The organism is Bifidobacterium aerophilum (genome assembly GCF_010667685.1).
In the GTDB taxonomy this organism is placed as follows: Bacteria; Actinomycetota; Actinomycetes; order Actinomycetales; family Bifidobacteriaceae; genus Bifidobacterium; species Bifidobacterium aerophilum.
The window spans coordinates 19,747-77,417 of sequence record NZ_WHZW01000018.1 but is presented as its reverse complement, the minus strand read 5'-3'; the positions used below and the strand labels follow the sequence as shown (position 1 = coordinate 77,417).

The window sequence follows — 57,671 nt, the reverse complement described above, 5'->3', positions numbered from 1 at the left end:
TGGCACAAAAACGTGCCATGGCAGCGGTCTCTTGAGCCGTTCCGGGTATTTCATCGGTTATGCCCGGTCGGTTGCCCGGTCAGTGACGGCGGCGGACCACGGCGAGGCCAAGGCCTGCGGCCATCGCGGCGAGCGCGGTCACAGCCGCCGCGATCGGGGCGACGGAGGCGCCGGTGTCGGACAGCCTGCCGACCTTCGGATTGGACGGGGTCTTATCGGACGGCTGCTTGCCGGACGGGGTCTTCTGATCGGACGGCGTCGGCTGCGGCTTGGGCGTCGGGGTCGGTTCGGGCTTGGGCTCCGGCTTCGGTTCGGTCTTGACCAGCTTGCCCTGTGCGTCGGCGAGCGCCTTGGCGGCCGCGTCGACCTGGCCCTGCGTGGCGGCGATGTCGTCGTTCACGGTCCGCGCGTCGGCGAGCGCCTTGGCGAACGAGCTCCAGGATTCGGCGGTGTAGTCGCTTTCCTTGAGCGCGGAGGCCTGGCCGATGGCCTTGACGAGCGCGGTCTTGTCGGCCGGCTGGTCGGGCAGCATGTACAGGTCGGGCGCCGAGTCGTTGGTGGCGGCCGCGCGGGACTTGGTGGCGTTGCGCAGGCGCCAGGTCATGGTCGACGGGTCGGACGGGTCCTTGGCGGCGAGCAGGCTGTAGCCGTACGGCTGGGTGGGCGTGCTGAGCGCCTTGCCGTACTTAACGTTGACGAGATAGCCGTCGTACGGGTTGTCCGCGTTCGCGTCGTGCACGAAGCGCCACTGCTGGGCGGGGTCGGTCGCGTCGGCCGGGTGTCCGGCGATGGTGACGGTGCCGTCCTCGTTCTCGGTCAGGCCGAGGTCGCTCCAGCCGCCGCCGGGCGCCACCGCGAAGCTGTAGACGCCGTCGTCGGTGCGGGTGATCTTCCAGCCGCTGGACGTGTCGTCGGCGCCGTTGTAGGAGCCCCACAGCGAGTAGAGGTCAAGGCCGCCGCCGCGCGCGGTGAATCCGGGGTGGATGTAGTAGTAGTCGCCGTTCTCGTGGAAGCGGTCGGCGGTGATCTGGAACACGTCGTTCGTCAGGTCGTTGTCCTCGCTGGTCGTGGCTTCGTCCTTCGGCTTGTCGGCCTGGGCGTATTCGATGCCGTAGTCGTTGGGGGCGGGCACGTCCCACGGGGCGGGCATGGTCTCGTCGGGGAAGATCTTCGACAGCGCGTCGTACATGACCGGATCGTATTCCTTGAGTTCGGCGCGGGTGTTGATCGGTCCGCGCACGCCGTCATAGGTGCCGTTCCAGCCTTCGGACATGACGTTGAACCAGATGGCGGCCATCGTGGCGAAGCATTCGTTGGAGTCCTGGAACGCGTAGGTGTGGTTCCACAGGCCTTCGGCGCGCGAGTGGGCGAACGCCTTGTAGTAGGCGTCGCGCAGGGTCGGGTCCTTCATCTGGTTGATGCCGCCGATGAAGATCGAGTGGGCGAACTCGTGGATGAGGATGCTTTCGTTCGGGTAGCCGGTGTTCTGCGCCGGATCGGGGTTGCCGGTGGTGCGTAGGATGCTTTTTTCGGCGATGGAGGAGATCCAGCCGTCGCGGGTGGGCACGCCGCCGGCGCCTTCGATGTCGTAGAGGTTCTTGTCGAAGTTGTTGCGCTGTTCGGGGATGAAGTAGGCGTTCTCGTGGGCGCTGTACACGGCGAAGGAGTTGTTCGCCGCCACCATCGCTTCGGGGATGCCGGTGCCGGCCTTGCCGAGTTCGACGTCGACCAGTTCGGCGGCCTTGCGCAGCGTGCTTTCGGGCACGGTGTCGTCGGATTTGATGATGATGCCGGTCTTGGAGGTCAGTTGCCTCGAGTAGAAGCTCAGCTGGGGGACGCCGGTGTACGTGGCGTCGGCGGCGGACTTGCCTGCGTTGTCCTTGATCGCGTCGCCCTTGACCTCGAGCGTGATCGGCTGGCTCGGATCGATGGTGCCGGTGTAGGCGATGGAGGAGAAGTGCAGCGACGGGTCGAGGTACTGCATGCTGTTGCCGCTGGTGGCGCCGATCTCCTTGTTGTCCTTGTCGAAGTAGAGCGTGTCGGTCACGCCCTGCGCCGGCTTGGGCTTGAGCGCGATCACCGCGTCGCCGTTGCGCAGCACGAAGTTGTCGGGGTTGACGGCCTGGTTCTCGTCGACGTACTCGTTCCAGTAGATTTCGAGGAAGTCGCCTTCCTTGAGCACGCGGACCTTCGTGATGTCGGGGCCGTTGCTCGGATCGTCGACGACGCCGGCGACCTTGCCGGTTGCCGGGTCGACCGCGTGGGTCGCGCCCGTTTCGTCCGCGAACGCGGTGGCCGGCACGGTCGCCATGGCCGCGCCGCATGCGATCGCGGCGAGCATGGCGATCATCCGTCGCCCGGTGATGGTGTGTTCCATATTTCCCTTTTCCTTTCGGTGGTTCCTGTTTTCGGGTATGAAAAACCCGGCCGGGCACTGCTGGTCGATACGGATCGGTGATCGGTTCGCGGTGCCCGACCGGGTCGGGGCGGCGGGAGACGAGGATGGAAGATGAGTCTCCCGCCCGCTATCGGATGGTCTTCGGTCAAATCAGGCTTCGGCGCCCTCCTTCTTCAGGCCCATGATCGCGGAGATCTTCTTGGAGAAGAGCAGCACGACCAGGCCGAGGACCACGGTGACGATGCCGATGAACGCGAAGTACGGGACCTCGCCGCCCTCGTGGTAGAACGGGGCGGACATCGCGTTGAGCGCGGCGCCGGTGGACTGGGCGAGCGACCAGACGGTCATCATCTGCGTGGCGAACGCGGCCGGGGCGACTTGCGCGGCGGACGAGTAGCCGGACGGGATGGACAGTGCCTCGCCGAGCATGATCAGGACGTGGAAGCCCATGATCCACAGCGGGCTGACCTTGACGTCGGACGAGTAGAGCACGAACGGCAGGATCATGAGCAGCGGGCCGCAGCCCCACATCATGGTGCCGAAGCCGATCTTGGCCGGGGCGGACGGCTGGCGACGGCCGAGCTTGGCCCACACGAGCGTGGTGACGGTGCCCCAGGTGATCGACATGATGCCGGACCAGGTCATGAACGAGGCGGGGGACAGGGTGATGCCGAAGATCGACAGGACGGTGCGCTGCTCGGCGAACACCTGCAGGATCGTGTTGGCCTGCGTCCACACCCAGGCGGCGAAGCAGGCGCACACGTACAGCGGCACCAGGCCGACCACGCGGTGGGCTTCGGCGCGGGTCGTCTTCTTGGACATCACGATGTAGACGAGGTAGACGATCGGCAGGAAGATCTGGACGATGCTCAGGCCGTTGGAGAACTGTGCGATGGTGAGCACGCCGGTGGCCAGCAGGACGCCGAAGATGGCGACCACGACGACGATGCCGGCGATGAACTTGCCGAGGAAGGAGTTGCGCTTGGACGGGTCGATCGGATCGTCGGGCTCGTTGCCGATGGTGTTCATGAACTTCTTGTTCGTGAAGTAGTAGGCGAGGAAGCCGATCCAGGAGAACACGGCGCCGACCGCGAACGCGGCCCAGTAGCCGGTGGCCATGGCGATCGCGCCGGCGATGACGGCGGAGAACGCGTTGAGGTTCTTGAGCACGTACAGGATGTTGAAGCCGACGTCACGGCGCTTGTCGCCCTTGACGTACATCTTGCCGATCAGGCCTTCGACCGACTTGCCGTGCATCATCGTGGCGACGCACAGCAGGACCATGCTCAGCGCGTAGCCCCACACGCCCAGCGGCAAGGCCAGGACCGTGAAGCCCAAGGTGGCGAGGAAGCGGCCGACGAGCACGGCCTTGCGCTCGCCGAGCACGCGGTCGGCCATGTAGCTGCCGACCAGGCCGCACAGGATCACCATGCCCATGTACAGGCTCAGCAGCTGGGAGGCCTGCGTCTGGGTGAAGCCCAGGCCGCCGTCGCTCACCTTGGCGTACAGGTAGTACAGGACCATCGCGGTCATCATGCCGTTGGCGACGTACTGGCAGAACTCGATGCCGCCCAGCATGCCCACTGCACGCGGCTGGCCTATGAATTTGGACTCCTGCTGGAGCGCGAGGTTGCGCTCCTGATCCGGGGTCGTTGTTGCGTTGGACATCATTGTGCCTTTCTTCTTGTCTTTCGTTATGGTTGACGGATCTTCATTGACGTCCGCCGGCGCGGGCCGGCGAACGGGTGGCGTACCTCCGGCTCGGGGGGCGGGACGTCAGGGCGGGCAGCGCGGACGGATCGAACGGCGGATCATCGCGCGTCCACCTCGAACAGGCGGGACAGGTAATCGCCCTGGTACATGTCGGTGGTGAACGGACCGAATCCGGTGTCCGAAATGTCGAAGCCGCGGGTCATCAGCTCGTCGCCGTAGTAGTCGAACCTGCCGGCCGGCAACGGGAACTCGGTGTCGTGGACCGTGTAATCGAGGTCCGGGTCGAGTCCGGCGAGCCTCAGCGTGCGGTAGCCCTCGTTCACCGTCATGATCATGCGGTAGTAGCCGGCCAGCGCATGGCGGCGGTCCTCGGAGACCACCATCCACGCGGCCTCCGTGCCCGGCTGCAGGCCGACCTCGGACTCGTTGAACGGGCTGATGAGCCGGTAGAACGTGCCCTTGTCGATCAGCTCGCGATGGTCCTTCATGAACGCGATCTGCTTGCGGACCTGCGCCTGCTCGTCCTCGGTCATCTTGTTGACGTCCAGCTCGTAGCCGAACGTGCCGAAGTAGGCGACGTCCGCGCGCGTCTTGAGCGGCGTGACGCGCATGAGCTGGTGGTTCGGCGAGGCCGACACGTGGCTGCCCATGCTCGATAGCGGATAGGCGTACGACGTGCCGAACTGGATCTTCACGCGTTCCGCCGCGTCCGTGTCGTCGGAGATCCAGCCCTGCGGCGCGTAGTACAGCATGCCCGGGTCGAAACGGCCGCCGCCCGACGCGCACGATTCGAACAGGATCTTCGGGAACTCCGACGTCAGCTTGCCGTACAGCCAGTACAGGCCGAGGATCTGCCGATGCAGCAGCTCGCCCTGGAACTCGGCGTCGCGGCCGGTGGAGAACACGTCGGTGATGCTGCGGTTCATGTCCCACTTGACGTAGGAGACCAGGCCGCTCGACAGGATCGCCTCCATCGACTCGGCGAGATAGTCGAGCACCTCCGGCTTGCTCAGGTCCAGCTCGTACTGGTTGCGGCCGTGCAGCGGCGTGCGGCCAGGCACGCGGATCATCCAGTCGGGATGCTTCGCGTACAGCTTGCTGTCCTTGCTGATCATCTCCGGTTCGAACCACAGGCCGAACATCATGCCCAGATCGTTGATCTTGCGGGCCAGCGCGCAGATGCCGTCGGGCAGCTTGCGACGGTCGGCGGTCCAGTCGCCCAGCGAGCTCGTCGAATCGTCGCGGTGGCCGAACCAGCCGTCGTCCAGCACGAACAGGTCGACGCCCAGTTCCTTGGCCTTGGACGCGATGGACAGCAGCTTCGCCTCGTTGAAGTCCATGTACGTCGATTCCCAGCTGTTGATGAGGATCGGACGCGGACGGTCGCGCCAGTAGCCGCGCGCCAGACGGGTGCGGAACAGCGTGTGGAACGTCTGGCTCAGATCGTTGAGGCCGTCGCGCGTGTAGACGGTCAGCGCCTCCGGGGTCTGGAAGTCCTCGCCGCCGTGGATCGTCCACGAGAAGCCCTCCGGATGGATGCCCATCATCAGGCGCGTGACGTGATAGTTGTCCACCTCGACCTGGCCGAGGAAGTTGCCGCTGTACACCAGCGACGTGCCGATGGCCTCGCCGTGGAACTCGTCGGTCGTCGGCCGCTTGAGGATCAGGAACGGGTTGAACTGGTGGCTGCTGTGGCCGCGCAGGCTGTACACTGACTGCACGCCGGTATGCAGGCGGAACGTCTGCGGGCGGCGCTCGCGGCCCCACGCGCCGACGAACTGCATCATGTCCCAGTTCGCGTCGGGCAGGTCGAGGCTCGTGCTCATCGCGTTCTGCAGCGTGACCGGGGAGCTGCCGCGGTTGATGAAGCGCACGTTGCGAGCCAGCACCGGCAGATCACGGTACAGCGTGTAGGACAGTACCATCTGCATGTGCAGGAGCTTGTCGCACATCGTGATGCTCAGCGTCTCGGCCTCGTCGTCGCTCTCGACGTAGGTGGCGGGCAGGCCGGCGAGCTTCGGCTTGCCGGGGCGCACCTCATGGCTCAGGTAGGTGAAGTCGGCGTTGCGCGCGCCGTTCGGGCTTTCGATCTCGCAGGCCATGTTGCGCATGTCGCCGTTGCCGTACACCGGGTATTCCTGCTTGATGTCCTCCATCGAGAAGTTCGAATTGCCTTCGAACGGGCAGGGATCCATGTCGCGGCGGGCGACGACGAACATGTGGTCGAAGTCCTCGCGGTCGTTGAGCGGGGCGCCGAAGTACAGTTGGCCGAGCTGCCCGTTCGCGAGGATCATGAAGATGTAGCTGAAATACCGGTTGCGCAGGTGGAACACCTTGCTCGACTCGTGGAATGTGACGGTCATTCGTCGGCCTCCGTTGGATGAATGAGAATGCTTGCCGCACTTGGTAGGCCGCTTCCGCGCGGCCCCTCCGGTGCGTTGTTGGCTTCAACGTTATGCGGGCCGGACGGGATGAAAGAGACCCGTTTGTCGGTTGGGGTGGAGATTTTCCGGTCGTTGGGTGCACTTCGTTCGGCCGGACCGGGTTTTGTGCACCCCGCCCGGGTTGCGTCCACTTGTACCCGGCCGCTGTGCCGGAAGACAGGTGGACGGATGCCGGGCGAGGTACTTCGGCGGCTCGGCTTACCGGCTCCGCCGCGGCAGCCACACGCTCATCTGGCCGTCCTTACGGTTGGCCCACGCGTAGTAGGGAACCAGCGTGATCCGTTGCGGCACCAAGGTTTCCGTGGTTTGCGAGGTCTCGTCGGCGTCGACCTCGCGGTACAGCGGCGCGTCGGGATCGGCCGGCACCCGCGATCCGTCCACCTGTATCATGGCGACGCCGTCGAGCAGCGACGGATCGTACGCGACGTCCGTCCGGTCGCCGGCGTCGATGCGGCAGGTCCACAACGGTTCGGGATTGTCCGCGCCCTCCGCGCAGTACACCAGCGGACCGCGCGCGACCGCCAGCCTGCCGACGTCGTCGCGCACGCGGGCGGCTGCCTCGAGGAACCTGACCGGCATGTCCAGATGCAGCACGGCCTCGGTCGACCCGCTGGAAACGTCGATGACGACGAAACCGTCCGCGAACGGGCCGTTCACTGTCCGTCCGTTCACCGTGAGCGTCCAACCATGCGCCCATCCGGGGATGCGGATCGCCAGACGGCGGGGGAAGCGCTGCGGGTTGGCGACGCGGAACTCCACATCGCCGGTCCACGGGTATCCCGCGCCGCACTGACGTTGCTCGATGACCAGACCGTCGCCGAACCGTGCGACGTTGGCCACGAACTGATGCGCGTAGATCGTCGCGCCCGTTCCCGTCGTTCCGTCGTCGTCGGTCGTCGTGTCGTCGGCCACCGTGTACAGGTAGCGGTCCAGGGACATGATCAGCCGCGTCGCGTTCGCCGGGCAGCATGCGCAGTCGAACCAGTCGGCACGGCGCGTGAGCACATGCCGACGGTCGGGATTGAACCGGCTCGCCTTCGGATCGGCTTCCAACGGGTTCACGTAGAAGAAATGCCGGCAGTCGAGCGACAATCCGGCCAGCATGCCGTTGAACAGCTCCAGCTCGAGCGTGTCCGCGACCGCGGCGTTCGGACCTGCCTCCAATAGCGCGCGGGCATAGAAGCACATCGCCACCGACGCGCACGTCTCGCCATAGGCCAGATCGTTGGGCAGGTCGTCGTCGAACGTGAACGACTCCCACACCTTGGTGGAGCCGATGTTGCCGGTCACGTACATCTGATGGTTCACGATGTCTCGCCAGATGCGCCGCGCCGCCGCAAGCATCTCCCCGTCGCCGAGCGCCTTCCCCACCTTGGCCATGGCCGTCGCCAGATAGCACTGGCGCACGCAATGGCCCTCGGCCTGATCCAGCTCGAGCGCCGGACCGTCCACCTGGTAGTAGGAGCGCGGGAAGCCGAGCGTGCCGCCGTAGAACAGTTCCGGCTGCCGTTCGAGGAACCCTGGATCCTTGCCGCGCACGCGCAGGAACCATGCGGCCAGTTCGAGCCATCGGCGCTCGCCGGTCACCTCGGCCAGACGCGCCAGCGCGAGTTCGATCTCCGGGTGCCCGTCCGGGCCGTGCACCTGCCCCGGTCCGTCGCCGAACCGCCGTTCGATGCAGGCGGCGACGCGCAGGGCCACGTCCAATGCGGCGCGCTCGCCGGTCGCCTCGTAATGGGCCACGGCGGCCTCGATGAAATGGCCCATGTCATACAGTTCGTGGCTCCACTGCAGCGAGGTGAATCGTTGCTCGGGAGCCATGTCGAGCTGGAACTTGGTGTCCAGATAGCCGTCTGCATCCTGGGCTTTGGTGATGATGTCCACGGCCTCGTCCACCGCCGCGCGCAGGGCGTCGATATCTGCGCGACCGTAGTCGTCGGGGTTGCGCCGCGCGTCCGACAAGGCGTAGCAGGCGGCCTCCAGCCACTTGTACACGTCCGTGTCCTGATATTGACGGCCCGAGAACTTACCCTGTTCCAATCCGGCGGCGATGCGCAGGTTGTGCATCGCATGACTGGTCGGCTTGGCGGAGCCGACGCCCAGATCGGAGGGGTCGTCGGCCATGTCGATGTCCGCCTCGTCGTTGAGCACCCGCCACTGGTACGGCAGGCCATGCCTGACGATCTCCTGCCGGTACCGTTTCCAGAACGGCGAGGTGATGGTGATGTCCGGTTGCGATGTCATGGTGCTTCCTTTCGATTCCGGACGGCCCGGTATGCGTTTCGCCGGCTGCCGTCGCCTGCGGTGCGCGGCCTGCCTTGGCCGTATCGGGGCGGTTCACCGTCGATGGTAGATGAATGGAGGTGCGCGCGACGGCGAAGCGAAGGGAAAGGGAAATGTTTCCCGTCCGCGTCCCGCGCGTGACGGCGGTCGTATACTGAACTGTCATGGGCAAAGTGACGTTGGACGACATCGCCAGGGTGGCGAACGTATCCCGTTCCACCGTGTCCAAGGCGTTGCGCGACACCGGTCGGCTCGCGCCCGATACGCGACGTTTGGTCCGCGACGTGGCCCGCGATCTCGGGTACGGGCTCGTGCAGGGGGAGCGAAGCCGCTCCGGCATCATAGGACTGCTCACCTCGGACCTGCGCGGCAGGTTCTCCCTTCCGCTGCTCGACGGTGCCGAACAGGTGCTCGGCGAATCGCAGTGCAGCGTGTCCCTGATCTACAACCGCGACGACGCACGTCTCGAACGCCGTCACATCGACCGTCTCGCGGCACACGGATTGGACGGGCTGATCGTCACATCCACCGACACTGATCCACGGCCGGCGCTTGACCGGCGCCTGACCGGGGGACTGCCGGTCGTCTACGCGTACGCCGGCTGCACCGACCCGCACGAATGCTCGGTGACCTGCGACAACGAACGCGCCGGATACGACGCGGTAAGTCACTTGCTGGGACTCGGCCGCCGCCGGATCGCGATCATCGGGCCGGAGGACCACTGGGACGCCGCCGCCAAACGGATGCGCGGCGCATTGCGCGCCCTGGACGAAGCCGGTCTTAAGCCGGTGGAACCCATTCAGTACGGCGACTGGAACCAGCCGTGGGGATACGAGGCCGCCGGCAGACTGCTGGATCGAGGAGTCCGATTCGACGGCCTGTACTGCCTGGACGACCTCATCGCGCGCGGCGCCATCGAACGGATGCAGGCGTCCGGCGCGCGCATCCCCGACGATGTGGCCGTCGTCGGCCACGATGATTGGGACGTGGTGGTCAACGCGGCGCATCCCACCATCACCAGCTTCTCCAACAACACCTTCGAGATCGGACGAGTCGCCGCACGATGCCTGCTGGACGCGCTCGACGGAAGTCCCCGCCGCGGCGAGATCAGCGTGCGTTGCCCGCTGGTCATCCGCGAATCCACCGTGTACGGTGGGAGCGGCGAAACGGACGATGGAGGTAGGGCATGAGGATGCAACAGGTGAGCGGAATGACGGGATGGAAGCGGATCGCCGCGCTGGCGGCGGCGGTCGCGCTGTGCGTGCCGCTGGCCGCATGCTCGTCGCCGACGGACCTGTCGGCATCCGACACGACGGCGTCGCAGGATCAATCCTCACAGGGATGGTCCGGCACGGCGTCGTCCGGCGACGCGCAATCCTCCGGCGGCGAGGTGACGGAGGCGACGGATCCGGGCGCCGGCCAGACGGCGAGGGACGTGTTGGCGACGCTGCCGGTGAAAGGCCGCGCGCCGAAAACCGGATATTCGCGCGACCGGTTCGGCGCCGCATGGGCCGACGTCGACCACAATGGCTGCGACACGCGCAACGACATCCTCAACCGAGACCTGACCGACAAGACCTACAAGGCAGGCACGCACGACTGCGTCGTCGCATCCGGCACGCTCGACGACCCGTACACCGGCACGACCATCGATTTCGTGCGCGGACAGGACACCAGTTCCGCCGTGCAGATCGACCATGTCGTCGCACTGTCCGACGCATGGCAGAAAGGCGCGCAGCAGTTGTCCGACGACCTGCGCGAACAGCTGGCGAACGACCCGTACAACCTGTTGGCCGTCGACGGTCCGTCCAACCAGCAGAAAAGCGACGGCGACGCCGCGACCTGGCTGCCGGCGAACAAGTCGTTCCGCTGCGCGTACGTCGCCCGGCAGATCGGCGTGAAACACAAGTACTCGCTGTGGGTCACCCAGTCCGAACATGACGCGATGGCGAACGTGCTGGCGTCATGCCCGGGCCAGCAGGTGCCCGAACACGGCGGCGCCGACGGCGACGCGGTGGCCGGCACCGCAACCGGCACGGACGATGCGGACGCCGACGGCACTGCCGGTACGTCTTCCGACGGCACTGCCGGCACGTCTTCCGGCGACGTGTACTACAAGAACTGCGCGGCCGCTCGCGCGGCCGGCGCGGCGCCGCTGACCGCCGGACAGCCCGGATACCGTGCCGGACTCGACCGCGACGGCGACGGCGTCGCCTGCGAATAGGAGCGGCCGCGGCCTGCGAATGATACCGGCGGCTGAATTCGGGACGGGACATTACACTAGGGGAAGTTTGAGTAATGTCCTTGAGGGGAGTCGCACAGTCATGTCATACGAGCATCCGAACCGCAACAACGAGACCATCCGCGACGTGGAACGCGACATCATGTCCCGCCCGCCGGAACACAACACCACGAACATGGACCTCGACCGGATGAACCTCATCCTCGACCTGTTCGGCCACCCGGAGGACTCGTTCCGCGTGATCCACGTCACCGGCACGAACGGCAAGGGCTCCACCGCGCGCATGGCCGAAGCGATCTGCCGCGCCTACGGCATGCGCACCGGCCTGTACACGTCGCCGCACCTCGAACGCATCAACGAGCGCATCGCCATCGACGGCCAGGAGCTCTCCGACGACGACTTCATCGACATCTGGGACCAGGTCAAGGACCTCGTCGACCTCGTGGACGCCAAGATGAGCGAACAGGGCAAGCCGCGCATGAGCTTCTTCGAAGTGCTCACCGCCATGGCGATCTGGAAGTTCGCCGACGCGCCGGTCGACGTCGCCATCGTCGAGGTCGGCATGGGGGGACTCACCGACGCGACCAACGTGCTCAACGCCGACGCCGCCATCATCGGGCCGGTCGACATGGACCACATGATGTGGCTCGGCGACACCGTCGAGAAGATCGCCGAGCAGAAGGCCGGCATCATCAAACCCGGCTGCACCGCGATCATCGGCCGCCAGCCGCACGAGGACGAGGTCATGCCGATCCTCGAGGAGGCCGCGCGCCGCAACCACGCCACGCTCGTGCGCGACGGCTACGAGATGGAGGTCGTCAACCGCATGCCCGCCGTCGGCGGCCAGGTCGCCACGCTGTCCACGCCGCTGGGCACCTACACGGACGTGCCGATCGCCAAGTTCGGCGAACACCAGGCCCACAACGCGCTCGCCGCGCTCGCCGCCGCCGAAGCGGTCATCCCCGTCTCCGGCGCGCTCGACGGCGACCTCGTCGGCGAGGCCCTGAGCGGCGTGAAGATTCCCGGACGCATCGAACAGGTGCGCACGTCGCCGACCATCATCATCGACGGCGGCCACAACGTGAACGCCGCCGAGTCGCTGCGCGCCGCCATCGAGGAAAACTACGACTTCCAGCAGCTCGTCGGCGTGATCGCCATGATGGGCGACAAGCAGGTCGAGGAATACCTCGGCATCCTCGAACCGGTGCTGAGCAAGGTCGTCGTCACCGAAAACTCGTGGCGCGACCGCGTCATGCCGGCCGAGGAACTCGAGAAGGTCGCCGTGCGCGTGTTCGGACGCGACCGCGTGATCCGCGAGGACTCGCTGCCCGATGCGATCCAGACGGCCGTCAACATGGTCGACGAGCAGGACGAGCTCGGCGTCGGCTACGGCCACGGCGTGCTCATCTGCGGCAGCTTCGTGACCGCCGGCGACGCGCGCGCCCTGCTCAAGGAACGCATGAACGCCGACCTCGCCAAGCCGAAGCACGAACGCGTCGAACCGAACCTCGGCTCCGGCCCGGTCGTGCGCGCCGACGGCACCGTCGCGGCCGATACGACCGACGGGGACACGACGACGGGCACGGACGAAGCGGCGACGGACGCCGACCGTGATTTCGAAACCGACGCGAACCCCGACTTCGACATGGACGACTTCGGCGATTTCGGCCTGTCCAAGCTCGCCCGCGAGGCCGCCGAACAGGATGCCGCCGAACGTGGCGAGGCCGCGGGCGAACCGTCCGGCGAAGCCGCAACCGACGGTTCGGCCGGCGAAGCCGCGCAGCAGCGCTGACGGAGCCGCTCGCCGCATGTATCTCAAGGAACTCACGCTCAAAGGCTTCAAATCCTTCGCATCGGCCACCACGCTGCGATTCGAGCCCGGCATCACGGCCGTCGTCGGACCGAACGGCTCCGGCAAGTCGAACATCGTCGACGCGCTCACCTGGGTGATGGGCGAACAGGGCGCCCGCAACCTGCGCGGCACCTCGATGGAGGACGTGATCTTCGCCGGCACGTCCACCCGTCCCGCGCTCGGCCGCGCCCAGGTCTCGCTCACGATCGACAACGCCGACCACGCGCTCGACATCGACTACAGCGAGGTCACGATCTCGCGCACCATCTTCCGCAACGGCGGTTCCGAATACGCGATCAACGGCACGCCGTGCCGCCTGCTCGACATCCAGGAACTGCTCAGCGACACCGGACTCGGCCAGCAGATGCACGTCATCGTCGGCCAGGGACGCCTCGACCAGATCCTCAGGGCCGATCCGAGCGGCCACCGCGCGTTCATCGAAGAGGCAGCAGGCATCCTCAAGCACCGCAAACGCAAGGAGCGCGCGCTCCGCAAGCTCGCCAACACGGAAGCGAACCTGGCCCGACTCGACGATCTGCTCGGCGAAATCCGCCGCCAGCTCGGCCCGCTCGGCCGTCAGGCGCGCGTATCCCGCCGCGCCGACGGCATCCAGATCAACCTGCGCGACGCGCGGATGCGCCTGTACGCCGACGACGCCTCCCGAGCGATGACGCAGCGCGACGACGCCCACGCGCAACTGGCCGACGTGCGCGGCGAACTGACCGGGCTGCGCCGCGAACTGGCACAGGTCAAGGTCCGCGCCGAACAGGTCGAGACGCTGACCTCGCAGGCCTCTCCGGCCATCGCCCGCATCAACCAGCAGTGGCATGACCTGTCGCGCATCCAGGAACGGCTGCGCGCGCTCGCATCCCTCGCCGAGGAACGCGAACGGGCGCTGACCGACCAGATGGCGCAGGTTCCCGGAGACGATCCCGACCTGCTGAACCGTCGGGCCGACGAACTCGACGCGCAGCTCGCCCGACAGCGGCAATCCGCGCAGGACATGCGGCTGGCTCATGACAAGGCCGCCGAGGAGCGCGCCGACGGCGAAAAGCGGCTCGCCTCGATCCGCCAGACGATCGCCGAACTGCGTCTCGCCACCCAGCAGCGCGACGCGCGGGTCGCGAACCTGCGCGAACTCATCGCACGCGAAGAGGCCGCCGTGCAGCTGGCCGTGACCCGCGGCAAGGACTTCGCCGAACAGCGTGCGACCTTGATTCGCCAGTACGACGAGGCGTGCGCGCAGCGCGACGCACTGGGGCTGCGCGCGCAGGCCGGCGACGAGGACGACGGCACGCAGGCGCTGGCCGCGGCCCGTCAGGAACTATCCTCGCGACAGGACGCGCTCAACGACCTGCAGGATGCCCAACGCGACCTGAACGGCCGGATCATCTCGCTCAAGGCCAAGGCGGACGCGTTGAACGACACGCTGGAAAGCCGCAACGCCGCCGGTTCTCTGGAACGCAACCCCACCATCGGCGCCATGGGGCACCTGTCCGACTTCATCCGCGTGGCCGACGGCTGGGAGGACGCCGTGGCGCACGCGCTCGACGCGTTCGCCGGCGCGATCGTCGTGCCCGAACGGCGGCGGTTGGTCCGCGCGCTCGAACTGGCGCGCGAGGGACGGCTCGGCAAGGCCGTCGCGCTCATGCCGCTGCCGGCACGCTCCGACGATACCCTGTCCGACGCCGTCGTGCCCGGCGAACAGGCGTCGCCGTTCTCCGCTGCCTCGCTGGTGACGGCCAATCCGAACGCGGCCGACCCCGATCAAGCGGCCGGCGTCGTGCGCGCCGTACGCCTGCTGCTGGCCGACGTGGCGGCCGTGCGCACTTTGGACGAGGCGATCGCGGCCGTGGACGGCACGGACGAATCGGACGAGTCGGATGGAACCGATGCGGCACATATGCCGGTGCGCCGGTTCTCCCGCGCCGTCACCCAAGCCGGCGAAATCGTCAATCCGGTCGGCGGCGTGGGCGGTTCGATGCCGGCGCACAGCGACCTGTCCCTGGTCGCGCGACGGGACAAGGCGATCAGACAGGTCTCGGAACTGCGGGATCGGCTCTCGAAACTGAACGAACGGGTCGAACAGGCCCGCGCCGGACGTGATCAGGCGCGCCGCGCCGTCGATCAGGCGGCCGTCATGCGCACCGAGATCCGGTTGAAGACCGAACAGGCGGCGTCCGCGCTCGCTTCGGCATCCGAACGGGTCGCCAATCTCGACAAGCAGATCCGCGGCATCGACGATACGATCAAGACCACCGACGAATCGCGAGAATCGCACCAGTTGCGCGTCGGCGACCTGAACCGTGCGCTGACGGCCGCACAATCCGGCACCGACGACAACGCCGACGCCGACGAGCTGGCCGCTCGCGAACGCGAACTGGAAACCGGACTTGCGCAATCGCGTGAACGGGAAATGACCGCGAAACTCGCATGGGACGAAGCCGAGCGCACGGCCGCCTCGCTGGAACGCCAAAGCGGCCTGCTTCGCGACCAGGCGAAGGCCGCCGCCGAACGCCGTGCCCGCATCGACGAGGCGAACCGTCTGCGCCGCGCCAAAGCCGATCATGCACGGCGCATCGCCTCGGACGCGCACGCCGTCGCCGAACTGGTCGGCTCCGCCATCGCCGACACGTCGGCTCGACGCGTCCGACTGCAGGCCGAGGCCGCCGACCACGACAGCGAACTCAAGACGCTGCGCGCGCGACGCGACGAGCTCGAACCACGCGTCAACGAACTCGCCATGCGCGAGCACACACTCGACGTCAACCGCGAACGGTTCGCCGCCGAGTACGGGCAGGTCGCGAAACGCATCTCCGACGAACTCGGCATGAACGTGGACGAACTCATACGCGACTACGGTCCCGACCAGCCGGTGCCGATGCTCGACGACACCGGACGGCCCGTATCCGAGAACGGCTCCGATGACGGTTCCGGCGACCCGCCGACGCTGCCGCTCAGCGTGCCCTACGTGCGCGAGGAACAGGTCAAACGGCTCGAACGGGCCAAACACGATCTCGCCGCACTCGGCAAGGTGAATCCGCTCGCGCTTGAGGAATACGAGGCGCTGCAGACCCGCAACCAGTACCTGCACGAGCAGCGCGACGACGTCGCCAAGTCACGCGACGACCTCATGCAGCTGATCCGCGACCTCGACTCCACGATGATCGACGTGTTCCGCAATGCCTTCGACGACACGGCCGCGGCGTTCGAGCGGGTCTTCGCCACGCTGTTCCCCGGAGGCACGGGGCGTCTTCGGCTCGACAAGCCGGACGATCTGCTCTCCACCGGCGTGATCGTGGAGGCCAGTCCGGCTGGCAAACGCGTCAGGCAGCTCAGCCTGCTGTCCGGCGGCGAACGGTCGCTGACCGCGCTGGCGCTGCTGTTCGCGATCTTCACGGCCCGTCCGAGCCCGTTCTACGTGATGGACGAGGTCGAGGCGGCGCTCGACGACGTGAATCTGACCCGCCTGCTCGACGCGTTCGAACAGTTGCGCGAACACGCGCAGCTCATCGTGATCACGCATCAGCAGCGGACGATGAGCATTGCCGACGCGCTGTATGGCGTGACGATGCGTGCGGACGGAGTTACGGCGGTCGTGTCGCAGCGGCTCGCCGAGGACTGATCCGAGATACGGGCCGCCGCCGGTCGGTCGCCGGTTTCGGTTCCGGATATGCGAAGGGCGGCTCTCTTCCTTGAGGGAAGAGAGCCGCCCTTGTCGTGTCAGAGGTTTGGGACGAATCCGTCCGTCACTTCGTCATGTCGCGGTAGATCGGGCTGTTCTGCCAGTTGAACTTGAAGTTCTTCAGGTTCTTGTTGGCCACGCCGTTCGCGTTCGTGTAGTACAGCGGCACGCTCGGCAGATCCTTGAGCAGGATCTCCTCGGCGGCCTGGTAGTCCTTGATCGCAGCTTCGGTCGAGGACTCCGCGTTGCCCTTGGCGAGCAGCGCGTCGAACTCCGGGTTCTTGTAGTCGCCGGTGTTCGCGCCGTTGCCGTCGGCCGCGGCGGTCGAATACAGCGAGGTCAGGTAGTTCTCGATCGACGGGTAGTCAGGCGACCAGCCCATGCGGTGCGGCTTGTGCAGCGTACGGCCGTCGGTCACGTCGCTCAGCTCGGAGCCGGTGGCGAAGATCTGCGTGGCCGCGTCGATGCCCAGCGTGTTCTTGATCGAGTTGATGACCGCGTCCCACATGCTCTTCATGCCGCCGTCGGTGTTGTATGCGATCTCGAACGTGCCTTCCCACGGGGAGATCTCGTTCGCCTTGGCCCACAGTTCCTTGGCCTTGTCCGGGTTGTACTCGAGGTTCTCCTTGCCGGCCAGGGAATCGGAGTGTCCGTCGATCGCGGGGGCCGCGAAGTCGGTGGCCGGCGTGCACAGGCCGGACATGATCTTCTCGCAGATCTGCTCGCGGTTGATCGCCATCGAGATCGCCTGGCGACGCAGCTGGCCCTCCTCGCCGGGACCGAAGTGCTTGTAGTCCTGCGTGATCACGAACAGCGAGATCGACGAGCCGGCCTCGTTGTAGACCTGCACGTTCTTCGCGGACTTGAGGCTGCCGGCCACGGTGGCGGGCACGGAATCCATCACGTCGAGGTTGCCGGAAAGCACGTCGGCGTAGGCCGACTGCGGGCTCGTGTACAGCATGAATTTCACGCCGGCGTTCTTCGCGGGGAAGTTGCCCTTGTAGTCGGGGTTCTTCACCACGTCGATCTCCTTGTTGTGGTCCCACTTGACGAACTTGTAGGCGCCGTTGCCCACCGGGTTCTCGCCGAACGCCTTCGGGTCCTTGAAGAATGATTCCGGCAGCGGGGCGAAGCCGGTGTAGCCGACCTTGATCGGGAAGTTCGAGTCGGAGCTTGTCAGGTCCACGGTGAAGGTGTGGTCGTCGACGACCTTGAGACCCTCAAGCTGTTCGTCGGAGGGAGCGCCCTTCTGCTGCAGCTTGTCGTAGCCCTTGATGTTCGAGAAGAAGTTCGCGTTGATCTGCGCGTTCGTCGCGTTCGCCGTGTAGCTCCACGCCTTGGTGAACGATTCGGCGGTCACCGGCGTGCCGTCGGTGAATTTCCAGCCGTCCTTGATGGTGATGGTGAACTGGGTCGCGTCGTCGTTCGACTTGATCTCCTTGGCGACCTCGTTGACCGGCTTGCCGTTCGCGTCGAAGGCGACCAGCTCGGAGAAGATGAGGTCGAGCACCTTGCCGCCGGTGACGGCGTTCGTGTTGCCCGGGATCAGCGTCGTCGCCGGTTCCGAGTTCATGGCGGTGATCGTGCCGCCGTCGGCCGAGGCGTCGGTCTTGGTGTTGGACTGCCCGCCGCATCCGGCCAGCGCGAGCATCATCGCCGTCGCGGCAGCTATCGCCGACAGCACCTTGGAGGGATTGCTATGCATGGTTCTCCTTTCTCCGTATGACCATGTTGCATTAAGGTATAGAACCTTAACAATTCATGAATATTACGGGAGAGCGGGAGGACAGGGGGCGCGGCGTTCACGGTGCGATACGCGCGCGCATCGCACCGTGACGTGGCCGTGGCCACGACCACGGCCACTGGATGTCATGCGGGAATGCGCCGTTCAGTGCTCGCGCAACGAGTCGCGCAGCTTCTCCGCGGCGGTCAGCGTGCCGTAGAACACCTTCCTGATCGGCACGTCTCGGGCCGGGGCCACGGGTGTGGTCTCCTCCGTGAACTTGGTCTTGAACATGTTCAACGACTTGAGCGACGGCGAGAAATCGTCGCCGATGCCCATCAGGTCGATCTGCGTATAGCCTTGGGCGCCGAGCGCGCAGCAGAACGTGTACAGCAGCTTGTCTGGCACGAGATCATGCATCACCGCGGTGCTCATGCAGGCGTAGTAATACACCGCACGGGCTCCGTTCAACGTGACGATCGACCATGCGACGACCCGTCCGTCGATGCGGGCGGCGAACACGCGGCAATGGTCGGGGCCGAGCGCGGCGATCATATCGGTGTAGTCGTCCATCGGCGCGGGGGAGAACCCGTCGCGTTGCGCCGTCTCCACCATCACGTCGTAGTATTCGGAGAAGTCGGCCGTTGCCGATTCGGTTTCGTCCCGGCAATCGGCCGGACTTTCGCGCAGCGCCTTGCGCACGTCGCGACGGCCGCGCTTCCTCATGCGTCCCAGGATCGCGTCGTCCCCGCCGGTCAGATCCACGATGACGGTCTCGTCATACGGGACGGTCGACAGCACGGGTTCGGTGCCGTCCTCGAACCAGGCGTCGATGCGCAGGAACACGATCCCCGGATCCTCGGCATGCACGGCCTGCGTCAGCGCGTCGATGACCTCGCGTTCCTCGGCCGGCGTGGGCCTGGCGATCCAGACCGGCCCGTGCGCGGCGTGCAGATAGTGGTATCCGTGCGTTTCGTAATCGATGAACGAAATGAACGCGACCGCATCGTCGTCGCGGCGGATCACGTACGCGCCCCACGGCGTGCGACCGTCGATGTCGGCCTGATACGCCGCCCATACGGCGGTCTGTTCGATGGGAAGGCTGATGTCGTGCTCGGCTGCGGACGCCTCCAAGACTTCAGGGGTGACGGCTTCCAACGTAATCATGATGCTCCTTGCGATTGACCGGTGACGAGTGTAATACGGCCCGTGTCCGGCTCCGGGGCGTCGGTAGGCTCGGTGGGATACCATATGCGTACGGCATTGTGAATGAACCTATGGAGCATCATGCAGGAGACAACCGAAATTCAGAACCAATCCGAGTGGAACGCGCTGGTCGAGGAGCGTCACGGCCATCCGCTGCAGCTGTGGCAGTGGGGCGAGCTCAAGGCGTCCACCGGTCCGTGGACGGCGCATCGCGTCGTCGTCAAGGACGACGGGCGCGTCATTGGCGGCGCGCAGATCCTCGTACGTGACCTGCCGTGGCCGTTCCGCGCCATTTCCTACGCTCCGCGCGGACCGTTCGCCGATGATGACGCGCAGCTGGCACGCGTGGCCGACGCCTGCGCAGACTGGTGCAAGGAGCACGTCTCCTCGGTGAGCCTGAAGATCGATCCGGCCGTCGAATCGCTGGAACTGGGCGGTTCATGGGTCAAGGGCAAGTACATCATGCTCGCCAAGACCGCGGCCATCGACCTGACCCCGGACGAGGACACGATCATGAAGGGCCTGCATTCCAAGAAGGCCCGCCAGTACATCCGCAAGGCCGGCCGCAACGGCGTCGTATGCCGTCCGGCAGTCGAAGCCGATCTGGACGCGATCCTCGCCATCTACCATGACACCGCCGCCAACGACCACTTCCCGCTGCACCCGGACGAATACTACCGCGCCGCGTTCGCCCTGTTCGGCGATGCCGGCCAGCTGTTCGTGGCCGAACACGAGGGACGCGTCCTGTCGTTCCTGTGGAACATCACCTCCGCGAACGGCACCGCGTTCGAACTGTGGGGCGGCGTCAACGACGAAGGCAAGACGCTGCGCGCCAACTACCTGCTCAAGTGGACCGCGATCCTTGCCGCCAAGGAGAAGGGCGCGGTGCTGTACGACCTCAACGGCCTGCTCAACGACGGCATCAGCGAGTTCAAGATGCTGTTCGCCAACGAACCGATCTATTGGGTCGGCACGTTCGACAAGCCGCTCAGCCCGTGGTACCACCTGTGGAACACGGCGCTCAAGATCCGTTCGCGCATCCGCAAGGGCTGACGGCGGGCAAGTCCGGCAAGATCTTTCGGAACATACGAAGGCGGGACGTCTCGGATCATATGATCTCGGAACGTCCCGCCTTTTTACGTACGTATATGCGCTCGTCGCGCGCGGCCTGAGACCCGCTCAGTCCTGCGCGATGCCGAACAGGCGGCGGATCACATGGCCGTCGCCCTCGTACGGCGCATGCTTGCCGCCGACCTTGATCCACTGCTCCTCGCCCTTGCCGATGACCAGCAATACCGTCAGCCGGCCGGCCTTCGCGTCCGTGCGCGCCTCCTCGACCGCGGTTTCGATGGCCTTGGCACGGTCGAGGATGATCGTGGACGACACATGCGGATTCGTGATATAACCGCGCATCTCGTCGAGAATGTCGGTCATCGGCTCCTTGACGGTGTCCTCCGACGTGAGGATGATGCGGTCCACCTTGTCCTGCGCGCCGTCGATGATGCCCTGACGGCGGTCCACGGCCTTGTCGCCGACCGAACCAGTCACCAGCACCAGCCTCGGAGAACGGTCCGCGTACTTGCGCAGCACGAATTCGGCAAGCGTCTTGGTGCTCACGTAATTGTGCGCGTAATCGACGTAGGCGACGATGTTGCCGTCGGCGCTCGCGAACCGTTCCATGCGTCCGGAGATGCGCACCCGTTCGAGCGCGGCGAACGCGGGGGAGTCCTGAGGCACGCCGGCCTTGCGGGCGATCGCGATCGCGGCCGCGGCGTTGGCCGCGTTGAATCCGCCTTCGAGTTCGAGCGAGAAATCGCCGATGGCCTTGCCGTGATCAAGGAACACGTACTGCGTTGGATGCTGCGGGTCCGGCGTGGCGATGACGTCGATGCCGTCGGTCACGTCGCCGGCTTCGTCGCGCAGCGCGAACGAGACGACCGGAACGTCGGCGCGCGCCGCATCCTGACGGATCAGGTCGGCGTGATCGCAGTCCTCGCCGAGCACCAGCGTGCGGCAGTTGTACGAGATCTGCCGCTTGCAGTGCAGATAGTCCTCGAACGTCGGATGCTCGATCGGTGAGATATGGTCGGGGGAGATGTTCAGGAACGCGGCCACGTCGAACGTGAGCCCGTAGACGCGCTGCACCTTGTACGCCTGCGAGGAGACCTCCATAACCAGGTAGCGCATGCCGTTATCGACGGCCTCGCGCATCATGCGGAACGCGTCGAGGCTTTCCGGCGTGGTCAGCGCGGATTCGGTGTACGTGTGGCCGTCCAGGCAGTTGTCGACCGACGAGAACAGCGCGCATTTGCCGCCGGAATAATCGTTGAGCACGGCCTGCGTGAAGTACGCGGTCGTCGTCTTGCCCTTCGTGCCGGTGATGCCGATCACGGTCAGCTCGTCCTGCGGGCGACCGAAGAACGCGGCCGACAGCAGGCTCATCGCCTTGCGCACGTCGTCGACGATCAGCCCGGACGCGCGGGTCACAGACGAGAAATCGGTTTCGGCCACGTATGCCGCCAGTCCGCGCTCGTCCACGCCGTGCAGGTATTCCGGCCTGAAGTTGCCCTTGCAGAACAGCAACGTGCCGTCGGCGACCTGACGCGTGTCATACGTGACGTCCGAGAACGGGCGATCGCCGCCGTCGACATCGGCCGCGTCCAGCGTCCACAGATCGCCGGCGATGATCTCGCGCAGCAGATGATGCTCGTCCAGCAGGCGGGCGGCCGATTGCAACGTCAAAGACATGATGATGCTCTCCCTTACGTTCGTGACAACTGGCCATTCTACCGTGCGCCATGTGCACGTTCGGTGGCGGCCCGGGCGTGTTCCGGCCGCCTGCCCGGACGGTTTCGTCGCTGCCGTTACAATGGGAGCCGTGGCAGACGAAAAGGTGAACGAACACGACGACGGGGATGACGCCGGCCAGGCGCGGGGAGCCGTGGACGGGTCGGGGCGCGCGGGGAGCATGACGCCCGGGATGGCGGCGAAACGCGAACGGTTCGAGCGTCTCGCCATGCCCGCCGTGGACGCGCTGTACCGGCAGGCGATGAAACTGACCAACAATTCCGAAGACGCGCAGGACCTCGTGCAGGACACGTTCGAACGCGGATTCAAGGCGTTCGACACCTTCCAGGAAGGCTCGAACTTCGAAGCGTGGATGACCACGATCGAACGCAACGCCTACTTCAACCAGTACGCGAAGGCCAAGCGGCGCCCGCAACGCGCCAACGATTCGACCGGCGAATACGACGACTGGGACATCTACTCGGCGTCCGAACATTCGTCGGAAGGACTGAAATCCGCGGAACAGGAATACCTCGACACCTTCGCGCCCGAGGAGATCATGGCCGCGCTCGACCGGCTGCCTCCCGAACGCCGGCAGGTGTTCATCGACACGGTGATCGACGGCAAGACCTACCAGCAGGTGGCCGACGAGCAGGGCGTGAAGATCGGCACGGTGATGAGCCGTCTCAACCGCGCCCGCACGCAGCTCAAGCGCGACCTTGCCTCGTATGCGAGAGAGCGTGGATACGGCAGACCATCGGGCGGTTCCACAGGTGTTGCCACTGGCGGTTCCGGCCGTGACTCCAACGGTTCACTGTCCGCGAAGCGCGGCGGAACCGGCGATAATGGAAACGAAGAGACGACGAGCGGACGGAAGGAGCGGTCATGAGCGGGCAGATCGAACGTCACATCTCGGTGACCCGTCAGACCGCGGACGGCACGGTGATCCGCACCGACGTGCATGTCAGCGCCGTGCATCCCGATCCCGCCGTGCTGCCCGGCGTGCAGCCGGACGCCTTGGCCGGCACCGGTTCGGGGGACTGCTTCGATCCTGACACCTGCTGCGACGAACGCGAGAAGGCGCTGATCATGGCGATGCGCGCCTACCTGCGGCCGGACGTCGCACCGGAATGCCTGATGCGCCGTTTGCGTGAGACGCTCGACCATTGCTGCTGCGACGGCGACGAGTGACGGCATCGCGGCGTCGCGGTGTCGCAACGTCGCGACAACGCGTATGTCCGATCGGTGTCCGGATCTTGACCGTGTCGCGTTCATGACGCGCGGAGATATGCGAAACCCCTGCAAACCGATGGTCTGCAGGGGTTTCCTAGCGTTGTTCACGCAGCCTGAATCAGGCTTGGATCAGGCGTTCGGGCGCTTGCCGTGGTTGGCGGCCTTCTTACGACGATCCTTGCGCTTGCGTCCGCGCATGCCCATGATGGACTCCTTTACTGAAGATTAATAAGCCTACGGGATTATCGCACATCCCACCGACGTTCGCAAGCCGAACGGTCCACGAACCCCGGGACTCAGTGCTGTTCGGCCTTGATGAACAGCTTGGTCGTGCTCGTCTCGCCGGGCTTGATGACGATCAGGTCGTTGCCGGTGTTGAACGCGTTCGCGTACGCGGTCTGCGGCTCGACGGCGGTGCCGGCCGGGTGCTGGAACGCCGGGAAACCGGTGCCGGTGCACACCTGGAACGAGGTGATCGTCTCGTCGCCGCCGACCTTGATCTCCAAGCCGTCCGGGCGGGTGAACGTCGCGGTCACGGTGCCGTCGGCGTCATGGTGCAGGTCGGTCCACGCATCGTCGAACGGCTGGCCGGTCAGCAGCGGGTGCTCGCGCAGATCGTACTTCGTGCCGTCCACCGGTTCGGTGCCGGTCGGAATGAGGTTCTCGTCCACGGTCACATGCGTGTCCGCCGGAACCGTCAGACGGCACTGCGCGTTATGGCCGTCGATCTCGTCGCCGTAGCCGTTGAAGCCGTTGTCGAGCCACGGATGGATCGCCAGCGCCCACGGGGCGTCATCGCCGCCGTTGTTGTACGCGCTCACGGTGATGTGCAGGCCGTCGGCGTCCAGCTCGTGCTTGGCGGTCACGATCACGTCGAACGGATAGCCGAGCAGGAACGGCACGCGCCACGACTGCGTGACGGACGTTTCGGTCAGCTCCTCGAGCTTCCAGTAGGAGCGGTAGCCATAGCCGTGGATGGCGGTGTTGCGGTCGTGCTCATCGATCGGCAGCGTATAGGTCTTGCCCTCGAACGTGTAGGTGCCCGCCTCGATGCGGTTCGGGAACGGGACGAGCAGCTGGCCGTGGCAGCAGGTGACCGGATCGTCCGGGCCGAGCGGCACGATCACGTTCTTGCCCTGATAGGTGACCTTGCGCATCGTCGCGCCCAGTTCGGTGATCACCGCGGCCCAGTCGCCGTAATGGATGGAATACTGCTGGCCGGTGCGCGGCGGGATGTTCTTCGTCATGTACATCACTCCATAGTGAGGATTTCGTGTGCCCGGTAACGGATGTTACCGCTAACGATCCAGTCTAGCGCGTATGTCGGCTAGTATGGACGGGTGTTGCATAACGAAAGGCGGACGTGATGGCGAAACGAATCGTGTTGGCTGACCCGCGCGGCTTCTGCGCGGGCGTGGACCGGGCGATCCTCACCGTGCAGACGATCCTCAAGGCGGCCGGCGCGCCCCGCGAGGACGGATTGCCGCCCGTGTACGTGCGCCGCCAGATCGTGCACAACAGGCACGTCGTCGAGGATCTCGCCTCGGCGGGCGCCGTGTTCGTGCAGGAACTCGCCGAAATCCCCGACGCGGCCGCGGCCGCCGGCATCCCGATCGTGTTCTCCGCGCACGGCGTGTCGCCGTCCGTCAAGGCCGAGGCCGCCGCGCGCGGCATGCACGTGGTCGATGCGACCTGCCCGCTGGTGAGCAAGGTGCACCGCGAGGTGCTGCGGTTCGTCAAGGAAGGCTACGAGATCGTCTACATCGGACACAAGGGACACGACGAGGCCGTCGGCGTGGTGGGGGAGAGTCCCGAACACGTGCACCTCATCGAACACGCCGACGACGTGGACGCGCTCGACTTCACTCCCGACACGAAACTCGTGCTGCTGAGCCAGACCACGCTCAGCATCGACGAGACCGCCGGCACCATCGCCGCGCTCAAGGCCCGCTTCCCATGGATCAAGGAGCCGCCGAGCTCCGACATCTGCTACGCCACGTCGAACCGACAGGCCGCGGTCAAGCTCATCGCAGAACAGTCAGACTGCGTGGTGATCGTCGGCTCGGCCAACTCGTCCAATTCGGTGCGGCTCATGGAAGTGGCGCAGGACGCGCTCGCCGGACGCGGAATCGCGCATCGCGTCGACGACGCGGGTGAGATGGATCCGGCGTGGTTCGACGGCGTCGAGGCCGTCGGCATTTCGTCCGGCGCATCCGTGCCCGATGAGCTCGTCGCGGGCGTGATCGAGTCGCTGCGCGGACTCGGGTTCATCGACGTATCCTCCGTGGAGACCATCAAGGAGAACATGCACTTCGTGCTGCCGGCGGAACTCCGCCGGCAGCCTTCGCGTGCGCAATAGCGCGCACGCTCACTTCGCCTATGGGAAGCACACCGTGCTTCCCATTTGACGGCTCAGTCGGCCGAGCTTCGCGGCCGGCAGTCCTCGCCGGCACGGTAGTGTGCCGGCTCACTTCGCCTACGGGAAGACCGCCGACAGGCCGTCACCAAGTGCCGATGGGGGCGGCGACGGCGTTCAGCACCTTGAGCAGATCCTCGGGCGCGATGCCGATCGAAAAACCTCGTTTGCCGCCCGACAGCAGGATACGGTCAAATTGCAGTGCGGACTCGTCAAGCACGGTCTTGTGATGCACCTTCTGGCCGAGCGGCGAGATGCCGCCGACCACATACCCGGACTCGCGCATCGCGACCTTCGGATCGGCCATCGAGGCCTTCTTCGCACCGACCGCCGCGGCCAGGGCCTTGAGGTCCATGTGCACGCTCACCGGCACCACGCCCACCACGCGTTCGGAGCCGGTGTCGGCCATCAGCGTCTTGAACACCTGATGCTCGTCGAAACCGAGCTTGGTGGCCGCCTCCACGCCGTAGCCGTCGTCCATATGGTCGTTGGAATGCTCGTATTCGTATGTTTCGAACGGCACGCCGGCCTTTTCCAGCTGCACGGTCGCCGGCGTCGAGCCCTTGCCCTTCTCGTTCTTGGATTTCTTGCCCATGTCGCCCCATCATAACGCGCGCGATGCTCAAGCATACGAAAATCCCCGCTCCGCGTGAACGGAACGGGGATTTTCGTCAATTCGTCATGAATCACTCATGAACCCAAGCGGGCGAACCCGCGCGGATTCACTCGGAGATCTCGGCGAAGTACTCGAGGGTGCGCACCATGTTGGAGGTGAAGCCGTACTCGTTGTCGTAGAAGGCGACGGTGCGGGCCATGGTCACGCCGTCAACGGTGTTGACGTCGGTCTGGGTCGGATCGAAGACGCCACCGTGGGTGTCGCCGATGATGTCGCCGGACACGATGCCATCCTCGTTGTAGCCGTAGTACGGGGTGTCGGAGAAGGCTTCCTTGAACGCGGCGTTGATCTCGTCAGCGGTGGTCTCGGTGTTCAGGACGGTGGTCAGCTCGGTGATGGAGCCGTCCGGGACCTGGACGCGCTGGGCGTGGCCCTGCAGCTTGCCGTTAACCTCCGGCACGACCTTGCCGATGGCCTTGGCGGCACCGGTGGAGTGCGGGATGGTGTTGATGGCGGCGGCGCGCAGGTCGCGGCCGGACTTCTTGCCACGCGGGCCGTCCAGGATCATCTGGGTGCCGGTGTAGGCGTGGACGGTGGTCATGAAGCCGACCTTGATGCCGAACTTGTCGTTCAGCAGCTTGACCATGGCGGCCATGGAGTTGGTGGTGCAGGAGCCGGCGGACACGATGTTGTCGGTCGGCTTCAGGATCTCGTGGTTCACGCCGAACACGACGGTCGGGGTGGTGGCGTCCTTGGCCGGGGCGGAGATCAGGACCTTCTTGGCGCCGGCATTCAGGTGGGCCTGGGACTTCTCGGCGGAGGTGTAGAAGCCGGTGCACTCGAGGACGAACTCGACACCGTCGTTCTTGACCCACGGGATGTTGTTCGCATCCGGCTCGGCGTACACCGGGTACTCCTTGCCGTCGACGACGATGGCGGAGTCGGTGGCCTTGACGTCGACCGGGGTGCCGTCGGCGTGCTTGAAGGTGCCGTGGGTGGAATCGTACTTCAGCAGGTAGGCCAGAGCGGACGGGGAAGTCAGATCGTTGATAGCGGTGACCTCGATATCAGCGGCCTCGCCACCCTTCTGCTGCAGGTCGAAGATGCGGCGGAAGGCGAGACGACCGATACGACCGAAGCCGTTAATACCAATCTTAACTGTCATGTAATTCTCCCTTGTAGGGTGACCTTGCGCGCGAACACACACAAGGCCATTGTTTACCAACACGAACCACTCTAATGCGTCGTCTGTACTATTGGCAACGATTCGCGGGCGTGTTTTCGCTTATTGGGCAAACCTTCTGTGAGCGTTCACATTCCCGTGGGCGCCGGCGTGCGCGTCACTTCACCAGAATCGGGGAGACATGCGTGTCGAGCGCGCCCAGATCGCCTCCGAACTCCCGGTAGCGGGCCACCGCCGGCGTCGGCGCCTCGACCGGGAACGTGACGATCAGCGTGCCGTCATGCACATTGATCTCAGCCGGAACGCCGGGCCGGAACTCGTTGCTCACCCCCTGCACGACGTCGTTCGACAGCGTGCCGTCCGTCAGCTCGTACTTCAGTCCAGGCTCGTTCACGCCGCGCGAGACGTCGGAGTGCGAGAACACCGACACCATGCGGCCCGGCGCGAGATCGGCGGCCGGGAACGACAGCGCCCCATCGCAGATAGCCGTGACGACCGTGCCGTCGCCGTGCAGGAACCCGATGCCGCCGTGATGCGCGAGCAGCGTCATCAGCTGGATGCCCGAGATCGTATGGTCGATGCGGCCACCCAACGCACCATATATATGGAACGTGCGGCAGCCGTGCGACCATCCGACCTTCAACGCGCTGAGCAGATCCGGATCGTCCTTCTCGCTCGGCAGCGCGATCGTATGCTCGGTGTCGGTCGGGCGGATCCCGTGCAACGAATCGAAATCGCCGATCACCACGTCCGCTCGCACGCCCAGCGCGCGCGTATGATCCAAGCCGCCGTCGGCCGCGATCACGAACGACCCATCCGGCACGTCGATCGGGTCGCCGTAGTATTCGCCCGCGGCGAAAATCACGCAAGTCTGTTCGCTCATGCGCACCACTGTACGCCCCGAACGCGGCTTTCCGTCCGGTGCGGCGAGGCGGCCGGTGGTGTAGGCTCGGCAACATACCAAGGGCGGACGAAACGAAGGGAAGATCATGGCGAAAGCGGACACGACGAAAGAACGGCCGATCCTGAAATCGAAGATCTTCCTGTACGTCACCGAATTCTTCTCCGGCATGGCCGTCATGGCCGCCGAACTCGGCGCGTCCCGACTGCTCGCGCCATACTTCTCCAGCTCGCAGATCGTGTGGACCATCATCATCGGCACCATCATGATCGCGCTCGCGCTCGGCGCGGTGTTCGGCGGACGCTGGGCCGACAAGGACCCGAACCCGGACAAACTGTACTTCCGCATCCTCGTCGCCGCGGTGTGGATCGCGCTGATCCCGCTCGTCGGCAAGTACCTCATCATCGCGATCTCCGGCCTGCTCATCGTCACCGTCTCCACGAACTTCCTCGTCCTGGCCGCGTTCGTCAGCTGCATGGCGATCTTCGTCCCGCCGCTGTTCCTGCTCGGCACCGTCACCCCGGGCCTCAACAAGTTCGCCACCGACTCCCTCGAGGACAACGCATCCGTCGTCGGACGGCTGTCCGCCTGCAACACCGTCGGCTCCATCCTCGGCACGTTCCTGCCGACCTTCATCACGATCCCCGCCGTCGGCACGTTCGTCACGTTCCTCATCTTCTCCGGCGCCCTGCTGTGCCTGCCGGTCGTCTATTTCTTCGCCGCGCGCGTGCGCAGCATCGCCTGCGCCGTCGCCGTCGTGGTCTTCGCCCTCTCCGGCGCGTTCTCGCCGATGAGCGGCTTCGCGTTCTGGGAGAACCAATCGGTCATCGCCTACGAAGGCGAGTCGATCTACAACTACCTGCAGGTCAAGAACCTGTCCGACCGCACGATCCTGTCCACCAACGTGCTCTTCGGCGTGCAATCCGTCACGATGAAGCAGCCCGGACTGACCGGCATGTACTACGACACCGCGCTGGCCGCGCCGGCGCTCGCCAAAAAGGCCGACTCCGCGCTCATCCTCGGCATGGGCACCGGGACGTACGCGCGCCAGCTGCGCCAGTACTATCCGGACATGGACGTCACCGGCGTGGAGATAGACGGCAAGATCACGAAGCTGGCCGGCGAATATTTCGACGAGCCGGGCGACATCGACGTGTCGACCTACGACGGTCGCGCATGGCTGGCGGCCAGCCACGACACATACGACGTGATCATGGTCGACGCGTACCAGGACATCACCATCCCGTTCCAGATGAGCTCCAAGGAGTTCTTCTCGCTGGTGAGGAGGCACCTCAATCCGGGTGGCGTGATGGTCGTCAACATGAACATGATCTCCGACGGGCAAGGCTCGATCAACGAGGCGCTCACCGATACCATCGCATCCGTGTTCGACTCCGCCTTCGTGCGCACGGCCGACGTTCCGGGCACGACGAACCGCGAACTGTTCGCGAAGAAGACGGACCTCGGCGGGGCGACCACCGCGATGTCGGAGAGCGAGGGCATGGACACGCTGTCCGACCCCGGAACGCTGGAGACGCGCACCTATGACCGCACGCACAGCCACGAGCTCGCCTCGGCGATGAACGAGATCGCCGGTCGGCTGACCGAGGTCGACAACCCGAACTGGAAGAAGGACGCGACGATCCTGACCGACGACAAGGCGCCGGTCGAGGTACTCGGCATGCGTGCGATCGACAACATCATCGCCCGCGAGGCCGGGCCGTACCGCGAACTGCTCAGGAAGGAAGGGATCGCCGGACTGCTGCGGGCCGTGCAGTAACGCGCAATAGGTAGTCGGAGTGCCGCGGTCGGGGCGTCTCGCGTAATTCCGACCGGGCGGGACTTTGGTGCGGTCGACGGACGACACGCCCGGTCGAGGGGTGTGGTATTATCTACAAGGCTTGAGAAATCAAGAAAGCGGGGCAACCCCACCTGGAAGCCTTTCATGGCCTCGGGTTCAAGGCAATGGCCTATTTCCGGCGGCTTTCGCCGGGAACGTATCGCAACGGATACGGACATATGACGTCGAACGCGGATGCGTGCCGATTACGGTGCGTGCGTCGACGGGACTTGCCATGAATTCGGACGATGAATCGCGCCCATCCGGGGTGTTCCGCCGTGAAGAACATGAGGATTGGAGTCATCATCAGCGACGAACCACGCATTAACGACGAGATTCGCGTCTCCCAGGTGCGTCTGATCGGACCGAACGGCGAGCAGGTGGGAGTCATCGCGACTTCCGTCGCGCTGAACCTGGCCAAGGAAGCGAACCTCGATCTCGTCGAGGTGGCACCCAACGCGAAGCCTCCGGTCGCCAAGCTCATCGATTACGGCAAGTTCAAGTACAACGAGAAGATCAAGGCCCGTGAAGCCCGCCGCAATCAGAGCACCGCGGAGATCAAGGAGATCCGCTTCCGCCTGAAGATCGACGACCACGACTTCGAAGTCAAGAAGGGCCACGTCACCCGCTTCCTGAGCGGCGGCGACAAGGTCAAGGTCACGATCATGCTGCGCGGTCGCGAGCAGTCCCGCCCGATCGGCGGTGTGGAACTGCTGCAGCGCCTCGCCGACGACGTGCAGGAGTACGGCACCATCGAATCCGCTCCCAAGCAGGAGGGCCGCAACATCATCATGACGCTTGCGCCCAAGGGCAAGAAGGTGCACACGCAGTCCGAGCAGCGCCGCCGCGGCGACCAGTCCCGCGCCGAGCGCCAGGCCCGCCAGGCGGCACGTCTGGCCGCCAAGCAGGAGGCTCAGGCTCAGGCCGCAGCCGAGGCGAAGGCCGCGGTCAACGGCACCGAAGACAATACGACTTCCGAAAAGAAGTAACCAACAAGGAGGGCAGCAATGCCGAAGATGAAAACAAATTCCGCCGCGTCCAAGCGCGTCCGCGTCACCGGCAAGGGCAAGCTGGTCCAGAACGGCAGCGCCATGCGCCACAACCTGGAGCACAAGTCCGCTCGCAAGCGTCGCGCCCTGAAGGCCGATGCCGTGCTGGCTCCGTCGCAGACCAAGGTCATGAAGAAGCTGCTGGGCCGCTGAGCCGCCTGAAGCCGATTCGCGAAGAAACTTTTTAGAAAGCTGAGGAATAGATTATGGCACGTGTCAAGCGCGCAGTGAACGCCCACAAGAAGCGTCGCGTCGTTCTCGAGAGGGCTTCCGGCTACCGCGGCCAGCGCTCCCGCCTGTACCGCAAGGCCAAGGAGCAGCTGCTCCACTCCTTTACCTACAACTTCCGCGACCGCAAGGCCCGCAAGGGTGACTTCCGCAAGCTGTGGATCCAGCGCATCAACGCCGCCGTCCGCGCCGAAGGCATCACCTACAACCGCTTCATGCAGGGCCTGAAGCTGGCCGGCATCGATCTGGACCGCCGCGCTCTCGCCGAGCTCGCCGTGTCCGATCCGGAGACCTTCAAGGCCATCGTCGCCGAGGCCAAGAACGCCCTCCCGGCCGACGTGAACGCTCCGGTCGAGGCCTGATTCGGGTCCGCGACAGCCGCGCAATCGTAACACACGCGAAAACCCCGCCCGATGTGGCGGGGTTTTGCATATCCAAGCCTCTTCCCGTCTCAAGGTCTTCTCCGTCGTACAGGCACCGTTGCCGACCGGAATCGTTGTGCAGGGTATAAGCTGAAGACGAAACCAGTCAACGACGGATGAGCGGCAATGGAGCACGATGGTCGTATCCGGTTCATCCGTCACATCGCATGGGAATGGACGTGGGCCGGATATGTTTTATGCACGAACCAGTGATCACGGTTATGAGACATGCGTGGAACACCTATGCATGACCGGATGCCTTTCCGGCGGCTTCGCACAGCAGTTCGGTCATCTCGATGATGGTCTGCTGTCCGGTCTGGTTCATGATCTCGGCAAATATTCACCGGCCTTTCAGAACAGGATCCGTGATCCGGAGCATTCGGGCAAGGTGGACCACTCAACTGCCGGTGCGATGCTGCTCATGCGCGATGGCTATTTTGCCGCATCCATGGCGGTGGCCGGCCATCATGCGGGGTTGGCCGATCTGGGCAGCGGGGGAGAACTTGACGGTTCGACCTACAGCGCCCGCATACGCAGGGCCTTCTCTGCGGGTGGCCATAGTCCGCTGTCCTTGGCCGACGCCTGGCGCACGCAGTTGCCTATGCTCCGACCTGCGACTCAGGAGAAACCCGCGGCGACGTCGAAAAGCGTGTCGCGCTCTTTACGGACACCAGATGCCACATGCTATTCCGACATGATGCTGACGCGCATGCTGTTGTCGGCATTGGTGGATGGGGACCGGCTCGATGCGGAATTCTTCACCTCGAACCGGGAACGGCGTGCCGAACATCCGCTGCTGGAACGGGTGAAGGAACGGCTCGATCCGGTCGCTCTGGCGAAGGAACGCACTCCATCGTGGCATACGCTGCGCGAGACGGCGCAACGGTTTTCAGCGGAATACGCCGACGCAAACCGGTTCCAAGTGAATCGTGCCGCGGCTGTTATGGAGACCGTGGCACAACGATATCTCGATAAAACAGACAAAAGCCCGCTTGACGTCAAACGCTGCGAATTGCTTAGGCAGTGTCTCAGACGAGGGTGCGACGCGACATGCGGTACGGGACTGTATACGCTGACGGCGCCCACCGGCAGCGGCAAAACCATCGCGTCGATCACGTTCGCGCTCGAACACGCGCGTACGCATGGCCTGCAACGGGTCATCTACGTGATTCCCTACACGTCGATCATCGACCAGACCGTCGGCAATTTCGAGAAGATCTTCGGTCCGGATGTTGTGTTGCCGCATTATGCGGAGGCTCCGTACCAGCTCAAGGACGAGTCCGACATGGACGAGAACGATCTCAAGCGCGCGCTTGCGGCGGAGAACTGGAACGCGCCCATCGTGGTCACGACGGCCGTGCAGTTCTTCGAAAGCCTGTATTCGAACAAGACGTCACGTTGCCGAAAGCTGCACAACATCGCGAATTCGGTCATCGTGTTTGACGAGGCGCAGACGCTGCCCGTACCGTATCTGCGACCGTGCGTCACGGCAATCGCGGAGCTGGTGGAACGATACGGTTCCACGGCGGTATTGTGCACGGCCACGCAACCCGAACTCAAACCGCTGTTCGACCGGGCGTCCACGGATGGACAGGTCGATATTCCTGAAATATCGCCGTTCTCGGATGCGGATCGTGAGACATTCCGCCGCGTGACGGTCGAACGCATCGGAGACATCGAACTGGATGCGCTCGCGGATCGTCTGGACGATTATACGCAGGTGTTATGTGTGGTGAATACGCGCAAGAAAGCGCAGTATCTGTATGATCGCCTTGCGCACGGTGAGGACGAGGAAGGAACGTTCTGCTTGACGACGCTGCAGTGCGCCGCGGACCGCAAACGTTTGCTGAGGACGATTCGCGAACGGCTCGTCGCCGGAAAGACATGCCGTGTGGTGTCCACCTCGCTGATCGAAGCAGGCGTGGACGTCGACTTTCCGGTGGCATACCGGGAAGAGACAGGACTTGATTCGATCATTCAGACGGCCGGACGGTGCAACCGCGAAGGCAGGCATGCCGCCGAGCAAAGCATGGTCTACGTGTTCTCCACGGAAGGCGGCTGTGCTCCGTATCTGCGGCAGAACCTTGCGGCGTACCATGTCGTCGCGAATCGGTATGCCGATCTGATGTCGAGCGATGCGATTCGCATGTATTTCAACGAGCTGCTCGGCATGCTCGGCGGTGGCGGCGGGAGCGGGCGGAAAGCCGTAGGCAACGATGCGCTCGATGTGCATCGGATCATTGCCCTGCACGGACACGATAAAGGTATGCCGTTCGAACGTATAGCCGAACTGTTCAAGCTCATTGACACCCCGACCGTGCCGGTGTATGTCCCGTGGTCCGACGAAACGTCCGACGAGGGAATGCGGTTGTGCGCGCAACTGGAGCATGGGGATATCGATCGCACGTTGTTCCGCAAGCTGGGCAAGTATGCGGTCAATGTATGGCCGCGACACCTTGAACAGCTGTTGTCGGCGGGCGCCGTGCTACAGGTGGGACGGGATGGGGATCCCGAAGGAAACTGCTATATTCTTCGGGATCGGGGTTTGTACTCGCCTCAGCTAGGTCTGCGGCTGGATAGCGTGGCGGCTGACGGCATTTTCGTGTGAGGGGACCGGCATGCCCGTCTTCGTGTGGTAGGCGGGCATGCCAGGTGCCCTGTGGCGCTCCAGATACAATGCTGTATTGTCGGTGATGAGAACAGAGAGGTTCTTGAACCTAGTTGCTTCAGTGAAAGGAGGATGGATGTCAGTACGTTTGGAAGTCTGGGGAGATTATGCGCTCTTCAGCAGGCCGGAGTTTAAGACGGAACGTGTCACTTATGATGTCATGACGCCGTCGGCGGCACGAGGATTGCTGGAGGCGATATTTTGGCATCCGGGCTTGCGGTGGCGAATAGATAGGATTCACGTGCTCAATCCGATACGGTTCGACACCGTTCGCCGCAACGAAGTCGACAGCGTCATCCGTATGAGCAAGATTCGAACGATGGCGGAAGGAAAAGGCGACGGCGGCGTCATCTACACGTCCGAATCCATACAGCAACGGTCATCCACCATCCTGCGCGACGTCCGATACGTGATCGATGCGCATTTCACCATGGATCCGCGAAAAACATCGCCGGACGATTCGGCGGATAAGTTCCAGAGCATGTTCATGCGGCGCGCAGGCAAAGGCCAGTATTTCCATCACCCGTACTTCGGCACGAGGGAATTTCCGGCCGAGTTCCGTCTGTGGGAAAGCGATGACGACCCCGTCGGATTCGAACATGGGCATCGTGATCTTGGATACATGTTCTACGACTTCGACTACCGCAATCCGGCTCGTCCGAAACCGTTGTTCTTCCGTGCGGCATTGGATGACGGCGTGCTGGATGTCGCATCTGCGGAGGTGCGCTCATGATCATCAATGATCTGTGCAACGAATACGACGTGCTGGTGTCCAAACAGCTAGCTCCGGCCTACGGCTATGACAATGTCAACGTCCCGTATGGGCTGGTCATCAATGATGACGGCACGCTGGTTGAAGTCCGTCCGCTGGGAGATCACAGCGGCAGAAAGCCGGTGAACATCATTCCCGTTCCCGCTCGCGTCACCCGCTCGTCCGGTATCGCGGCGAACTTTCTGTGCGACACGGTGGCGTACATGCTCGGATTTGACGCCAAAGGAAAGCCCGAGCGCGCGATGCAGGCGTTTCGGGCGTGTGCCGCATTGCATCTGCGCATACTGGACGATGTCGCCGATCCGGCGGCTGCGGCCGTCCTCGCGTTCTTCGCAAACGAGCCTCAATGGGAAATCGCTCGTCGACTGATGGGGGACGATCCATGGGAATCCGCCGTGGCGCTGAATTTCGTCCTGCAATACGACAATGGGGAACGTACCATGTTCATCGACGATTGTCCTGCCGTACAAGAGGCGTGGAACGCATATTACGACCAGGAAGACACCGAGGGCGACGACGATACGGTATCGTTCAGCCTGGTCTCCGGTGAGCCGGTCATTCCCGCGAAAATCCATCCCAAAATCAAAGGAGTCGCAGGTGCGCAGCCATCCGGCGCATCATTGATCTCCTTCAACGCTCCGGCGTTCTGCTCATACGGTCTCGAACAGAACGAGAACGCTTCGATGAGCAAACGGGAGGCGTACGAATATACGACGGCGCTTAACGTGTTGCTCGCGGATCGCGATCGGGTGCAACGCATCGGAGACGATACCGTCGTGGCCTGGGCGCGTTGCGGAGAGCCCGCATATTCCGACGCATTCGGCGGCATGGCGTTTGCCCGGCTGCAGGCCGCCGTGTCGCAAAATGGCGGTGGAGTCGATGAGGCCATGGTTCAATCCGCCACGCGCTCGCTGGCTCAGGGGAGACCGTATGATTTCGAAAATGTTCGGCTTGATCCCGGCGAAGAGTTTCATGTGCTGGCATTGTCCCCGAATGCGGCGAGAGTGTCGGTCCGCTTCTATCTGACCAATACGTTCGGCGCGTTCGCCCGTAATATAGAGCAGCACTATCGGGATCTCGAAATACACCGTCCTGTCTACGACAAGACGACGTTCATGCCCACATGGCGGTTGTTGAACCAAACCATTCGGCCACAAAGCAAAACCGCGAAAGTGTCGTCGGAAATGGCCGGAGCGGTCATGAAGTCGATACTGAACGGTACCGCATATCCGGTGAGTCTGATCAATGCGGTGGAGCTGCGTATCAACGCCGAACGAGACATTTCGCCGGACCGGGCAGCCATCATCAAGGCGTATTACCTACGAAAAACAACCAACGAGCAGTTCAGGGAGGTACTGCAGATGGACATCAAAAAAGACAGCGAGTACGTGCCATACGTACTGGGGCGTTTGTTTTCCGTGTATGAGCAGATTCAACGGGCCGCGATCCCCAACATCAACACGACGATCAAGGACAAGTACTTCACCAGTGCGTCCGCGACGCCGGCTCGCATATTCCCGATCCTCGGCGAGCTTGAAGCGAAACACATGCGCAAGACCTGGCATTCGGAAGGCTACAAGGTCAAGCTGGAGAAGCTGCGGAACGAGTTGGCCGAGAAAGTGGGCGATCGTTATCCATTACGGCTTTCCCTCGAAGAGCGAGGAGCGTTCCAGCTTGGTTACTATCACGAGGACCAGCAACGATTCAACAAAACCGGCAACGCAAGCAACAACGAACAAGGAGCAGACAATGACTGACCGAACCCCTATAGAAAACCGTTATGATTTCACCATTCTCTTCGACGTGGAAAACGGCAATCCGAACGGTGACCCCGACTCGGGCAACATGCCGCGCATCGATATAGAGACCGGCAACGGACTGGTGACCGACGTTTGCGTGAAGCGCAAGATCCGTGATTACGTGCAGACCGCAATGGGCGAGGAAACTCCGTGGCGCATCTATATCCAAAACAGGAGGACGCTGAACCGACTCGACAGCGAGGCGCTGGAGAACGCCCATATTGATGCTCGTCCCGAGGACAAAGACTTCGCCAAGGAAATCAAAGCCCTGAAAAAGGATGATCCTGAGCTGGATCGACGGCTGCGTGACTATATGTGCGCGAATTTCTTCGATATCCGCACGTTCGGCGCCGTGATGACCACATTCGTCAAGGGCAGCCTGGCATGCGGCCAGGTGCGTGGACCTGTTCAGCTTGGATTCGCTCGATCCATCGACCCGGTCAGCGTCCAGGAAATCTCCATCACCCGCGTTGCCGTGACCACGGAAGCGGATGCCGTGGAAAAGAACAACACCATGGGCAACAAGTACATCATTCCCTACGGCCTGTATCGCATGAACGGTTATGTTTCCGCCAAACTCGCTCAGAATGTCACCGGATTCAGCGATGAGGACCTCGATATGCTGTGGCGTGCGATCCTGAACATGTTCGAATTCGATCGTTCTGCGGCACGCGGCAATATGGCGGTGCGCAAGCTCTATGTCTTCAAGCATTCCAGCGCGCTCGGCGACGCTCCTTCGTGGAAGTTGTTCGACAGCATCGATGTACGCAAGCGTGATGGGGTGGATGTCGCGCGAAGCTTCGGTGACTATGCGGTCACCGTGGGGCGCGATGCCATTCCGGATTCCGTGGACGTCTGCGAAATGGTTGATCACGAACTGTGAACCGTCGTATCGGCTGGCTGGATGCGTTTGCGTATTCAGCCAGCCGATCGATGATGTGCTTGTGTTTGCTGGATACGGCAACAAGGAGGTTGCTATGACGGATCAAACCGATTATCCGGAGGAAGATTGGCTGTCGCTTTCCGGAATCCAGCATTTTTCGTTCTGCCGTCGGCAGTGGGCGTTGGTCCACATCGAGCAGTTGTGGGAAGACAACGTACTGACCACATCGGGATCGCTGGAACATGAACGGGCGCACGACTACGACGCTTCGGAAAAACGAGGGGACCTGCTGATTCTGCGTGACCTGCGGGTCTTCTCCCGCCGGTTGGGAGTGAGCGGAGCCTGCGACGTCGTAGAATTCCGCGCATCACCGGACGGTGTCGCTTTGCATGGGCGCGATGGTCTGTGGAAGGCATATCCGGTCGAATATAAACATGGCCAGCCTAAGACGAAGGACGCGGACCGGTTGCAATTATGCGCGGAAGCGATGTGCTTAGAGGAAATGCTTGCCTGCGATATCGGCGAAGGCGCATTGTTCTACCAGCGTACGCGGCGCCGTGAAATCGTGGAATTCGACGAGACTCTGCGACATATGGTGGAGGATATGTTCCGACAGATGCATGAATTGTACTCGCGAGGACACACGCCGAAAGTCAGAATGGGCCGTGGATGTAAGGCATGCTCGTTGAAAGACGTATGTCTTCCTGAACTGATGAAGAAACAGTCGGCGCGTAGCTATATCAGCGCTCGTCTTCATGAGACCTCAAGCGATGGTGCGATGTCCGGACAAGGAGACGAATGATGCGGACTATGCTTAACACGCTGTTTGTGACCAGCGAGGATGCATATTTGTCGCTGGAAAACGACAACGTCGTCATACAAAACGAAGAAAAAATCTTGGCGAAAGTACCGTTGCGATCCATCGAACAGATCATAAGCTTCTCATATAAAGGCGCGTCCCCAGCACTGATGGGCAAATGCGCGCGCTCCGGCGTGGGAATGTCGTTCTACTCGCCGCGCGGACGATTCTACTGTTCGGTACTCGGTGAGAATAACCGCAATGTGTTGCTTCGACGTGAGCAATTCCGCAAAGCGGATTCGCCGGAAGATGGTCGAGATCTTGCTGCCGCGTTCGTGCTTGGCAAGATTTTCAATTGCCGCTGGGTCTTGGAACGCACGAAACGTGATCATGCGCTTAGGGTGAATGTACAACGACTGACAGCGCAGAGCGCATTGCTGAAGACAGAGTTGGATCGAGTGGAGGATTACGCATCGGTTGACGAGGTGCGAGGAGTTGAAGGAAAGGCCGCAAAGGATTACTTTTACTCGTTCGATGATTTGATTCTGAGAGACAAGGATTCGTTCTTTTTTGAACGGCGAAGCAGACGGCCGCCGATGGACAAGATGAATGCTTTGTTATCGTTTGCCTATGCGTTGCTGACCGGTGATTGCACGGCTGCATTACAGGGTGTCGGACTTGACCCGTATGTGGGTTTTCTGCATGTTGATAGGCCGGGGCGGCCATCGCTCGCGCTGGATGTGATGGAGGAGCTTCGTCCGGTGGTGGCGGATCGATTCGCGCTGACGTTGGTTAACACTGGTGCGGTGAAGTCCGGTCATTTCGAGGAAAGGGAAAACGGAGGAGTGTTTCTGACTGATGCAGGACGCAAAGTCGTGCTGGCTGCATGGCAGAAACGTAAGAACGAACAGATTACGCATCCATTTTTGGACGAGAAGATTCCTTGGGGGCTGGTGCCGTACGTGCAGTCGTTGCTGCTCGCTCGATACATACGTGGTGACACGGATGCCTATCCGCCGTTCATGTGGAAGTGATGAATGATGATGATTGTCGTTGCGTATGACGTGAATACCGAGACTGCTTCAGGGCGACGTCGACTGAGACTGGTTGCGAAGACGTGCATGAAATATGGGCAGCGAGTGCAGAACAGTGTGTTCGAATGTCTGGTATCGCCTTCGGATTATCTGGTACTTCGACACGAGCTGGATGACATCGTCGACCTTGAGCGCGACAGTATGCGGTTCTACAATTTGGGAGCGAAGTATTCAACTCGAATAGAGCATGTTGGTCGGCAGCGTCATGTTCCGGTTGATGATGTGATGATGGTGTAGGGGCGAGCGCGGATGCGGTGTTTGGATGAGTTGGATAGGTTGCTGCGGGGAGGCACGATATGGAGTCGGGCTAGCATGGTGCGAGGCGTGAGCTGACGGAGAATCGCCGGACGTTCGCACCTCGTTGAGACAAAGGGCGTGTGCTTTTTACCTATGATTGCTCCCCGAATGTGGGCTGTTGCTTGATATGTGAATAGTGTTTTTGAGATATGGAATTTTGGCGTTGCACTAGGACGCCTCGCATCGATATGTCCTGATATGATAACGCTGTAGCATATGCGAGTATTTCACGATGTGGAATACGTGTCTTATGTATGTAGTCTCCCTCCTCACGGAGGGAGCGGATTGAAATCTATATGGTCATGAGTGACACCCGTATTCGGGAACGTCTCCCTCCTCACGGAGGGAGCGGATTGAAATCAGTCCGCACATGGGTGTCGTCTCGGCTACCGCGTCTCCCTCCTCACGGAGGGAGCGGATTGAAATGTGTCTTGTCTGGTGTCGCTCGTGTTGTTGTCGGTCTCCCTCCTCACGGAGGGAGCGGATTGAAATTTCACCCCGCGCTCGTACTCGGATATCGTGACTTGTCTCCCTCCTCACGGAGGGAGCGGATTGAAATGAGTCCGAAAGAAAACAACGCCGACTAAGGCGTGTGTGTCTCCCTCCTCACGGAGGGAGCGGATTGAAATAAAGACGGACGCGTACTTCTGTCATAAGCCGCTAGTCTCCCTCCTCACGGAGGGAGCGGATTGAAATGAGGATCGGCGGCAGCAGTTGCGCGATGGCGTCGTCTCCCTCCTCACGGAGGGAGCGGATTGAAATCTCACGCAAACCGAGCTCGGACGCAAGGCGTGGGCGTCTCCCTCCTCACGGAGGGAGCGGATTGAAATCTCACGCAAACCGAGCTCGGACGCAAGGCGTGGGCGTCTCCCTCCTCACGGAGGGAGCGGATTGAAATGATGGGTTCTATCCATGCGGCGTGGCTAGTACATGTCTCCCTCCTCACGGAGGGAGCGGATTGAAATTTGGTGAACCCGTTGGGCTGCTGCACGCACACGTAGTCTCCCTCCTCACGGAGGGAGCGGATTGAAATTGTTTGAAGGTGCGGGTCGCGCCTTGTTTGGTCGTGTCTCCCTCCTCACGGAGGGAGCGGATTGAAATATAAAAACTTGGTTGGAAACAATGGCGCGGAATGGGTCTCCCTCCTCACGGAGGGAGCGGATTGAAATCAATCGGAACAAATCACACAAACCACTCACAGACAGTCTCCCTCCTCACGGAGGGAGCGGATTGAAATATCGAGGCTGAAATCCTCGACTATTTCGAGAATTGTCTCCCTCCTCACGGAGGGAGCGGATTGAAATCGCGTACACGCCCACGGGGCCCGCGAACGGTTTCAGTCTCCCTCCTCACGGAGGGAGCGGATTGAAATCAAACTTTCAACCACGGGAGATACTACCATGACGGTCTCCCTCCTCACGGAGGGAGCGGATTGAAATCTTAAGTCCCATAGACTCACCTCGCTTTCGTCTGGCGTCTCCCTCCTCACGGAGGGAGCGGATTGAAATCTCGGTCGACAGTTCGGGCTTCTCGCTTACGGTGTCTCCCTCCTCACGGAGGGAGCGGATTGAAATTCATCTCGGAGGCGTGCGATGAAGCCCTCCAAGGTCTCCCTCCTCACGGAGGGAGCGGATTGAAATCTCCCGGAAGCCACGCAACCCACAGCTTACCGGGGAGTCTCCCTCCTCACGGAGGGAGCGGATTGAAATCTCAAGGCGCAAGGCCGTTCTCGCGCCGATGTCGGTCTCCCTCCTCACGGAGGGAGCGGATTGAAATTTCTCCCCTGGCCGGCATTTTCCAGGGCCGTGCAGTCTCCCTCCTCACGGAGGGAGCGGATTGAAATGGCCAACCCGCCGCCATCGGCATCGACACCACCGGTCTCCCTCCTCACGGAGGGAGCGGATTGAAATAGTAGATGGTGGGAATGTCGAGCTGCGGCTGTTGTCTCCCTCCTCACGGAGGGAGCGGATTGAAATCAGAACTTAATAGGGAGGTGCGCAGGGAACGGTTAGTCTCCCTCCTCACGGAGGGAACGGATTGAAATGTGTTGTCTGAAACAAGTCAGATTCAAAACCCCAAGTCTCCCTCCTCACGGAATGAAACGGTATTACATCGCTAGCGATGTAATATCGCTATGGTTTTCCTCTTCACGGAGGGAGCGGATTGAAACAGAAACAGGTTTCTGCGGTTCCTACGCGATTGTCGGTCTCCCTCCTCGCGGGGAGGAACGGATTGGAATGATACGGACGTTCTAGAGCAGGGGCATAACCTTCTTCCTCTCGGGAATGGTTCTGGAATAGGGGTGCATCATGACTTATACAGCCAACGCACTTGCGCGTCTGCTGGAGCGGTTCGTCGCGCATATCGCCGTGGAGCGGGGGCTGGCGAAGGCGACGGTCACGGCCTACGAATCCGACCTGCGCGCGTACCTGGACTGGCTCGCGGGCCGAGGCATCGTCGAACCCGCGGCCATCGGCAGACAGGACGTCGAGGACTACGTCGCCGCGCTCGACGAGGCCGGTGAAAGCGCGCGCAGCAAGGCCCGGCGTCTGGCCAGCATCCATATGTTCCACCGTTTCGCTTTGGCCGAACGTGTCGTGTCCGACGACGTCGCGGCTCCCGTCAAAGCTCCCAAAGGCGCGAGCGACTTGCCGGACGTGCTCACCGTGGACGAGGTGAGTGCGCTGCTCGATGCCGTCCCCGTTCCCGACGGCCCGTTTGCCGCCACTTCCGAAGGCGCAGTCGCCTGCCGCGACAAGGCCCTGCTCGAATTCATGTACGCCACCGGGGCCCGCGTCTCCGAAGCGGTGGGCGTGAACCTTGAGGATCTTGACCTCGATGACGCCCATGTGGCTCGGCTCACCGGCAAGGGGTCCAAGCAGCGGCTCGTGCCAGTCGGGCAATACGCGCGCGAGGCGCTGCATCGGTATTTGTCCCTCGCCCGTCCGACGCTCGAAGCCAAGGCGAAATCGGCGCCCGAGCGCCGTGCCGTCTTTCTCAACAAGCGAGGCCGGCGACTGTCGCGCCAATCAGCATGGGAGATCATCAGACTTGCCGGCGAACGCGCGCATCTCGGCAAGCCGCTGCACCCGCATACGCTGCGCCACTCCTTCGCCACGCATCTGATCCAAGGCGGCGCGGACGTGCGCGCCGTGCAGGAACTGCTCGGCCACGCGTCCGTCACCACCACGCAGATCTACACGCACGTTAGTCCGGAAACGCTCATCGAAACGTATCTGACCGCGCATCCTCGCGCCCGATGATCTATATGCGGCAACGGCGCGGCACCCCGGGCGCCGGCGTGGACTGATGTTATGATGAGAGACACTATGCCTACCGATCTGCTTGGACGTGAATATGATACGTTTCCCGCGCCGCAGCCGTTGCAACAGCACGGCCCGGCGAGGGTCATCGCCATGTGCAACCAAAAAGGCGGCGTCGGCAAGACCACCAGCTCCATCAACATCGCCGGCGCGTTGAGCCAGTACGGCCGCCGCGTGCTCATCGTCGACTTCGATCCGCAAGGCGCCGCGAGCGTGGGCCTCGGCATCAACGCGAACAACATCGACAACACGATCTACACGGCCCTGTTCAACCCGCGCATGGACGTGCACGAGGTCATCCAGCACACCGAATTCGAGAACCTCGACATCATTCCGGCGAACATCGACCTGTCCGCGGCCGAGGTGCAGCTCGTCACCGAGGTCGGACGCGAGCAGATCCTCGCCAGCGTGCTGCGTCCGATCAAGAATGAGTACGACGTCATCATCGTCGACTGTCAGCCGTCGCTGGGCCTGCTCACCGTGAACGCGCTGACCGCCGCGGACGGCGTGATCATCCCCGTCGCCGCCGAGTTCTTCGCGCTGCGCGGCGTCGCCCTGCTCATGCAGTCCATCGAAAAGGTCCAGTCGCGCATCAACCCGGGCCTTGAGGTGTACGGCGTGCTCGTCACCATGTACACGCGCACGCTGCACTGCGAGGAGGTGCTGCAGCGCATCTACGAGGCGTTCCAGGACAAGGTGTTCCATACGGTCATCTCCCGGTCGATCAAACTGCCCGATTCGACGGTCGCGGCCGCCCCGATCACCATCTACGCGCCGAACCACAAGACCAGCAAGGAATACCGCGAGGTCGCCCGCGAGCTGGTCGCGCGCGGCGTGATCGCCTGATCCTCGTCGCCGCGAACGGCCGTGTCGCCCGGTTTCCGGGCAGTCCGCGGTGCCCGGCGAACCCATCATTTGACGGAACATCCATGGCTTTTTCCACACCATCCCCCGAACCGCTCGACCGGCTGAGCCAGGACGAGCGCCTTGACGGCGAACTCGACGCCGGGTTCCATGTGAACCTCGACGTGTATGCCGGCCCGTTCGACGTGCTGCTCGGCATGATCGCCAACAACCGGCTCGAACTGACCGAAGTGTCGCTGTCCGCGATCACCGAGGAATTCCTCGCCTACGTGCGCGGCATGGACGTCGCGCACAACATGGACGCGGCCAGCGCGTTCCTCGACGTCGCCTCCGTGCTCGTCGAGGCGAAAAGCGCCGCGCTGCTGCCTTCGGACGAGGAAGGCCCCCGCGACGAGCAAAGCCTCGAAGCGTTGCGCGAACGGGATCTCCTGTTCGCCCGACTGCTGCAATACCGCGCGTTCAAATCGGCGGCCTCCGATTTCCGCATCCGCATCGCCGCGAACGCCGGCCGCTTCCCGCATCCGGCCGTGGTGGACGATGCGGTGGCCGCGTTGCTGCCCGAACTGGTCTGGACGATCGACCCGGACGATCTCGCCGGCATCGCCGCGCATGCGTTCGCGAACGCGCCCGCCGACGAGGTCGCCACACAGCAGCTGCATGTGCCGTTGGTCGACCTGCGCGCGCAGGCCGAACTGGTACGCGAGCGGCTCGAAGCCTTGGGCGTCGGGGACGCGATGACTTTCGCCGACCTGACCGGCGACGCGGATTCGCGAGTCGAGATCGTCGCGCGGTTCCTTGCCGTGCTCGCGTTCTTCAAACAGGGCGTGCTGCAGTTCAAGCAGGACGGGCCATACGAGCCGCTGCACCTGCGGTGGGTTCCGGACGCCGGCGGCGAGACAGCGGAATCGGGGGAGCGGGATCGCCGGGAGCCGCATAGACATTACGGAAACACGGATATCAGCGAGAAGGATTTCGCATGAGCGAGGAACGGATGAGCGAAAACACGGCCACTGTCACCGGCGAATCGCAGGATGGTCTGCCCGGCAACCTGCGCGCCTGCCTCGAAGCGATCCTCATGGCGGCCGACCAGCCGCAGCTGCCGGACGATCTCGCGCGCGTGCTCGGCGTCGACGAGCCCAAGGTCGAAGCCACGCTGGAACTCATGCGCGAAGACTATGACAGCGAACGTCGCGGATTCGAACTGCGTCATACCGTCCGCGGATGGCAGTACGCGAGCCGTGCGGAATTCCAGTCGGTCGTCTCCGCGTTCGTCACCGACGGGCAGACCGCGCGCCTGTCGCAGGCCGCGCTGGAGGCGCTGGCGATCATCGCCTACCGGCAGCCGGTCACGCGCGCGCAGGTCGCGGCGATCCGCGGCGTGAATTCGGACGGCGTGATCCGCTCGCTCGCCGTGCGCGGCCTGATACGTCAGGACGGCGTCGACCCGGAATCGCGGGCGGCGCTGCTCGTCACCTCGGCGCTGTTCCTCGATTACATGGGATTGGACGCGCTCGACCAGCTGCCGTCGCTCGCGCCGTTCCTGCCCGGTTCGGCCGGCGATGTGGCCGACGGCATGTCCGGCGCCGACGCGGAGGCGCTGTGATGGGATACGGCAACGTGTCCGAACGGCGGTTGCAGCCGCCGCAGGTCGGCGTGTCCGTCGTGATCCTGGCGCTCGGCCCCGCGTCGGACGCGGTCGCCGGCGCCGATCCATCGTCCGAAAGCGCCGACACGTCGTCCGAAAGCCGCGAACGCACGCTGTGGCTGCCGCTGGTGCGTCGCGTCCGCCAGCCGCATCTGGGACGCTGGGCATTGCCGGGCGGCGGCCTGCGCGCCGACCTCAGCCTGGAACGATCCGCGTATCTGGCGCTCGAATCGACCACCGACCTGCATCCCAGCTATCTCGAACAGCTGCACACGTTCGGCGGTCCCGACCGTTCGCGCGGAGGTCTGCCGATGGTGTCGATCGTCTACTGGGCGCTCGTCGGACAGGCCGAAACGCATGATTTCGCCGAGGCCGACAACGTGCGCTGGTTCCGGGCGAACGCGCTGCCGGACATGGCGTTCGACCATCGCGAGATCATCGAACACGCATTGGGACGTCTGCGCGAACGCATCGAATACCCCGACCTGCTCACGCGCCTGGTCGGGCCCGAATTCACGTTGCGCCAGTTGCACGGCGTGGCCGAGGCAGTGACCGGCGAGACTATCGATCTGGCGAACTTCCGCAGGCGCATGCTTGCCAGCGGCCGGCTTGAGGAGACCGGCGAGAAGATCCGCGAGGGACGCCAGCGGCCGGCCGCCGTCTACCGGTACGTGCCGGCGGCGGGGACCGGACTGGTGCGATCGCTGCCGGCTCCGGTGACATCTGACGATGGCGGTACCGGCGGCGACGATCCGCTCGGCCCTCTGGTCACGGCCTGAATGCCCGTCACGTCGGCTCTGCGCGGAACGCCGGATGCCGGACTCGCGACACGTTGCGTCAGTTGCGCAAAAGACGCAGGGGGGGGGAGAATGAATGACGATGATGTCCGTTTCCGGCGAAGGAGCCACGATGACGACATGCGGCCAGTGCGGTCGGCAGATGCCCGACGACGAGAAGACCTGCGCGCGGTGCGGCGCGACACGTACGGAACCGGTGACGATGGTCAACGGCGGACTGCTCGCCTCGCTGGCGAACGGATTCACGATGGCACCGCTGGTGACGATGGGCGTCGACAAGGGTTCCGGCCTCGACCTTGACGGGGCGGTTTCATAGCGGGCATGCGCTATGGTGGCGGATATGCCGATTTCCGCTGAAGTAATGGCCAACGTCAAGGCCGAACGCATCCGCCGCATCGCCGATCTGACCAACCGCAAAACCCGCGAACGCGCCGGACGATTCCTTATCGAAGGTCCGCAGTCCGTGCGCGAAGCCGTGCTGTGGCATCCGGACGTGGTGCAGGACCTCTACGTCGAGGTGAGCGGCGACCAACCCGATTCCCCGTTCGCCAATCCGACAATCGCCAAGATCGCCGGCAAGGCGCTGCAGTTCGGCGTCTACGTGCACAAGGCGACCCGCGCGGTCATGGACAGGATCAGCTCCGATGCGCAGGGCATCGCCGCGGTGGGAGACCTGCACGCCATGCGCGAGGCGCTGCGATACGACGACACCAGGCATGACGGGGACGGCGAACCGTTCGCCGCCGCGTTCTGGCAGGTGCGCGACCCGGGCAATGCGGGCACGGTGATCCGCGCGGCCGACGCGGCCGGATGCGACGCGGTAGTGCTCGTCGACGAATGCGTGGACCCGTTCAATCCCAAGGTCATCCGCTCCACCGCCGGGTCACTGTTTCACCTGCCCGTCATCGCGATGACGACCGACGCGTTCCTCGACTGGTCGCACAAGCAGGACATGACGGTGATCGCGGCCGACGTATACGGTACGGACAGCCGCAGTCCCGAATCCCTGACGGACGTGCTCGCCGAGCGTCGCGACGCGAAGGCCGCCGGCGCAAGCCCGGTCGGCGAGGCGATCCTGTTCGGCAACGAGGCGCGCGGCCTGCCCGCGGCCATCCTCGAACAGACGGACCGCATCGTGTCCATCCCCCTGTACGGCAAGGCCGAATCGCTCAACCTCGGCACGTCCGCCGCCGTGATGCTCATGAGCCTGGCCATGGCCGGGCGGTAGCCGACGCCGTCCCCGAGCCGGCTAAGGTCGCCCGGAGGGAATGGACGGTACGTGGGATGCCGGTTGGCGGGCTCCTATGTCGAGTCGTATGGGGACAATGTGAGATTGGTTTAATGCTTGAAACGCATGGCTTTGCGCCATGCTCAAGGTTGCAAGTCAAGGAAAGGGTGCTCGTGGCTCAAGTGCAGTTCGATGCCCAGGCGGTGACCGATGCGGTCACCCGTGGCATCGCCAACATCGAGAACGCCTCCAGCTCGGAGGAATTGAAAGCCGTCAAAAGCGAGGTCATTACGGCGCTGACCCAGGCCAGCAAGGCCATCGGATCGCTGCCGGTCGACCAGAAGAAGGACGCCGGCAAGCTCATGGGCAAGCTGCGCGCCGACTTCGGCCGCGCGTTCGGCGCCAAGGAGGCCCAGGTCAAGGCCGACGAGGAATCCAAGGCGCTTGCCGCCGAGACCGTCGACATGACGCTGCCGGTCGAGCGCAAGCCGCTCGGCGCCCGCCACCCGATCTCCCGCGTGATCGAGGACATCGAGGACTTCTTCACCTCGATGGGCTGGCAGATCTCCGCCGGTCCCGAAGTGGAGACCGAATGGTACAACTTCGACGCCCTGAACTTCGGCCCGGATCATCCGGCCCGCCAGATGCAGGACACGTTCTACGTCAAGGGCAATCAGGCCAAGGACGCCGCCGGCTTCGTCGGCAGCAACATGGTCGTGCGCACGCAGACCTCGTCCGACCAGGTGCGCGCCCTCATCACCCGCGGCGTGCCGCTGTACATCGCCTCCCCGGGCCGCGTGTTCCGCACCGACGAGCTTGACGCCACCCACACGCCGGTGTTCCACCAGTGCGAGGCGCTCGCCGTCGACAAGCACCTGACCATGGCCGACCTCAAGGGCGTGCTCGACAAGCTCGCCGTCGCCATGTTCGGCCCCGAAGCCAAGACCCGCCTGCGCCCGAGCTACTTCCCGTTCACCGAGCCGAGCGCCGAGCTCGACCTGTGGTTCCCCGACAAGAAGGGCGGCCCGGGCTGGCTCGAATGGGGCGGTTGCGGCATGGTCAACCCGAACGTGCTCAAGTCCGCCGGCATCGACCCGGACGTGTACACCGGCTTCGCGTTCGGCGTCGGCGTGGAGCGCACGCTGCTGCTGCGCCACGACATCAACGACATGCACGACCTCGTCGAGGGCGACGTGCGATTCAGCGAACAGTTTGTGATGGGGGAGTGAGATAGCCCATGCCCATGATCGATATCGATTGGCTCAAGGACCACGTCGAGGTTCCCGAAGGCCTTACCTACGAGCAGCTCGCCAAGGACCTCGTCAAGGTCGGCCTTGAGGAGGAGGAGATCCACGCCTCCCAGGTCACCGGCCCGATCGTCGTCGGCTACGTCGTCGACGCGACCCCGGAACCGCAGAAGAACGGCAAGGTCATCAACTGGTGCCATGTCGACTGCGGCGACGAATGGAACGAGACCGACGAGAACGGCAACAAGGTGCCGCGCGGCATCATCTGCGGCGCGCCGAACATGGCCGCCGGCGAGAAGGTCGTCGTGACCCTGCCGGGAGCCGTGCTGCCCGGCGACTTCAAGATCGAACCGCGCAAGACCTACGGCCACATCTCCAACGGCATGTGCGCCTCCGAGCGTGAGCTCGGACTCGGCGACAACCACGACGGCATCATCCTGCTGCGCAACTACGGCTTCACCCCGGCCGAATACGAGGCCTTGAAGCCCGGCGACGACGCGATGCACCTGCTGCACCTCGACCAGCCGCTGCTCGAGATCAACATCACGCCGGATCGCGGCTACGCGTTCTCCTACCGTGGTGTCGCGCGCGAATACCATCATTCGACCGGCGCGGCCTACGTCGATCCCGCGGTCGAGCTGAACGAGAAGGCCCCGGCCGTCACCGGCGACCCGAACATCACCCCGGACATCGAAGTGCAGATCGAGGACGACAACCCGATCCACGGCGTTCCCGGCTGCGACCGCTACTATGCCCGCGCCGTGCGCGGCTTCAACCCGTCCGCGCACACGCCGAACTGGATGCGCCGCCGTCTCGTGCGCGCCGGCATGCGTTCGATCTCGCTCGCCGTGGACGTCACCAACTACGTGATGCTCGACCTCGGCCAGCCGATGCACGCCTACGATCTCGACAAGATCGAAGGCCCGATCGTCGTGCGTCGCGCTCATGAAGGCGAGAAGCTCACCACGCTCGACGGCAAGAACCACGACCTGAGCCCCGAGGACCTGCTCATCACCGATTCGCCGAACGGCGAACGCGGTTCGCGCATCCTCGGCCTGGCCGGCGTAATGGGCGGCCTGTACGGCGAGGTCACCGCGGATACCAAGAACATCCTGCTCGAAGCCGCGCACTTCGACCAGGTGACGATCGCCCGTTCGGCCCGTCGCCACAAGATCCCGTCCGAGGCGTCCCGTCGTTTCGAACGCGGCGTCGATACGCAGCTGCAGCCGGCCGCCGCGCAGATGGCCGCCGACCTGCTGTCGCGCTACGGCGACGGCGAGCCGAGCGAACACCCGGCCGACGTCAACAATGTCGTGTTCCGTCGTCCGATCCACTTCAAGGCCTCCGAGGTCGCCCGCGTGGCCGGCCTGAACCTCGACGTGAACCGCATCAGCGACATCCTCACCGACATCGGCTGCCGTGTGGCCGGCGGCGGCAACGGCGAGTTCTCCGTGACCGCGCCGAGCTGGCGCCCGGACCTCAACGAGCCGTGCGACCTGGTCGAGGAAGTGGCCCGACTCGTCGGCTACGACGAGATCCCGGTCACCGTGCCGCCGGCGCCGGTCGAAGGCACCGTCGGACTGACCTCCGAGCAGCGTCACCGTCGCGAGGTCGCCAACGAGCTGGCCGAATACGGCATGGTCGAGGCGCTGAGCTACCCGTTCGTCGGCGACGAGGAATACAAGGAGTTCTCGTACGATCCCGAGGCCATCAAGCCCGTGAGCGTCGAGGTCGCCAACCCCCTGGCCGGCAACCGTCCGTACCTGCGCCGCGACATCCTGCCCACCCTCGCCGGCACCGTGCAGCTCAACCTGCGCCGCGGCCTTGAGAACGTCAGCTTGTACGAGATCGGCCACGTCTATCTGTGGGATCCGAACGCGCCCGCCATCCCGGCTTTGCCGGGCGGCGTCAAGCCGACCGACGAGCAGCTCGCCGCGCTCGACGCCGGCCTGCCCGTCCAGCCGATGCACGTCGCCGGCATCCTGACCGGTCTGGCCGAGAACTCCGGCTGGCTCGGCGGCAAGCGCGCCGTCGACTGGAGCGACGCCGTCGAAGCGGTGCGCCGCATCGCCGACCGTCTGGGCGCCGACCTGACCTTCGACCAGCCGGCCGCCGTCGACGTGCCCGCGCAGTGGCACCCGGGCCGCGCCGCCCGCGTGATGGCGGGAGACGCGTTCGTCGGCATGGTCGGCGAACTGCACCCGCACGTCAACGAGGCGCTCGGCTTCCCGGCGCACTCCGCGGCGTTCGAGCTCGACCTTGACGCGCTGTTCGGCACGCTCGACGGCAAGCCGGTGCAGGCCAAGCCGATCTCCACGTTCCCGCCGGTCAAGCAGGATCTGGCCTTCACCGTGCCGACCACGGTGAGCGCCGACCGTCTTGAGGCCGTGATCCGCGAGGCCGCTGGCGACGCGCTGGAATCGATCGAACTGTTCGACGTGTTCACCGGCGACCAGATCGGCGAGGGGCTCAAGTCGCTCGCGTTCGCCGTCGTGTTCCGTGCGCCCGACAGGACGCTGACGGCCGAGGATAGCGAGGCGATCCGTAAGGCGATCGTCGACAAGGCCGGCGAACTCGGCGCCCAGCTGCGCGCCTGATCCACGATGATATGGGGCTTTGCCGTGAACGCGGCAAGGCCCCATAATCGTATGTGTCCATATTCGTGCGTCCGCGTGCGCCTGCATGCGGACCATATTCGATCTTCACAGGAAAGCGGGATCATGACCGATACCCAGAACGACGACGGCGCCCGGTCCGGCGCGCCGCAGTACGGGCAGTACCACCAGCCGGAATACGGTGCGATGGCCAACCAGTATCCGGCGGGGTATGATCCGTACGTCTACGGCAAGCCCGAGGCGAAACCGGTCGACGGTGCACAGGCGCAGGCCGGACAGCCGGTTGCGCAACAGATGCCGCCGGCCATGCAACAGCCGGTTCAGCATGGTTCGAATCTGTGGGGAACCCCGAACGGGAACCCGTACGGCGTGCCGTATGGCACTCCGATGCAGCAGCCGCCCGCATATCCGCATACGCCGCAGTACGTCAACGGCATCGACGTCAACGATCCGAACCAGAACCCGCTGTACGGACGCTGGGACCCGCTGTCGATCGTCTCGCTGATCTGCGCGCTGCTGTTCCCCGTTCCCGTCCTGCCCGCCATCATGGGCGGGGTGTCGATGCGACGCACCCGGCTCTACCACATGAAGGGATTCTGGCTGGGATTCATTGCCGTGTTCGTCAACGTGTTCTACACGATCATGGTCGTATGGCTGGCGATCAACGGCATGAGCATGCTCGACTACTACCAGGAGATGCTGAACATGCTGAACGGCGGATCCGGCGACGGCAGCGGCGGAGGCACCACGGTATCGGCCTGATCCGTGCCGTTCCCCGCCGTGTCGTCATGTGAACGTTCGACACTGCATAGTTATGCAATGTACTGCATAAAGTGTATAGTGGCCTGAAGTTGTCGAACGTCAAGGAAAAGAGCAACGACATGGCGAAATATACCGTGGCCGTGGCGGGTGCGACCGGATACGCCGGCGGTGAGGCGCTGCGCATCCTCGCCGCGCACCCCGATTTCGAAGTGACCTGCGTGGCCGGGCATTCGTCGGTGGGGGACAAGCTCGGCAAACATATGCCGCATATTCCCCAACTGGCCGATCTGACGGTGGAGGACACCACCGCCGACGTGCTGAACGGTCATGACGTGATCATCCTCGCATTGCCGCATGGCGCCTCCGGCGCGTTGGCCGCCCAGCTCGACCCCGACGCGGTGGTCGTCGATCTGGGAGCGGATCACCGTCTCGAGGAGAAGTCCGCATGGGACGACTACTACGGCGGCGATTTCTACGAGCATTGGACGTATGGCATGCCCGAGCTGATCCTCGGCAAGGACGACTCCGGTGCGTATCGCCGCCAGCGCGAGCGCCTCGCCGGGGTCAAGCGCATCGCCGGCCCGGGCTGCAACGTGACCGCCACGACGCTGGCCATGCAGCCGGGCGTCGCCGAAGGACTCGTGGAACCCAAGGGGCTGGTCGCCGATCTGGCGGTCGGCTATTCGGGCGCAGGAAAGAACCTCAAGCGTACCAACCTGCTCGCCGCCGAAGCGTTCGGATCGGCCGTTCCCTACGGTGTGGGCGGCACGCACCGCCATATTCCCGAAATCCTGCAGAACCTCGCTCATGCGGCCGGACAGGACGCCTCGGCGGCGTCCGGTTTCGCGCTCGGCTTCACGCCGATCCTCGTGCCCATGTCGCGCGGCATCCTCGCCGTCGTCTCCGCGCCGATGAGTGCCAAGGCGGCCTCGATGAGCGACGACGCCATCCGTGCGGCATGGCTGAACGCATACGAAGGCCAGGATTTCATCAACGTACTGCCGCAGGGCGTCCTGCCCGCCACGGCCAACATCATCGGATCGAACGCGGCCCACGTGCAGGTCGTCACCGACCGCAAGGCCGGGCGGATCATCGCCTTCGCCGCCATCGACAACCTCAACCGCGGCACCGCCGGACAGGCGGTCCAGTCGCTGAACATCGCACTCGGCCTGCCGGAAGACGCGGGCCTTACCAAGATCGGAGTCGCACCGTGAGCGTCACATTCGCACAGGGTTTCTCCGCGGCCGGCGTGGTCGCGGGCATTTCGTCCGTCGAAGGCAAGAAGGATCTCGCCCTCGTCGTCAACAACGGTCCGCTGGATGCCGCGGCCGGCGTGTTCACGTCCAACCGCTTCTGCGCGGCGCCGGTGCAGTGGTCCCGCAAGGTCGTCGCCGACGGTCACGTCAAGGCCGTGATCCTCAACTCGGGCGGCGCGAACGCGTGCACCGGCGAAGCCGGATACGCGCAGTCCCAGGCCACCGCCGAAACCGTGGCGGCGCTGCTCGGAACCGATGCGGGCGACATCGCCGTGTGCTCCACGGGACTGATCGGCGAGCTGCTGCCGCTCGACAACGTGCTCGCGGGAGCCAAGACCGCCCATGAGGCGCTGGCCTCCACTCCGCAGGCCGGAGCCGACGCATCCCACGCCATCATGACCACCGACACCAAGCCGAAGACCGTCGAACTCGAAGGCAACGGCTACCGCATCGGCGGCATGGTCAAGGGCTCGGGCATGATCGCGCCCCAGCTGGCCACCATGCTGTGCGTCATCACCACCGACGCCGTCGTCTCCGCCGGCCAGCTGCAGGCCGCGCTCGCCTCCGGCGTCGACACGTCGTTCAACCGCATCGACGTCGACGGATGCATGTCCACCAACGACACGGTGCTGCTGCTCGCCTCCGGCGCCTCCGGCGTCGAACCGGATCCGGACGAGTTCAACGATCTCGTCGCGGCCGCATGCTCGTCGCTCGCCCGCCAGATCATCGGCGACGGCGAAGGCGCCAGCCACGACATCCGCATCAGCGTCACCGGCGCCACCACCGAGGAGGCCGCGCTCGCATGCGGCCGCGCCGTGGCCGCGTCGAACCTGCTCAAATGCGCGATCAGCGGCAACGACCCGAACTGGGGACGCATCGTCTCCTCGCTCGGCACCGTGCCGCCGGACGTCGCCCCCTACGACTCGAACAAAGTGACCGTCGACGTCAACGGCGTGCGCATCTGCGAGAACGGCGGGGCCGGACGAGACCGGTCCGAGGTCGACATGACCCCGCGCGAGGTCCACATCGACATCGACCTCAACGCCGGCGACGCCGAGGCCACGGTCTGGACCGACGACCTGACCCACGAATACGTTCACATCAACGCGGACTACGAAAGCTGACGGACAATACCAATGGCTGATATCAAAGGACCAGGATTCCATTTCGACGTGCACACCGATCTGCGCGCCGACCAGAAGGCCGAAGTGCTCATCGAGGCGCTGCCGTGGCTCGAGGAGTTCGCTGGTCAGCGCATCGTCGTCAAATACGGCGGCAACGCGATGATCGACGACCACCTCAAGCAGTGCTTCGCCGAAGACATGGTGTTCCTGCGTCAGGTGGGCCTGCATCCGGTCGTCGTGCACGGCGGCGGCCCGCAGATCTCGCAGATGCTCAAGGCGCTCGGCATCAAATCCGAATTCAAGGGCGGCCTGCGCGTCACCACGCCCGAAGCGATGGACGTGGTGCGCATGGTCCTGACCGGCAAGGTGTCGCGCGAGCTTGTCGGACTCATCAACGCGCACGGCCCGCTCGCCGTCGGCCTGTCCGGCGAGGACGGCGGGTTGTTCTCCGCCATGCAGCGCAAGCCGGTCATCGACGGCAAGCCCACCGACGTCGGCCTGGTCGGCGATGTGGTGAGCGTCGACGCGTCGGCCGTCGAGGATCTCATCGCGGCCGGGCGCATTCCGGTCGTCTCGTCGGTCGCGCCGAACGAGGACGATGCGACCGAGGTACTCAACGTCAACGCCGATTCCGCGGCCGCCGCGCTCGCCGCGGCGCTGGGCGCCCGCAAGCTCGTGGTGCTGACCGACGTCGACGGCCTGTACGCCGACTGGCCGGACCGCAACTCGCTGATCGGCCGCATCGGCGTCGAGAACCTGCGTGACATGCTGCCCGACCTCGAATCGGGCATGCGGCCGAAGATGGAGGCCTGCGTGCGCGCCATCGACGGCGGTGTGCCGCAGGCGCACATCATCGACGGGCGCAAGCCCCATTCCATCCTGAACGAGATTTTCACCAGTGCCGGCATCGGTACCATGGTCGTGCCCGAAGACGGCGTCGAAATGAGGAGCTCATATGGCTACTGAACAGACCGAAACGCTGGGGTCCGAGGACTCCAAATGGCTGGGGGAGTACTCCCAGGTGCACATGAACGTGTTCGGCACGCCGCTGCGCGTGCTCGACCATGGTCAGGGCGCGCACGTGTGGGACGTCGACGGCAACGAATACCTCGACTTCCTCGCCGGCATCGCCGTCAACTCGATCGGCTACGCGCACCCCAAGTGGGTGAAGGCCGTGAGCGAACAGGCCGCCAAGGTCGCGCACACCAGCAACTACTTCGCCACCGAACCGCAGATCAGGCTCGCCGCCAAGCTCGTCAAGCTGGCCGGCGCGCCCGAAGGCTCCCACGTCTACTTCGGCAATTCGGGCGCCGAAGGCAACGAGGCGGCCATCAAACTCGCCAAGCTGTACGGCCGTACCCTGCCGGGCGCCACGCCGTCCATCGGCGGCAAGCCCGCACGCATCATCGCGCTCACCCACGGCTTCCACGGCCGCACGCTCGGCGCGCTGTCCGCCACCTGGAAGCCGGCCATCCGCACCCCGTTCGAACCGCTCGTGCCGAACATCGAATTCGTCGAGGCCGGCGACCCGCTCGCCCTGTACGAGGCGTTCGCCCAGACCGGTCAGGGCCGGTATGGCAAGGGCCCGGTCGCCGCGGTCATCATGGAACTGATCCAAGGCGAGGCCGGCGTGCGTCCGCTCGGCGCCGACTATGTGAAGAAAGCCCGCCAGATGTGCGACGCGCACGGCGCGCTGCTCATCATCGACGAGGTGCAGTGCGGCATGGGCCGCACCGGCGAGTGGTTCTCGTTCCAGCGCGAGGACCTGTCCGGCGGCGTCACACCCGACATCATCACTTTCGCCAAGGGTGTGGCCGGTGGCTTCCCGATGGGCGGCATGATCGCCTTCGGCCAGAAGCTGTCCAACCTGTTCACTCCCGGTTCGCATGGCTCCACGTTCGCCGGCAACCCGCTCGGCGCGGCTGCGGCGCTCGCCACGATCGACGTGATCGAAAGCGAGAATCTCGTCGCCAACGCCGAGGAGCGCGGCAAGCAGCTGCGCGACGGCATCCGCCAGTGCGGCAATCCGCTGTTCGAATCCGTGCGCGGCCGCGGTCTGCTCGACGCCATCCAGCTGTCGCACCCGTGCGCGCACGCCGCCATGAACTGGGCGCTCGAACACGGCCTGATCGTCAACGCAGTCGCCCCGGACGCGCTGCGTCTCGCTCCGCCGCTCAACATCACCGAACAGGACGTTGATGAGGCGGTCTCCATCCTCGCGCGCATTCCCGAGGAACTGCCCAACGACTGAACCATCCGGGCGGCGCGTCCTCGCGC

Annotated in this window: 46 protein-coding genes and 1 CRISPR repeat array (1 of these 47 running past the window's edge); of the genes, 34 read left to right on the top strand and 12 right to left on the bottom strand. The window is 64.2% G+C overall.

Annotated elements, in window-relative coordinates:
* Nucleotides 1–35, top strand: partial view of a hypothetical protein gene (locus GFD25_RS09070; RefSeq protein WP_163232073.1) — the 3' end only. Its footprint begins 103 nt before the window's first position; 35 of the gene's 138 nt are visible here — the last part of the coding sequence; the start codon falls outside the window, past its left edge; it ends in the stop codon at nt 33–35.
* A 44-nt stretch (nt 36–79) separates the two neighbouring features.
* On the opposite strand, the gene GFD25_RS09065 is transcribed toward GFD25_RS09070, so the two are convergent.
* From GFD25_RS09065 to GFD25_RS09050, 4 genes are all read right to left on the bottom strand, one after another.
* Nucleotides 80–2,377 carry a hypothetical protein gene (locus GFD25_RS09065; protein ID WP_163232071.1) on the bottom strand — a complete coding sequence of 766 codons (2,298 nt, stop codon included), beginning with the start codon at nt 2,375–2,377 and terminating at the stop codon, nt 80–82.
* Between the two features lie 171 nt (nt 2,378–2,548).
* Complete coding sequence (locus GFD25_RS09060) at nt 2,549–4,066, bottom strand: peptide MFS transporter (protein ID WP_163232069.1); 1,518 nt, start codon at nt 4,064–4,066, stop codon at nt 2,549–2,551.
* Between the two features lie 143 nt (nt 4,067–4,209).
* The gene (locus tag GFD25_RS09055; RefSeq protein ID WP_163232067.1) at nt 4,210–6,474 is read right to left on the bottom strand and encodes an alpha-galactosidase; all 2,265 of its coding nucleotides are present in this window, start codon (nt 6,472–6,474) and stop codon (nt 4,210–4,212) included.
* A 279-nt stretch (nt 6,475–6,753) separates the two neighbouring features.
* Nucleotides 6,754–8,799: a glycoside hydrolase family 127 protein gene (locus tag GFD25_RS09050; protein ID WP_163232065.1), complete on the bottom strand. Its 2,046-nt coding sequence runs from the start codon at nt 8,797–8,799 to the stop codon at nt 6,754–6,756.
* Nucleotides 8,800–9,002: 203 nt separating this feature from the next.
* On the opposite strand from GFD25_RS09050, the gene GFD25_RS09045 reads away from it, so the two are divergent.
* From GFD25_RS09045 to smc, 4 genes are all read left to right on the top strand, one after another.
* The gene (locus tag GFD25_RS09045) at nt 9,003–10,028 is read left to right on the top strand and encodes a LacI family DNA-binding transcriptional regulator (RefSeq protein WP_163232063.1); all 1,026 of its coding nucleotides are present in this window, start codon (nt 9,003–9,005) and stop codon (nt 10,026–10,028) included.
* A complete protein-coding gene (locus GFD25_RS09040; RefSeq protein WP_163232061.1) occupies nt 10,025–11,062 on the top strand; it encodes a GmrSD restriction endonuclease domain-containing protein in 1,038 nt (345 codons plus the stop codon). The genes GFD25_RS09045 and GFD25_RS09040 overlap by 4 nt, the downstream gene beginning before the upstream one ends.
* A gap of 100 nt (nt 11,063–11,162) precedes the next feature.
* Nucleotides 11,163–12,872, top strand: a complete 1,710-nt coding sequence (locus GFD25_RS09035) for a bifunctional folylpolyglutamate synthase/dihydrofolate synthase (protein WP_163232059.1) — start codon at nt 11,163–11,165, stop codon at nt 12,870–12,872.
* Nucleotides 12,873–12,888: 16 nt separating this feature from the next.
* Nucleotides 12,889–16,557, top strand: coding sequence for a chromosome segregation protein SMC (gene smc, locus GFD25_RS09030; RefSeq protein ID WP_163232057.1), 3,669 nt, complete (start codon nt 12,889–12,891; stop codon nt 16,555–16,557).
* Between the two features lie 124 nt (nt 16,558–16,681).
* Here smc and GFD25_RS09025 read toward each other — a convergent pair whose 3' ends face one another.
* The gene (locus GFD25_RS09025) at nt 16,682–18,322 is read right to left on the bottom strand and encodes a peptide ABC transporter substrate-binding protein (protein WP_163232055.1); all 1,641 of its coding nucleotides are present in this window, start codon (nt 18,320–18,322) and stop codon (nt 16,682–16,684) included.
* A 183-nt stretch (nt 18,323–18,505) separates the two neighbouring features.
* Entirely contained in the window at nt 18,506–19,507 is a 1,002-nt protein-coding gene (locus GFD25_RS09020) for a lipid II:glycine glycyltransferase FemX (protein WP_163232053.1), read from the bottom strand.
* Between the two features lie 120 nt (nt 19,508–19,627).
* Here GFD25_RS09020 and GFD25_RS09015 point away from each other — a divergent pair, with 120 nt between their 5' ends.
* Nucleotides 19,628–20,599 (top strand): lipid II:glycine glycyltransferase FemX, encoded by a 972-nt coding sequence (locus tag GFD25_RS09015; RefSeq protein ID WP_163232051.1) that lies wholly within the window; start codon nt 19,628–19,630, stop codon nt 20,597–20,599.
* A gap of 126 nt (nt 20,600–20,725) precedes the next feature.
* Here the strand turns inward: GFD25_RS09015 and GFD25_RS09010 are convergent, their stop codons facing one another.
* Entirely contained in the window at nt 20,726–22,294 is a 1,569-nt protein-coding gene (locus GFD25_RS09010; RefSeq protein ID WP_163232049.1) for a UDP-N-acetylmuramoyl-L-alanyl-D-glutamate--2,6-diaminopimelate ligase, read from the bottom strand.
* A 232-nt stretch (nt 22,295–22,526) separates the two neighbouring features.
* Between GFD25_RS09010 and GFD25_RS09005 the strand changes: the two genes are divergently transcribed.
* On the top strand, nt 22,527–23,222 hold the full coding sequence (locus GFD25_RS09005; RefSeq protein ID WP_338024649.1) for a sigma-70 family RNA polymerase sigma factor: 696 nt from the start codon (nt 22,527–22,529) through the stop codon (nt 23,220–23,222).
* Nucleotides 23,219–23,524 (top strand): hypothetical protein, encoded by a 306-nt coding sequence (locus GFD25_RS09000; RefSeq protein WP_163232047.1) that lies wholly within the window; start codon nt 23,219–23,221, stop codon nt 23,522–23,524. The genes GFD25_RS09005 and GFD25_RS09000 overlap by 4 nt, the downstream gene beginning before the upstream one ends.
* A 171-nt stretch (nt 23,525–23,695) precedes the next feature.
* Here the strand turns inward: GFD25_RS09000 and GFD25_RS12580 are convergent, their stop codons facing one another.
* Entirely contained in the window at nt 23,696–23,770 is a 75-nt protein-coding gene (locus GFD25_RS12580) for a 50S ribosomal protein bL37 (RefSeq protein WP_003817083.1), read from the bottom strand.
* A 92-nt stretch (nt 23,771–23,862) separates the two neighbouring features.
* Complete coding sequence (locus GFD25_RS08995) at nt 23,863–24,813, bottom strand: aldose 1-epimerase family protein (protein WP_163232045.1); 951 nt, start codon at nt 24,811–24,813, stop codon at nt 23,863–23,865.
* Between the two features lie 119 nt (nt 24,814–24,932).
* Here GFD25_RS08995 and GFD25_RS08990 point away from each other — a divergent pair, with 119 nt between their 5' ends.
* Nucleotides 24,933–25,925: a 4-hydroxy-3-methylbut-2-enyl diphosphate reductase gene (locus tag GFD25_RS08990; RefSeq protein WP_163232043.1), complete on the top strand. Its 993-nt coding sequence runs from the start codon at nt 24,933–24,935 to the stop codon at nt 25,923–25,925.
* 142 nt (nt 25,926–26,067) lie between these two features.
* Here the strand turns inward: GFD25_RS08990 and ybaK are convergent, their stop codons facing one another.
* From ybaK to GFD25_RS08975, 3 genes are all read right to left on the bottom strand, one after another.
* The gene (gene ybaK / locus GFD25_RS08985) at nt 26,068–26,577 is read right to left on the bottom strand and encodes a Cys-tRNA(Pro) deacylase (protein WP_163232041.1); all 510 of its coding nucleotides are present in this window, start codon (nt 26,575–26,577) and stop codon (nt 26,068–26,070) included.
* 127 nt (nt 26,578–26,704) lie between these two features.
* The gene (gap, locus tag GFD25_RS08980) at nt 26,705–27,763 is read right to left on the bottom strand and encodes a type I glyceraldehyde-3-phosphate dehydrogenase (RefSeq protein ID WP_163232039.1); all 1,059 of its coding nucleotides are present in this window, start codon (nt 27,761–27,763) and stop codon (nt 26,705–26,707) included.
* A 175-nt stretch (nt 27,764–27,938) separates the two neighbouring features.
* On the bottom strand, nt 27,939–28,664 hold the full coding sequence (locus GFD25_RS08975; RefSeq protein WP_163232037.1) for a thiamine diphosphokinase: 726 nt from the start codon (nt 28,662–28,664) through the stop codon (nt 27,939–27,941).
* Nucleotides 28,665–28,770: 106 nt separating this feature from the next.
* Here GFD25_RS08975 and GFD25_RS08970 point away from each other — a divergent pair, with 106 nt between their 5' ends.
* From GFD25_RS08970 to GFD25_RS08850, 25 genes are all read left to right on the top strand, one after another.
* On the top strand, nt 28,771–30,462 hold the full coding sequence (locus GFD25_RS08970) for a spermidine synthase (protein WP_239512514.1): 1,692 nt from the start codon (nt 28,771–28,773) through the stop codon (nt 30,460–30,462).
* A gap of 347 nt (nt 30,463–30,809) precedes the next feature.
* On the top strand, nt 30,810–31,511 hold the full coding sequence (gene infC / locus GFD25_RS08965; protein ID WP_163232035.1) for a translation initiation factor IF-3: 702 nt from the start codon (nt 30,810–30,812) through the stop codon (nt 31,509–31,511).
* Nucleotides 31,512–31,529: 18 nt separating this feature from the next.
* Nucleotides 31,530–31,724 (top strand): 50S ribosomal protein L35, encoded by a 195-nt coding sequence (rpmI, locus tag GFD25_RS08960; protein WP_152357322.1) that lies wholly within the window; start codon nt 31,530–31,532, stop codon nt 31,722–31,724.
* A gap of 53 nt (nt 31,725–31,777) precedes the next feature.
* On the top strand, nt 31,778–32,161 hold the full coding sequence (gene rplT, locus GFD25_RS08955) for a 50S ribosomal protein L20 (RefSeq protein ID WP_163232033.1): 384 nt from the start codon (nt 31,778–31,780) through the stop codon (nt 32,159–32,161).
* A gap of 196 nt (nt 32,162–32,357) precedes the next feature.
* Complete coding sequence (gene cas3 / locus GFD25_RS08950; RefSeq protein ID WP_163232031.1) at nt 32,358–34,829, top strand: CRISPR-associated helicase Cas3'; 2,472 nt, start codon at nt 32,358–32,360, stop codon at nt 34,827–34,829.
* 136 nt (nt 34,830–34,965) lie between these two features.
* A complete protein-coding gene (cas5c, locus tag GFD25_RS08945) occupies nt 34,966–35,622 on the top strand; it encodes a type I-C CRISPR-associated protein Cas5c (RefSeq protein ID WP_163232029.1) in 657 nt (218 codons plus the stop codon).
* Nucleotides 35,619–37,418 (top strand): type I-C CRISPR-associated protein Cas8c/Csd1, encoded by a 1,800-nt coding sequence (gene cas8c / locus GFD25_RS08940; protein WP_163232027.1) that lies wholly within the window; start codon nt 35,619–35,621, stop codon nt 37,416–37,418. Before cas5c ends, cas8c begins: the two co-directional genes overlap by 4 nt.
* Nucleotides 37,411–38,343: a type I-C CRISPR-associated protein Cas7/Csd2 gene (cas7c, locus tag GFD25_RS08935; RefSeq protein WP_163232025.1), complete on the top strand. Its 933-nt coding sequence runs from the start codon at nt 37,411–37,413 to the stop codon at nt 38,341–38,343. Before cas8c ends, cas7c begins: the two co-directional genes overlap by 8 nt.
* 94 nt (nt 38,344–38,437) lie before the next feature.
* Nucleotides 38,438–39,145 (top strand): CRISPR-associated protein Cas4, encoded by a 708-nt coding sequence (cas4, locus tag GFD25_RS08930; protein ID WP_163232023.1) that lies wholly within the window; start codon nt 38,438–38,440, stop codon nt 39,143–39,145.
* The gene (gene cas1c, locus GFD25_RS08925; protein ID WP_163232083.1) at nt 39,145–40,176 is read left to right on the top strand and encodes a type I-C CRISPR-associated endonuclease Cas1c; all 1,032 of its coding nucleotides are present in this window, start codon (nt 39,145–39,147) and stop codon (nt 40,174–40,176) included. The genes cas4 and cas1c overlap by 1 nt, the downstream gene beginning before the upstream one ends.
* Before the next feature lie 6 nt (nt 40,177–40,182).
* Nucleotides 40,183–40,473 (top strand): CRISPR-associated endonuclease Cas2, encoded by a 291-nt coding sequence (cas2, locus tag GFD25_RS08920; RefSeq protein ID WP_163232081.1) that lies wholly within the window; start codon nt 40,183–40,185, stop codon nt 40,471–40,473.
* Nucleotides 40,474–40,792: 319 nt separating this feature from the next.
* Nucleotides 40,793–42,577: a CRISPR direct-repeat array (repeat unit 33 nt; unit sequence GTCTCCCTCCTCACGGAGGGAGCGGATTGAAAT).
* A 265-nt stretch (nt 42,578–42,842) separates the two neighbouring features.
* The gene (xerD, locus tag GFD25_RS08915; protein ID WP_163232021.1) at nt 42,843–43,796 is read left to right on the top strand and encodes a site-specific tyrosine recombinase XerD; all 954 of its coding nucleotides are present in this window, start codon (nt 42,843–42,845) and stop codon (nt 43,794–43,796) included.
* A gap of 66 nt (nt 43,797–43,862) precedes the next feature.
* The gene (locus GFD25_RS08910; protein WP_163232019.1) at nt 43,863–44,702 is read left to right on the top strand and encodes a ParA family protein; all 840 of its coding nucleotides are present in this window, start codon (nt 43,863–43,865) and stop codon (nt 44,700–44,702) included.
* An 83-nt stretch (nt 44,703–44,785) separates the two neighbouring features.
* Entirely contained in the window at nt 44,786–45,700 is a 915-nt protein-coding gene (locus GFD25_RS08905) for a segregation and condensation protein A (RefSeq protein WP_163232017.1), read from the top strand.
* On the top strand, nt 45,697–46,323 hold the full coding sequence (scpB, locus tag GFD25_RS08900) for an SMC-Scp complex subunit ScpB (RefSeq protein WP_163232015.1): 627 nt from the start codon (nt 45,697–45,699) through the stop codon (nt 46,321–46,323). The genes GFD25_RS08905 and scpB overlap by 4 nt, the downstream gene beginning before the upstream one ends.
* On the top strand, nt 46,323–47,144 hold the full coding sequence (locus tag GFD25_RS08895) for an NUDIX hydrolase (RefSeq protein WP_163232013.1): 822 nt from the start codon (nt 46,323–46,325) through the stop codon (nt 47,142–47,144). The genes scpB and GFD25_RS08895 overlap by 1 nt, the downstream gene beginning before the upstream one ends.
* A gap of 130 nt (nt 47,145–47,274) precedes the next feature.
* A complete protein-coding gene (locus GFD25_RS08890; protein WP_163232011.1) occupies nt 47,275–47,478 on the top strand; it encodes a hypothetical protein in 204 nt (67 codons plus the stop codon).
* A 24-nt stretch (nt 47,479–47,502) separates the two neighbouring features.
* The gene (locus GFD25_RS08885; protein WP_163232009.1) at nt 47,503–48,390 is read left to right on the top strand and encodes a TrmH family RNA methyltransferase; all 888 of its coding nucleotides are present in this window, start codon (nt 47,503–47,505) and stop codon (nt 48,388–48,390) included.
* Nucleotides 48,391–48,563: 173 nt separating this feature from the next.
* Nucleotides 48,564–49,619 (top strand): phenylalanine--tRNA ligase subunit alpha, encoded by a 1,056-nt coding sequence (gene pheS / locus GFD25_RS08880; RefSeq protein WP_476727076.1) that lies wholly within the window; start codon nt 48,564–48,566, stop codon nt 49,617–49,619.
* 8 nt (nt 49,620–49,627) lie between these two features.
* Nucleotides 49,628–52,234, top strand: coding sequence for a phenylalanine--tRNA ligase subunit beta (gene pheT / locus GFD25_RS08875; RefSeq protein ID WP_204314852.1), 2,607 nt, complete (start codon nt 49,628–49,630; stop codon nt 52,232–52,234).
* Between the two features lie 123 nt (nt 52,235–52,357).
* Nucleotides 52,358–53,014, top strand: coding sequence for a hypothetical protein (locus GFD25_RS08870; protein WP_163232005.1), 657 nt, complete (start codon nt 52,358–52,360; stop codon nt 53,012–53,014).
* 119 nt (nt 53,015–53,133) lie between these two features.
* Entirely contained in the window at nt 53,134–54,228 is a 1,095-nt protein-coding gene (gene argC, locus GFD25_RS08865) for an N-acetyl-gamma-glutamyl-phosphate reductase (protein ID WP_163232003.1), read from the top strand.
* Nucleotides 54,225–55,394 carry a bifunctional glutamate N-acetyltransferase/amino-acid acetyltransferase ArgJ gene (gene argJ / locus GFD25_RS08860; RefSeq protein ID WP_163232001.1) on the top strand — a complete coding sequence of 390 codons (1,170 nt, stop codon included), beginning with the start codon at nt 54,225–54,227 and terminating at the stop codon, nt 55,392–55,394. Before argC ends, argJ begins: the two co-directional genes overlap by 4 nt.
* A gap of 12 nt (nt 55,395–55,406) precedes the next feature.
* Complete coding sequence (argB, locus tag GFD25_RS08855) at nt 55,407–56,360, top strand: acetylglutamate kinase (protein WP_163231999.1); 954 nt, start codon at nt 55,407–55,409, stop codon at nt 56,358–56,360.
* Nucleotides 56,350–57,645, top strand: coding sequence for an acetylornithine transaminase (locus tag GFD25_RS08850; protein ID WP_163231997.1), 1,296 nt, complete (start codon nt 56,350–56,352; stop codon nt 57,643–57,645). Before argB ends, GFD25_RS08850 begins: the two co-directional genes overlap by 11 nt.
* Nucleotides 57,646–57,671: the final 26 nt, after the last annotated feature.

What these genes read in the sequence shown, in the direction of transcription:
- GFD25_RS09065 (WP_163232071.1), bottom strand. Translation starts at nt 2,377, where the DNA reads ATGGAACACACCATCACCGGGCGACGGATGATCGCCATGCTCGCCGCG.
- GFD25_RS09060 (WP_163232069.1), bottom strand. Translation starts at nt 4,066, where the DNA reads ATGTCCAACGCAACAACGACCCCGGATCAGGAGCGCAACCTCGCGCTC.
- GFD25_RS09055 (WP_163232067.1), bottom strand. Translation starts at nt 6,474, where the DNA reads ATGACCGTCACATTCCACGAGTCGAGCAAGGTGTTCCACCTGCGCAAC.
- GFD25_RS09050 (WP_163232065.1), bottom strand. Translation starts at nt 8,799, where the DNA reads ATGACATCGCAACCGGACATCACCATCACCTCGCCGTTCTGGAAACGG.
- GFD25_RS09045 (WP_163232063.1), top strand. Translation starts at nt 9,003, where the DNA reads ATGGGCAAAGTGACGTTGGACGACATCGCCAGGGTGGCGAACGTATCC.
- GFD25_RS09040 (WP_163232061.1), top strand. Translation starts at nt 10,025, where the DNA reads ATGAGGATGCAACAGGTGAGCGGAATGACGGGATGGAAGCGGATCGCC.
- GFD25_RS09035 (WP_163232059.1), top strand. Translation starts at nt 11,163, where the DNA reads ATGTCATACGAGCATCCGAACCGCAACAACGAGACCATCCGCGACGTG.
- smc (WP_163232057.1), top strand. Translation starts at nt 12,889, where the DNA reads ATGTATCTCAAGGAACTCACGCTCAAAGGCTTCAAATCCTTCGCATCG.
- GFD25_RS09025 (WP_163232055.1), bottom strand. Translation starts at nt 18,322, where the DNA reads ATGCATAGCAATCCCTCCAAGGTGCTGTCGGCGATAGCTGCCGCGACG.
- GFD25_RS09020 (WP_163232053.1), bottom strand. Translation starts at nt 19,507, where the DNA reads ATGATTACGTTGGAAGCCGTCACCCCTGAAGTCTTGGAGGCGTCCGCA.
- GFD25_RS09015 (WP_163232051.1), top strand. Translation starts at nt 19,628, where the DNA reads ATGCAGGAGACAACCGAAATTCAGAACCAATCCGAGTGGAACGCGCTG.
- GFD25_RS09010 (WP_163232049.1), bottom strand. Translation starts at nt 22,294, where the DNA reads ATGTCTTTGACGTTGCAATCGGCCGCCCGCCTGCTGGACGAGCATCAT.
- GFD25_RS09005 (WP_338024649.1), top strand. Translation starts at nt 22,527, where the DNA reads ATGGCGGCGAAACGCGAACGGTTCGAGCGTCTCGCCATGCCCGCCGTG.
- GFD25_RS09000 (WP_163232047.1), top strand. Translation starts at nt 23,219, where the DNA reads ATGAGCGGGCAGATCGAACGTCACATCTCGGTGACCCGTCAGACCGCG.
- GFD25_RS08995 (WP_163232045.1), bottom strand. Translation starts at nt 24,813, where the DNA reads ATGACGAAGAACATCCCGCCGCGCACCGGCCAGCAGTATTCCATCCAT.
- GFD25_RS08990 (WP_163232043.1), top strand. Translation starts at nt 24,933, where the DNA reads ATGGCGAAACGAATCGTGTTGGCTGACCCGCGCGGCTTCTGCGCGGGC.
- ybaK (WP_163232041.1), bottom strand. Translation starts at nt 26,577, where the DNA reads ATGGGCAAGAAATCCAAGAACGAGAAGGGCAAGGGCTCGACGCCGGCG.
- gap (WP_163232039.1), bottom strand. Translation starts at nt 27,763, where the DNA reads ATGACAGTTAAGATTGGTATTAACGGCTTCGGTCGTATCGGTCGTCTC.
- GFD25_RS08975 (WP_163232037.1), bottom strand. Translation starts at nt 28,664, where the DNA reads ATGAGCGAACAGACTTGCGTGATTTTCGCCGCGGGCGAATACTACGGC.
- GFD25_RS08970 (WP_239512514.1), top strand. Translation starts at nt 28,771, where the DNA reads ATGGCGAAAGCGGACACGACGAAAGAACGGCCGATCCTGAAATCGAAG.
- infC (WP_163232035.1), top strand. Translation starts at nt 30,810, where the DNA reads ATGAGGATTGGAGTCATCATCAGCGACGAACCACGCATTAACGACGAG.
- rpmI (WP_152357322.1), top strand. Translation starts at nt 31,530, where the DNA reads ATGCCGAAGATGAAAACAAATTCCGCCGCGTCCAAGCGCGTCCGCGTC.
- rplT (WP_163232033.1), top strand. Translation starts at nt 31,778, where the DNA reads ATGGCACGTGTCAAGCGCGCAGTGAACGCCCACAAGAAGCGTCGCGTC.
- cas3 (WP_163232031.1), top strand. Translation starts at nt 32,358, where the DNA reads ATGGTCGTATCCGGTTCATCCGTCACATCGCATGGGAATGGACGTGGG.
- cas5c (WP_163232029.1), top strand. Translation starts at nt 34,966, where the DNA reads ATGTCAGTACGTTTGGAAGTCTGGGGAGATTATGCGCTCTTCAGCAGG.
- cas8c (WP_163232027.1), top strand. Translation starts at nt 35,619, where the DNA reads ATGATCATCAATGATCTGTGCAACGAATACGACGTGCTGGTGTCCAAA.
- cas7c (WP_163232025.1), top strand. Translation starts at nt 37,411, where the DNA reads ATGACTGACCGAACCCCTATAGAAAACCGTTATGATTTCACCATTCTC.
- cas4 (WP_163232023.1), top strand. Translation starts at nt 38,438, where the DNA reads ATGACGGATCAAACCGATTATCCGGAGGAAGATTGGCTGTCGCTTTCC.
- cas1c (WP_163232083.1), top strand. Translation starts at nt 39,145, where the DNA reads ATGCGGACTATGCTTAACACGCTGTTTGTGACCAGCGAGGATGCATAT.
- cas2 (WP_163232081.1), top strand. Translation starts at nt 40,183, where the DNA reads ATGATGATTGTCGTTGCGTATGACGTGAATACCGAGACTGCTTCAGGG.
- xerD (WP_163232021.1), top strand. Translation starts at nt 42,843, where the DNA reads ATGACTTATACAGCCAACGCACTTGCGCGTCTGCTGGAGCGGTTCGTC.
- GFD25_RS08910 (WP_163232019.1), top strand. Translation starts at nt 43,863, where the DNA reads ATGCCTACCGATCTGCTTGGACGTGAATATGATACGTTTCCCGCGCCG.
- GFD25_RS08905 (WP_163232017.1), top strand. Translation starts at nt 44,786, where the DNA reads ATGGCTTTTTCCACACCATCCCCCGAACCGCTCGACCGGCTGAGCCAG.
- scpB (WP_163232015.1), top strand. Translation starts at nt 45,697, where the DNA reads ATGAGCGAGGAACGGATGAGCGAAAACACGGCCACTGTCACCGGCGAA.
- GFD25_RS08895 (WP_163232013.1), top strand. Translation starts at nt 46,323, where the DNA reads ATGGGATACGGCAACGTGTCCGAACGGCGGTTGCAGCCGCCGCAGGTC.
- GFD25_RS08890 (WP_163232011.1), top strand. Translation starts at nt 47,275, where the DNA reads ATGACGACATGCGGCCAGTGCGGTCGGCAGATGCCCGACGACGAGAAG.
- GFD25_RS08885 (WP_163232009.1), top strand. Translation starts at nt 47,503, where the DNA reads ATGCCGATTTCCGCTGAAGTAATGGCCAACGTCAAGGCCGAACGCATC.
- pheT (WP_204314852.1), top strand. Translation starts at nt 49,628, where the DNA reads ATGCCCATGATCGATATCGATTGGCTCAAGGACCACGTCGAGGTTCCC.
- GFD25_RS08870 (WP_163232005.1), top strand. Translation starts at nt 52,358, where the DNA reads ATGACCGATACCCAGAACGACGACGGCGCCCGGTCCGGCGCGCCGCAG.
- argC (WP_163232003.1), top strand. Translation starts at nt 53,134, where the DNA reads ATGGCGAAATATACCGTGGCCGTGGCGGGTGCGACCGGATACGCCGGC.
- argB (WP_163231999.1), top strand. Translation starts at nt 55,407, where the DNA reads ATGGCTGATATCAAAGGACCAGGATTCCATTTCGACGTGCACACCGAT.
- GFD25_RS08850 (WP_163231997.1), top strand. Translation starts at nt 56,350, where the DNA reads ATGGCTACTGAACAGACCGAAACGCTGGGGTCCGAGGACTCCAAATGG.